This is a genomic window from Type-A symbiont of Plautia stali, from assembly GCF_059731155.1.
The window spans coordinates 1,601,294-1,656,902 of record NZ_AP035891.1 but is presented as its reverse complement, the minus strand read 5'-3'; the positions used below and the strand labels follow the sequence as shown (position 1 = coordinate 1,656,902).

50 protein-coding genes, 2 tRNA genes and 17 pseudogenes (1 of these 69 only partly in view) are annotated in these 55,609 nt (G+C 56.9%); 45 read left to right on the top strand and 24 right to left on the bottom strand.

Going from position 1 to position 55,609, the window contains the following annotated elements; all coding sequences use genetic code 11:
- Nucleotides 1–52: 52 nt before the first annotated feature.
- Nucleotides 53–628, top strand: a pseudogene (locus AC6I8M_RS08980) (TfoX/Sxy family DNA transformation protein); the annotation flags it as partial.
- Between the two features lie 9 nt (nucleotides 629–637).
- Here AC6I8M_RS08980 and yccS read toward each other — a convergent pair.
- Nucleotides 638–2,776, bottom strand: coding sequence for a YccS family putative transporter (yccS, locus tag AC6I8M_RS08975; RefSeq protein ID WP_058948865.1), 2,139 nt, complete (start codon nucleotides 2,774–2,776; stop codon nucleotides 638–640).
- An 8-nt stretch (nucleotides 2,777–2,784) separates the two neighbouring features.
- Complete coding sequence (locus AC6I8M_RS08970) at nucleotides 2,785–3,228, bottom strand: YccF domain-containing protein (protein ID WP_010616559.1); 444 nt, start codon at nucleotides 3,226–3,228, stop codon at nucleotides 2,785–2,787.
- 123 nt (nucleotides 3,229–3,351) lie between these two features.
- Between AC6I8M_RS08970 and helD the strand changes: the two genes are divergently transcribed.
- Complete coding sequence (helD, locus tag AC6I8M_RS08965; RefSeq protein ID WP_082231709.1) at nucleotides 3,352–5,454, top strand: DNA helicase IV; 2,103 nt, start codon at nucleotides 3,352–3,354, stop codon at nucleotides 5,452–5,454.
- Here the strand turns inward: helD and AC6I8M_RS08960 are convergent.
- Together AC6I8M_RS08960 and AC6I8M_RS08955 are read right to left on the bottom strand one after the other, a co-directional pair.
- A pseudogene (locus AC6I8M_RS08960) lies at nucleotides 5,381–5,821 on the bottom strand (methylglyoxal synthase); the annotation flags it as partial. The gene helD and the pseudogene AC6I8M_RS08960 overlap by 74 nt on opposite strands.
- 68 nt (nucleotides 5,822–5,889) lie before the next feature.
- Nucleotides 5,890–6,486 (bottom strand): YccT family protein, encoded by a 597-nt coding sequence (locus AC6I8M_RS08955; protein WP_010616556.1) that lies wholly within the window; start codon nucleotides 6,484–6,486, stop codon nucleotides 5,890–5,892.
- 174 nt (nucleotides 6,487–6,660) lie between these two features.
- Here AC6I8M_RS08955 and AC6I8M_RS08950 point away from each other — a divergent pair, with 174 nt between their 5' ends.
- Nucleotides 6,661–7,074 (top strand): CoA-binding protein, encoded by a 414-nt coding sequence (locus AC6I8M_RS08950; RefSeq protein ID WP_010616555.1) that lies wholly within the window; start codon nucleotides 6,661–6,663, stop codon nucleotides 7,072–7,074.
- A 31-nt stretch (nucleotides 7,075–7,105) separates the two neighbouring features.
- Here the strand turns inward: AC6I8M_RS08950 and hspQ are convergent.
- Together hspQ and rlmI are read right to left on the bottom strand one after the other, a co-directional pair.
- Nucleotides 7,106–7,422 (bottom strand): annotated as a pseudogene (gene hspQ, locus AC6I8M_RS08945) (heat shock protein HspQ).
- Nucleotides 7,409–8,671: a 23S rRNA (cytosine(1962)-C(5))-methyltransferase RlmI gene (gene rlmI / locus AC6I8M_RS08940; protein WP_318285180.1), complete on the bottom strand. Its 1,263-nt coding sequence runs from the start codon at nucleotides 8,669–8,671 to the stop codon at nucleotides 7,409–7,411. The pseudogene hspQ and the gene rlmI overlap by 14 nt, the downstream one beginning before the upstream one ends.
- An 82-nt stretch (nucleotides 8,672–8,753) precedes the next feature.
- Between rlmI and yccX the strand changes: the two genes are divergently transcribed.
- The gene (yccX, locus tag AC6I8M_RS08935) at nucleotides 8,754–9,014 is read left to right on the top strand and encodes an acylphosphatase (RefSeq protein ID WP_010616553.1); all 261 of its coding nucleotides are present in this window, start codon (nucleotides 8,754–8,756) and stop codon (nucleotides 9,012–9,014) included.
- Here yccX and tusE read toward each other — a convergent pair whose 3' ends face one another.
- Both tusE and yccA read right to left on the bottom strand, forming a co-directional pair.
- Complete coding sequence (gene tusE, locus AC6I8M_RS08930; protein WP_010616552.1) at nucleotides 9,015–9,341, bottom strand: sulfurtransferase TusE; 327 nt, start codon at nucleotides 9,339–9,341, stop codon at nucleotides 9,015–9,017.
- Between the two features lie 100 nt (nucleotides 9,342–9,441).
- Nucleotides 9,442–10,098, bottom strand: coding sequence for an FtsH protease modulator YccA (yccA, locus tag AC6I8M_RS08925; protein WP_010616551.1), 657 nt, complete (start codon nucleotides 10,096–10,098; stop codon nucleotides 9,442–9,444).
- Between the two features lie 221 nt (nucleotides 10,099–10,319).
- Between yccA and AC6I8M_RS08920 the strand changes: the two genes are divergently transcribed.
- The 3 genes and pseudogenes from AC6I8M_RS08920 (at nucleotide 10,320) to agp (ending at nucleotide 12,312) form a co-directional block, all read left to right on the top strand.
- Nucleotides 10,320–10,407 (top strand) — tRNA-Ser (locus AC6I8M_RS08920).
- Between the two features lie 39 nt (nucleotides 10,408–10,446).
- A tRNA-Ser gene (locus AC6I8M_RS08915) sits at nucleotides 10,447–10,534 on the top strand.
- 261 nt (nucleotides 10,535–10,795) lie between these two features.
- Nucleotides 10,796–12,312, top strand: a pseudogene (gene agp, locus AC6I8M_RS08910) (bifunctional glucose-1-phosphatase/inositol phosphatase).
- A 125-nt stretch (nucleotides 12,313–12,437) separates the two neighbouring features.
- Here the strand turns inward: agp and AC6I8M_RS08905 are convergent.
- The 3 genes and pseudogenes from AC6I8M_RS08905 to wrbA form a co-directional block, all read right to left on the bottom strand.
- A pseudogene (locus tag AC6I8M_RS08905) lies at nucleotides 12,438–13,810 on the bottom strand (NAD-dependent succinate-semialdehyde dehydrogenase).
- Between the two features lie 100 nt (nucleotides 13,811–13,910).
- Nucleotides 13,911–14,093 carry a YccJ family protein gene (locus AC6I8M_RS08900; protein WP_010616550.1) on the bottom strand — a complete coding sequence of 61 codons (183 nt, stop codon included), beginning with the start codon at nucleotides 14,091–14,093 and terminating at the stop codon, nucleotides 13,911–13,913.
- Between the two features lie 20 nt (nucleotides 14,094–14,113).
- Nucleotides 14,114–14,713, bottom strand: a complete 600-nt coding sequence (gene wrbA, locus AC6I8M_RS08895; RefSeq protein ID WP_010616549.1) for an NAD(P)H:quinone oxidoreductase — start codon at nucleotides 14,711–14,713, stop codon at nucleotides 14,114–14,116.
- A 312-nt stretch (nucleotides 14,714–15,025) separates the two neighbouring features.
- Here wrbA and AC6I8M_RS08890 point away from each other — a divergent pair, with 312 nt between their 5' ends.
- Both AC6I8M_RS08890 and AC6I8M_RS08885 read left to right on the top strand, forming a co-directional pair.
- Complete coding sequence (locus tag AC6I8M_RS08890) at nucleotides 15,026–15,190, top strand: con-10 family general stress protein (protein WP_010616548.1); 165 nt, start codon at nucleotides 15,026–15,028, stop codon at nucleotides 15,188–15,190.
- Between the two features lie 110 nt (nucleotides 15,191–15,300).
- Nucleotides 15,301–16,177, top strand: a pseudogene (locus AC6I8M_RS08885) (DMT family transporter).
- On the opposite strand, the pseudogene AC6I8M_RS08880 reads toward AC6I8M_RS08885, so the two are convergent.
- Nucleotides 16,174–16,911, bottom strand: a pseudogene (locus tag AC6I8M_RS08880) (solute carrier family 23 protein); the annotation flags it as partial. The pseudogenes AC6I8M_RS08885 and AC6I8M_RS08880 sit on opposite strands and share 4 nt — an antisense overlap.
- Here AC6I8M_RS08880 and AC6I8M_RS08875 point away from each other — a divergent pair.
- From AC6I8M_RS08875 to AC6I8M_RS08810, 14 genes are all read left to right on the top strand, one after another.
- The gene (locus AC6I8M_RS08875) at nucleotides 16,850–18,304 is read left to right on the top strand and encodes a DUF935 domain-containing protein (protein ID WP_022547601.1); all 1,455 of its coding nucleotides are present in this window, start codon (nucleotides 16,850–16,852) and stop codon (nucleotides 18,302–18,304) included. The pseudogene AC6I8M_RS08880 and the gene AC6I8M_RS08875 overlap by 62 nt on opposite strands.
- Nucleotides 18,291–19,118, top strand: coding sequence for a phage head morphogenesis protein (locus AC6I8M_RS08870; protein WP_010615546.1), 828 nt, complete (start codon nucleotides 18,291–18,293; stop codon nucleotides 19,116–19,118). The genes AC6I8M_RS08875 and AC6I8M_RS08870 overlap by 14 nt, the downstream gene beginning before the upstream one ends.
- A complete protein-coding gene (locus tag AC6I8M_RS08865; RefSeq protein WP_318285232.1) occupies nucleotides 19,100–19,567 on the top strand; it encodes a phage virion morphogenesis protein in 468 nt (155 codons plus the stop codon). The genes AC6I8M_RS08870 and AC6I8M_RS08865 overlap by 19 nt, the downstream gene beginning before the upstream one ends.
- A gap of 240 nt (nucleotides 19,568–19,807) precedes the next feature.
- The gene (locus tag AC6I8M_RS08860) at nucleotides 19,808–20,926 is read left to right on the top strand and encodes a peptidase (protein ID WP_010615544.1); all 1,119 of its coding nucleotides are present in this window, start codon (nucleotides 19,808–19,810) and stop codon (nucleotides 20,924–20,926) included.
- A 9-nt stretch (nucleotides 20,927–20,935) separates the two neighbouring features.
- A complete protein-coding gene (locus tag AC6I8M_RS08855) occupies nucleotides 20,936–21,874 on the top strand; it encodes a hypothetical protein (RefSeq protein ID WP_010615543.1) in 939 nt (312 codons plus the stop codon).
- A 3-nt stretch (nucleotides 21,875–21,877) separates the two neighbouring features.
- Nucleotides 21,878–22,231 carry a capsid cement protein gene (locus AC6I8M_RS08850; RefSeq protein ID WP_010615542.1) on the top strand — a complete coding sequence of 118 codons (354 nt, stop codon included), beginning with the start codon at nucleotides 21,878–21,880 and terminating at the stop codon, nucleotides 22,229–22,231.
- A complete protein-coding gene (locus AC6I8M_RS08845) occupies nucleotides 22,231–22,692 on the top strand; it encodes a gp436 family protein (RefSeq protein ID WP_010615541.1) in 462 nt (153 codons plus the stop codon). The genes AC6I8M_RS08850 and AC6I8M_RS08845 overlap by 1 nt, the downstream gene beginning before the upstream one ends.
- The gene (locus AC6I8M_RS08840) at nucleotides 22,692–23,144 is read left to right on the top strand and encodes a Gp37 family protein (RefSeq protein ID WP_010615540.1); all 453 of its coding nucleotides are present in this window, start codon (nucleotides 22,692–22,694) and stop codon (nucleotides 23,142–23,144) included. Before AC6I8M_RS08845 ends, AC6I8M_RS08840 begins: the two co-directional genes overlap by 1 nt.
- Nucleotides 23,145–23,156: 12 nt before the next feature.
- A complete protein-coding gene (locus AC6I8M_RS08835; protein WP_010615539.1) occupies nucleotides 23,157–23,447 on the top strand; it encodes a hypothetical protein in 291 nt (96 codons plus the stop codon).
- Complete coding sequence (locus AC6I8M_RS08830) at nucleotides 23,444–24,262, top strand: phage tail sheath subtilisin-like domain-containing protein (RefSeq protein ID WP_022547602.1); 819 nt, start codon at nucleotides 23,444–23,446, stop codon at nucleotides 24,260–24,262. The genes AC6I8M_RS08835 and AC6I8M_RS08830 overlap by 4 nt, the downstream gene beginning before the upstream one ends.
- The gene (locus AC6I8M_RS08825) at nucleotides 24,249–24,875 is read left to right on the top strand and encodes a phage tail sheath C-terminal domain-containing protein (RefSeq protein ID WP_022547603.1); all 627 of its coding nucleotides are present in this window, start codon (nucleotides 24,249–24,251) and stop codon (nucleotides 24,873–24,875) included. Before AC6I8M_RS08830 ends, AC6I8M_RS08825 begins: the two co-directional genes overlap by 14 nt.
- Entirely contained in the window at nucleotides 24,872–25,111 is a 240-nt protein-coding gene (locus AC6I8M_RS08820) for a hypothetical protein (RefSeq protein ID WP_010615538.1), read from the top strand. The genes AC6I8M_RS08825 and AC6I8M_RS08820 overlap by 4 nt, the downstream gene beginning before the upstream one ends.
- Complete coding sequence (locus AC6I8M_RS08815; RefSeq protein ID WP_498013698.1) at nucleotides 25,108–25,632, top strand: phage major tail tube protein; 525 nt, start codon at nucleotides 25,108–25,110, stop codon at nucleotides 25,630–25,632. The genes AC6I8M_RS08820 and AC6I8M_RS08815 overlap by 4 nt, the downstream gene beginning before the upstream one ends.
- 123 nt (nucleotides 25,633–25,755) lie before the next feature.
- Nucleotides 25,756–26,136, top strand: a complete 381-nt coding sequence (locus tag AC6I8M_RS08810; protein WP_498013699.1) for a phage tail assembly protein — start codon at nucleotides 25,756–25,758, stop codon at nucleotides 26,134–26,136.
- On the opposite strand, the gene AC6I8M_RS08805 is transcribed toward AC6I8M_RS08810, so the two are convergent.
- Entirely contained in the window at nucleotides 26,113–26,406 is a 294-nt protein-coding gene (locus AC6I8M_RS08805) for a hypothetical protein (RefSeq protein WP_010615535.1), read from the bottom strand. The genes AC6I8M_RS08810 and AC6I8M_RS08805 overlap by 24 nt on opposite strands.
- Before the next feature lie 38 nt (nucleotides 26,407–26,444).
- On the opposite strand from AC6I8M_RS08805, the gene AC6I8M_RS08800 reads away from it, so the two are divergent.
- The 11 genes from AC6I8M_RS08800 (at nucleotide 26,445) to AC6I8M_RS08750 (ending at nucleotide 34,911) form a co-directional block, all read left to right on the top strand.
- Nucleotides 26,445–28,943: a phage tail tape measure protein gene (locus AC6I8M_RS08800; protein ID WP_041387466.1), complete on the top strand. Its 2,499-nt coding sequence runs from the start codon at nucleotides 26,445–26,447 to the stop codon at nucleotides 28,941–28,943.
- Nucleotides 28,943–29,836, top strand: a complete 894-nt coding sequence (locus tag AC6I8M_RS08795; RefSeq protein WP_058948924.1) for a phage tail protein — start codon at nucleotides 28,943–28,945, stop codon at nucleotides 29,834–29,836. Before AC6I8M_RS08800 ends, AC6I8M_RS08795 begins: the two co-directional genes overlap by 1 nt.
- The gene (locus AC6I8M_RS08790; RefSeq protein ID WP_010615532.1) at nucleotides 29,836–30,063 is read left to right on the top strand and encodes a tail protein X; all 228 of its coding nucleotides are present in this window, start codon (nucleotides 29,836–29,838) and stop codon (nucleotides 30,061–30,063) included. Before AC6I8M_RS08795 ends, AC6I8M_RS08790 begins: the two co-directional genes overlap by 1 nt.
- Before the next feature lie 14 nt (nucleotides 30,064–30,077).
- Nucleotides 30,078–30,203: a hypothetical protein gene (locus AC6I8M_RS08785; protein ID WP_010615531.1), complete on the top strand. Its 126-nt coding sequence runs from the start codon at nucleotides 30,078–30,080 to the stop codon at nucleotides 30,201–30,203.
- A gap of 202 nt (nucleotides 30,204–30,405) precedes the next feature.
- Nucleotides 30,406–31,239, top strand: a complete 834-nt coding sequence (locus tag AC6I8M_RS08780) for a phage late control D family protein (protein WP_010615529.1) — start codon at nucleotides 30,406–30,408, stop codon at nucleotides 31,237–31,239.
- Nucleotides 31,236–31,877, top strand: a complete 642-nt coding sequence (locus AC6I8M_RS08775; protein ID WP_498013700.1) for a phage baseplate assembly protein V — start codon at nucleotides 31,236–31,238, stop codon at nucleotides 31,875–31,877. Before AC6I8M_RS08780 ends, AC6I8M_RS08775 begins: the two co-directional genes overlap by 4 nt.
- Before the next feature lie 62 nt (nucleotides 31,878–31,939).
- Complete coding sequence (locus AC6I8M_RS08770; protein WP_010615527.1) at nucleotides 31,940–32,299, top strand: GPW/gp25 family protein; 360 nt, start codon at nucleotides 31,940–31,942, stop codon at nucleotides 32,297–32,299.
- On the top strand, nucleotides 32,290–33,393 hold the full coding sequence (locus tag AC6I8M_RS08765; RefSeq protein WP_010615526.1) for a baseplate assembly protein: 1,104 nt from the start codon (nucleotides 32,290–32,292) through the stop codon (nucleotides 33,391–33,393). Before AC6I8M_RS08770 ends, AC6I8M_RS08765 begins: the two co-directional genes overlap by 10 nt.
- Nucleotides 33,386–33,973 carry a phage tail protein I gene (locus tag AC6I8M_RS08760; RefSeq protein WP_022547605.1) on the top strand — a complete coding sequence of 196 codons (588 nt, stop codon included), beginning with the start codon at nucleotides 33,386–33,388 and terminating at the stop codon, nucleotides 33,971–33,973. Before AC6I8M_RS08765 ends, AC6I8M_RS08760 begins: the two co-directional genes overlap by 8 nt.
- 1 nt (nucleotide 33,974) lies before the next feature.
- A complete protein-coding gene (locus tag AC6I8M_RS08755; protein WP_498013763.1) occupies nucleotides 33,975–34,319 on the top strand; it encodes a tail fiber protein in 345 nt (114 codons plus the stop codon).
- A 1-nt stretch (nucleotide 34,320) separates the two neighbouring features.
- Entirely contained in the window at nucleotides 34,321–34,911 is a 591-nt protein-coding gene (locus AC6I8M_RS08750; protein WP_022548474.1) for a recombinase family protein, read from the top strand.
- Nucleotides 34,912–35,007: 96 nt separating this feature from the next.
- Here the strand turns inward: AC6I8M_RS08750 and fumA are convergent, their stop codons facing one another.
- Nucleotides 35,008–36,651 carry a class I fumarate hydratase FumA gene (gene fumA, locus AC6I8M_RS08745; RefSeq protein ID WP_498013762.1) on the bottom strand — a complete coding sequence of 548 codons (1,644 nt, stop codon included), beginning with the start codon at nucleotides 36,649–36,651 and terminating at the stop codon, nucleotides 35,008–35,010.
- Nucleotides 36,652–36,815: 164 nt separating this feature from the next.
- Nucleotides 36,816–37,622 (bottom strand): annotated as a pseudogene (locus AC6I8M_RS08740) (DASS family sodium-coupled anion symporter); the annotation flags it as partial.
- A gap of 17 nt (nucleotides 37,623–37,639) precedes the next feature.
- Between AC6I8M_RS08740 and AC6I8M_RS08735 the strand changes: the two are divergent.
- Together AC6I8M_RS08735 and AC6I8M_RS08730 are read left to right on the top strand one after the other, a co-directional pair.
- A pseudogene (locus tag AC6I8M_RS08735) lies at nucleotides 37,640–40,419 on the top strand (flavocytochrome c).
- 50 nt (nucleotides 40,420–40,469) lie between these two features.
- Entirely contained in the window at nucleotides 40,470–41,435 is a 966-nt protein-coding gene (locus tag AC6I8M_RS08730; protein WP_041387096.1) for an FAD:protein FMN transferase, read from the top strand.
- Here the strand turns inward: AC6I8M_RS08730 and dcuR are convergent.
- From dcuR to AC6I8M_RS08710, 4 genes and pseudogenes are all read right to left on the bottom strand, one after another.
- A pseudogene (dcuR, locus tag AC6I8M_RS08725) lies at nucleotides 41,429–42,166 on the bottom strand (two-component system response regulator DcuR). The gene AC6I8M_RS08730 and the pseudogene dcuR sit on opposite strands and share 7 nt — an antisense overlap.
- Nucleotides 42,159–43,796: pseudogene (locus AC6I8M_RS08720) on the bottom strand (sensor histidine kinase). Before AC6I8M_RS08720 ends, dcuR begins: the two co-directional pseudogenes overlap by 8 nt.
- Before the next feature lie 114 nt (nucleotides 43,797–43,910).
- The gene (gene msrA / locus AC6I8M_RS08715) at nucleotides 43,911–44,447 is read right to left on the bottom strand and encodes a peptide-methionine (S)-S-oxide reductase MsrA (protein WP_022547619.1); all 537 of its coding nucleotides are present in this window, start codon (nucleotides 44,445–44,447) and stop codon (nucleotides 43,911–43,913) included.
- Nucleotides 44,448–44,797: 350 nt separating this feature from the next.
- Nucleotides 44,798–45,223 carry a hypothetical protein gene (locus AC6I8M_RS08710; RefSeq protein WP_022547620.1) on the bottom strand — a complete coding sequence of 142 codons (426 nt, stop codon included), beginning with the start codon at nucleotides 45,221–45,223 and terminating at the stop codon, nucleotides 44,798–44,800.
- A gap of 479 nt (nucleotides 45,224–45,702) precedes the next feature.
- Between AC6I8M_RS08710 and AC6I8M_RS08705 the strand changes: the two are divergent.
- Nucleotides 45,703–46,399, top strand: a pseudogene (locus tag AC6I8M_RS08705) (IS5 family transposase).
- Between the two features lie 11 nt (nucleotides 46,400–46,410).
- Here the strand turns inward: AC6I8M_RS08705 and AC6I8M_RS08700 are convergent.
- A pseudogene (locus AC6I8M_RS08700) lies at nucleotides 46,411–46,521 on the bottom strand (short-chain dehydrogenase); the annotation flags it as partial.
- Between the two features lie 205 nt (nucleotides 46,522–46,726).
- Here AC6I8M_RS08700 and AC6I8M_RS08695 point away from each other — a divergent pair.
- Together AC6I8M_RS08695 and AC6I8M_RS08690 are read left to right on the top strand one after the other, a co-directional pair.
- Entirely contained in the window at nucleotides 46,727–47,053 is a 327-nt protein-coding gene (locus AC6I8M_RS08695; RefSeq protein ID WP_041387472.1) for a winged helix-turn-helix transcriptional regulator, read from the top strand.
- 193 nt (nucleotides 47,054–47,246) lie between these two features.
- A pseudogene (locus tag AC6I8M_RS08690) lies at nucleotides 47,247–47,776 on the top strand (GNAT family N-acetyltransferase).
- A gap of 87 nt (nucleotides 47,777–47,863) precedes the next feature.
- Here AC6I8M_RS08690 and AC6I8M_RS08685 read toward each other — a convergent pair.
- Both AC6I8M_RS08685 and gstA read right to left on the bottom strand, forming a co-directional pair.
- Nucleotides 47,864–48,340: a glutathione peroxidase gene (locus AC6I8M_RS08685; protein WP_010618583.1), complete on the bottom strand. Its 477-nt coding sequence runs from the start codon at nucleotides 48,338–48,340 to the stop codon at nucleotides 47,864–47,866.
- Nucleotides 48,341–48,518: 178 nt separating this feature from the next.
- Nucleotides 48,519–49,121 (bottom strand): annotated as a pseudogene (gstA, locus tag AC6I8M_RS08680) (glutathione transferase GstA).
- 124 nt (nucleotides 49,122–49,245) lie between these two features.
- Between gstA and AC6I8M_RS08675 the strand changes: the two are divergent.
- Nucleotides 49,246–49,389: pseudogene (locus tag AC6I8M_RS08675) on the top strand (helix-turn-helix domain-containing protein); the annotation flags it as partial.
- Between the two features lie 77 nt (nucleotides 49,390–49,466).
- Here the strand turns inward: AC6I8M_RS08675 and AC6I8M_RS08670 are convergent.
- A pseudogene (locus tag AC6I8M_RS08670) lies at nucleotides 49,467–49,628 on the bottom strand (DeoR family transcriptional regulator); the annotation flags it as partial.
- Nucleotides 49,629–49,763: 135 nt separating this feature from the next.
- Between AC6I8M_RS08670 and AC6I8M_RS08665 the strand changes: the two are divergent.
- Nucleotides 49,764–50,669: a LysR family transcriptional regulator gene (locus tag AC6I8M_RS08665; protein WP_010618586.1), complete on the top strand. Its 906-nt coding sequence runs from the start codon at nucleotides 49,764–49,766 to the stop codon at nucleotides 50,667–50,669.
- Here AC6I8M_RS08665 and umuD read toward each other — a convergent pair.
- Nucleotides 50,666–50,962: a translesion error-prone DNA polymerase V autoproteolytic subunit gene (umuD, locus tag AC6I8M_RS08660; RefSeq protein ID WP_010618587.1), complete on the bottom strand. Its 297-nt coding sequence runs from the start codon at nucleotides 50,960–50,962 to the stop codon at nucleotides 50,666–50,668. The genes AC6I8M_RS08665 and umuD overlap by 4 nt on opposite strands.
- Before the next feature lie 488 nt (nucleotides 50,963–51,450).
- On the opposite strand from umuD, the gene otsB reads away from it, so the two are divergent.
- From otsB to flhC, 4 genes are all read left to right on the top strand, one after another.
- Nucleotides 51,451–52,239 (top strand): trehalose-phosphatase, encoded by a 789-nt coding sequence (gene otsB / locus AC6I8M_RS08655; RefSeq protein WP_010618588.1) that lies wholly within the window; start codon nucleotides 51,451–51,453, stop codon nucleotides 52,237–52,239.
- Nucleotides 52,236–53,672 (top strand): alpha,alpha-trehalose-phosphate synthase, encoded by a 1,437-nt coding sequence (gene otsA / locus AC6I8M_RS08650; protein WP_010618589.1) that lies wholly within the window; start codon nucleotides 52,236–52,238, stop codon nucleotides 53,670–53,672. The genes otsB and otsA overlap by 4 nt, the downstream gene beginning before the upstream one ends.
- A 1,028-nt stretch (nucleotides 53,673–54,700) precedes the next feature.
- Nucleotides 54,701–55,051, top strand: a complete 351-nt coding sequence (flhD, locus tag AC6I8M_RS08645) for a flagellar transcriptional regulator FlhD (RefSeq protein WP_010618590.1) — start codon at nucleotides 54,701–54,703, stop codon at nucleotides 55,049–55,051.
- On the top strand, nucleotides 55,051–55,609 hold the 5' portion of the coding sequence (flhC, locus tag AC6I8M_RS08640) for a flagellar transcriptional regulator FlhC (RefSeq protein ID WP_010618591.1). It continues 20 nt past the right edge of the window; the window shows 559 of its 579 coding nt (coding positions 1–559); its start codon is at nucleotides 55,051–55,053; the stop codon falls past the right edge of the window. Before flhD ends, flhC begins: the two co-directional genes overlap by 1 nt.

Here is a 55,609-nt window from a genome sequence, read left to right as displayed (position 1 = left end):
TGAGCTTTTTATAGGAAATTGCCCGCGCAAGGAATCAGAAAAAGGGGACGTTATGAAGAAAAATAATCCGGTGGTTGAGCAGTTCAAAGCCCAGTTAGCGGCATTGGGCAAAATTGAATCGCGCACCCAGTTTGGTGGTTACGCGCTGGCGGTCGAAAAGGTGGTGTTTGCTTACATCAATGAGGATGCGCTCTATCTGCGCGCCAGCGAGGCGCTACAGCACTATGCCGCACAGCGCCTGCTGGAACCGTTGATATACCGCAAGCGTGGCATGCCGGTGACGCTCAGCTACTACAAAGTGGATAAACAGCTCTGGCAGGACGCCGATCAGCTGCTGCGCTTATCGGCCAGTTCGCTGTCTGCGGCGCGCGCCGAGGCGGCGAACAGACTTGTCTTGTTCAGGCTGAAAGATCTGCCCAATCTCAGCCTGCGTATGGAGCTGATGCTGCACAAAGTCGGGATCAATTCTGTTCGCTTGCTGTATGAAATGGGCTCGCGTCAGAGCTGGCTGAAGCTGCGCACGGTGAATAAAGATATCGGCCTGAAAACCCTGCTGGCGCTGGAAGGGGCCATTTCCGGCCATCATCAGGCTGCCTTGCCGGCGGCGGTGCGTGAAGAGTTGAGCGCGCCTGTTGCCTTAAGCGGCGGCGAGGGTGCGGCGCAGGCGGGCAATTTCCGGCAGCAGCGCAATCAGCAGCCCCAGTTGCTGCAACACCAGCGGTGCCTGCGCCTCCTCACTGGTTTTCAGAGCGCTCAGGCGCTGCATCAGTGCCTGCTGCATCGTTTCCGCCTGCGCTTCGCTGACGCGATCGATCTGCAGCACATCCTCGACGAAGCATACCGCGTCATCTAAAAGCGTCAGCAGTTCGCCCTGCGTCAGCCGCTCCCGGTGCGCGCCCAGCGCAGAGATGTAGCTGAGAAACGAGTGGTTGAGGCACATCAGACGGAACGCATTCTCGCGTAGCGACGGCTGTTGCTTCAGTTCGCCGCTCATATTGGACACCACGGACGCCAGTTCTGCATCGGCGTTGTGGGCGTCACGACGCGCCACGCGGTAGGCGAGACGGTTATCTTTACCCTGATGATACTGTTCTAGGATGGCATCAAGATAACGACAGTTGGCATCCAGCGTGCGATCGGCGACCGTCGTCAATTGACGGAAGCGCCAGTCAGGCCAGACAAACGCCACCGCCAGCCAGGCCAGGCCACAGCCGAGCAAGGTATCCACCACGCGCGGCAGGGCGACATCAAAGCCTTCACCCAGCAGATTGAAGCACAGCAGCACCAGCAGGGTGATGAACAGCGTCGCCTGCGCGTACTGAATCTGGCGGAAGGCAAAAAACAGCATGCCGCTCAGCACAATCAAAACCAACTGGCCCTCGATAGAGGGCACCAGCCACAGCACCGGCAGGCCAATCGCAATACCGGCCAGGGTTCCGCCAATACGCAGCGCCAGCCGCCGCCGTGTGGCGTTATAGTTGGGCTGGCAGACAAACAGGCTGGTTAGCAGGATCCAGTAGCCGCGATGCAGGTCGGTAAGCTGAATGAAGGCGTACCCTACGCACAGCACCAGCGACATGCGCACCGCGTGCCGGAACAACGCCGAGGTCGGACTCAGATGGCGACTGAGGCGCAGACGGATATCAGCCCAGCCACTCAAGCCCTCGCGCGACAGGTAGTGATCGCTCTGCGTCAGCGGTTCTGCCAGTCGCTGCTCTGATTCGATCGACGCCAGCTGCGCGTCAATGGCGCGTAAGTTGCGCAGCAACCAGAACAGCGGACGAATGTGCGTCGCCTGCGGATCGTTATGTTGCAGGCGCTGCAGGGCGGTCTCCAGCCGTTCAAAGCTGCGCGCAAAGTGGCTATCGTGGTGCCATGGCTGGCGCAGCACGATATTCTCTGCCTGCTGGCGACAGGCCTGCGCCTGCATGTTCAGCAGTCGCTGAAAGCGAAACAGCACCTCGTTGTAGCGCCAGTCATCGCGCAATAGGTGATATTGCAGATGCGACGAGCTGGCGCGCTCGTGAATATCCTGCGCCACAAAATAGTAATGCAGGCTGCGCCGCGTGCTGCGCGAGCCGCGGTCGCCGCGTAAACGGCTCTGAATGGTGGTTTTCGTCAGGTTGAGCTTCGCCACCAGCTGGCTATTGACCATCGCCGTGGCGATCAGCGCCGCGTCATCCTGCTCACCCCCGTCGGGATCAAACAGATTGGCCTTGGCTTCCAGATAGCGCGCCAGCTGAGAAAAGCTGGCGGCCAGCTGCTCCTGCACCGGGCGCACCGGGAACATCAGGTGGCCGATAAAGGTCAGCAGGTTGTACCACAGCGCGCCAATCAGCAGCAGCGCCGGCTGCATCCACCACTGCGGAAACAGGCCAATGCCCAGCATAGTGTAAACCGCGATCAGCAGTGCACCAAACGCAATGGTGGCGTAGCGCTGCCCCAGCGCGCCCAGCAGAATAAATCCCCAGCTGGAGAGCGCAAGGCCGATAGCAAACAGCCACGGGTGCGGAAACAGCAGCTCGACCGAGACCGAGGCGATGCAGAAGCACACCAGCGTGATGAGCAGGTTGCGCACGCGGCCGGTCCAGCGATCGTCAAGATCGGCCAGCGCCGCCGCCACGACACCGAGCGTCAGTGGAATGGTCCACTCAATCTGCTGCAGCCACCAGGGAACGGCGGCACAGCCGGCCAGCGCGAAGAAGATGCGCAGCAGGTAGCGCAGGCTGCTGTTGAACAGATAACGGCGCCAGCCGGGCAAAGCGTCAGGCATCATCTTCAGCCTCAGTAGCGGCGCCGCGCGTTGGCTTCACGCGCCGCCTGCGCTTCTTCCACTGACACCACGCGGCGACCTACCGGCCACAGCGCGATAGCGGCGATTTTGAAGTGGGCAATGCCGGTCGGAATACAGATGATGCTCAGACACTGCAAGATGCCGGTCGAGATGTGCATCAGGTACAGCCACCAGCCAAAGAAAATCAGCCAGAACAGGTTGAGGAAGGTCCCTCCGGCGTTCAGCACGTGGCTTTTGCTCTCCGGGCGCAGCACGTCAACGTGAACCGCTTCGTTGCCAAACGGCAGCAGGGACAGTTTGGTGATCTCCCAGCAGGAGCGGGTCAGCGGCAGGGTAAAGATCAGCACGATGCTGGTCAGCGTGGCCAACAGCCAGCCGAGGGTGGTGATAAAGCCGCCAAGAACAAAATTCAGAATATTAAGTACGGTGCGCATAACGCGATTTTCCTTTTGCAATCCGCAATATGTGTCGCCTAGTTTAGCGTGTTTTAAGGCTGGAGCGCTAAGGGTCTGACAGGTAAACTGCGCGATAATTGAATTCCACATGACGGTGCGGAGATGGAACTAAAAGCAACATCCATGGGCAAACGGCTGGCACAGCATCCCTATAACCGGGTGCGATTGCTGGCTGCCGGTGTGGAAGTCAGCGGCGATCGCCACGAGTACCTGATCCCGTTTAATCAGCTGATCGGTATCACCTGCAAACGCGGCTTGGTGTGGGGCGAGCTGGAGTTCTTATTACCGAAAGAGAAAGTGGTGCGGTTGCACGGCACCGAGTGGCAGGAAACCCAGCGTTTTTATCATTACCTGCAGCAGGCGTGGCAGCAGTGGAGCCTAGAGATGAGCGAGATCAGTGCGCAGGTGCTGAGCGCGCTGCAGCAGGAGATCGTCGCGTTTACCGGCCAGGATCGCTGGCTGAAGCGCAGCGAACTTGCCGCGGTAAAAGAGACCATCACGCGCCAGTTTTCCGCCTTACCGCTGCCGCTGGCACGGCTTGAGGAGTTTGATAACTGCCGCACGCTGTGGCGCTTTTGTCAGCAGTGGCTTGAGCAGGGCGAGAGCGCGATTCGGCAGCGCAACCGCGAATGGAGCGCGCGGGTGATCAGCGACAATCACGCCTTCTTCTCCACCGTCGAAACCACGCCGCTTAATCCATCGCAGTGTGAGGCCGTGGTCAACGGTGAAGACGCGCTGCTGGTGCTGGCCGGCGCGGGCAGCGGTAAAACCTCGGTGCTGGTGGCGCGCGCCGGCTGGCTGTTACACCGCAAACTGGCGCAGCCGGAGCAAATTCTGCTGCTGGCTTTTGGTCGCCAGGCGGCGGAAGAGATGAACGATCGGATCCAGACGCGGCTGGGTGAGAGCGCGATTCAGGCGCGTACGTTCCACGCGCTGGCGCTGCACATCATTCGTGAAGGCAGCAATAAGCAGTCGGTCATCAGCCGGCTGGAAAGTGACAGCAGCGCGCGACGTCAGTTGCTGATCGAAAACTGGCGTGAGCAGTGCAACAGCAAAAAGGCGCAGGCCAGCGGCTGGCGACAGTGGTTGCAGGAAGAGCTGGCATGGGACGTGCCAGAAGGTCCGTTCTGGCAGGATGACAAACTGGCGCAGCGTCTTGCCGTGCGGCTGGAGCGCTGGCTCGGCCTGATGCGCATGCACGGCGGCGCGCAGGCGGCGATGATTGCCGATGTGCCAGAGCCGCTGTGCGACAATTTCACGAAGCGCGTCAGGCTGATGGCGCCGCTGCTCAAAGCATGGAAAAGCGCACTGAAAGTCGAGGGCGCTGTGGATTTCTCCGGGCTGATCCACCAGGCGATCGCTGTGCTGGAAAAGGGCCGCTTTATCAGTCCGTGGAAGCACATTCTGGTGGATGAATTCCAGGATATTTCACCGCAGCGGGCGGCGCTGCTCAGCGCGCTGCGTCAGCAAAATAAGCGCACCAGTTTGTTTGCAGTCGGCGATGACTGTCAGGCGATTTATCGCTTCAGCGGCGCGGAGATGAGCCTGACCACCGCGTTTCATCACTATTTTGGCGAAGGCGACCGCTGCGTGCTGGATACCACCTACCGGTTCAACGATCGTATCGGTGACATCGCCAACCGCTTTGTGCAGCAGAATCCGCATCAGCTGCGCAAGCCGCTCAACAGCCTGAGTAAAGGGAACAATAAATCCATTACGCTGCTGCCGCAGGAGCAACTGGAAGCGCTGCTCGACAAGCTTAGCGGTTACGCAAAGCCGGACGAGCGCGTACTGCTGCTGGCGCGTTACCATCATCTGCGTCCGGCCATGCTGGATAAAGCCAAAACCCGCTGGCCGAAACTGCGTATCGACTTCATGACCATCCACGCCAGTAAAGGTCAGCAGGCGGATTTTGTCATTGTGCTGGGGCTGCACGAAGGGCGTGACGGTTTCCCGGCGCAGGCGCGCGAGTCGATCATGGAAGAGGGACTGCTACCGCAGCCGGAGGATTTTCCGCATGCAGAAGAGCGGCGCCTGGCCTACGTGGCCATCACGCGCGCGCGTCAGCAGGTGTGGCTGATGTTTGATAAAGAGCGGCCTTCCGTGTTTGTCGAACACCTGCGCGAACTGGGCGTTCCGTCAGGTAGCGCTGATAATCGGGGATCTGGATGGTCACTTCGCTGGCAAACATCGGCGAATGGATAATGAAATCAGCGGTGGCGCGGTTGGTCGCTACCGGGATATTCCATACGGTGGCTAGGCGCAGCAGCGCTTTGACGTCCGGATCGTGCGGTACCGCATTGAGCGGATCCCAGAAGAAGAACAGCACATCAATTTTACCTTCAGCAATCAGCGCGCCGACCTGCTGATCGCCGCCCATCGGCCCGCTGAGCATAGCATTCACATCCAGTCCGGTGTGGCGATTGATCAGGTTGCCGGTAGCGTATAGCACGTGAGGTTGCAGCGCATTTTGATTGATTTTCACCCAGTCTAGCAGCGAGGCTTTGCAGTGGTCGTGGGCAACGAGGGCGATGTGTTTCTGAACTTTCAGGGTACGAACGGTCTGCTCCATGGGGCTTCCTGTTTCGGCGCGTGCAAATGTAGTGAATGCACGAGTTTACCCCTAGCGTTCAGCTGCTATCAACTTGCGCGTAGGGTTTTCACCCAACTGATAAAACGCTGCCGCGTGGCGGCATCAAAACGCTGCAGCCAGCGTTGCAGCGCGGGCAAATTACTGGCGTCCTGCCACACCACATCCAGACTGAGACTGGCGTCCGGTACGCTGGCCGCCTGCGCCGTACGGTTGTAGTTGATCATCGCCTGTTCAACATTGCCGCTGCTTTCACCCGGCAATCGATCGCGAATGCTGGCTATTTCATTACCACGCTCATCAATCAGCTGAAAATTTAACGATTTATCAAACAGGCTGCGTTCGCGGCGGTTATTCAGCGCCGGCAGGCGAATCGCTACTGAATGGGCGTCGGCGGTGAAGGTGACGATCATCAGTTCTGAGCGGAAGTGAGTGGCATCGGCGCAGGGTTTATCCACGCGAAACAGAAACTGATGCTGACCGCGCTCCAGCTCAAGGCTGTCCGCGCCTTTCAGCAGCGAACCTGAGATTTTGCGCCCATCCAGCACCAGCAGGTCGATCTGCGGATCGAGCTTCAGGGTGATGGCATGGCAGGTTGCCGATACGAGCAACAACAGCAAACCCGTAACAGCCAGAGACAGCTTCATTTCAACTCCCGGAATAGGGGAAAAAGGGCGATGTGTAGCAAATTATTACATTTTGGCAGTTAATTTACATTTTAACATATTTATTCGTGCCGCCGCGCAAACTTTTCGTGCGCTGCGCTTGCACTTTAGCGCGCAATGGCATCTACACTCAGGCGAGTGAACAAGGAGAAAAACATGAACGATCAAACGATTCGCGATGTCCTGACGCAAACCCAACGCATCGCGCTGGTCGGTGCCAGCGATCGCACTGAGCGTGCCAGCTATGGCGTAATGAAATACCTGCTCGATCAGGGTTATGACGTGGTGCCGGTGAGCCCGAAGCTGGCGGGACAGCAGCTGCTGGGCCAAACCGTGTATGGCACGCTGGCGGAGATCTCGGGCAAGATCGACATGGTGGATGTGTTCCGCAATTCCGAAGCGGCATGGGGCGTGGCGCAGGAAGCGATTGCTATCGGAGCCAAAACCTTATGGCTGCAGCTGGGCGTGATCAATGAGCAGGCGACGGTGCTGGCGCGTGATGCCGGGCTGACGGTGGTGATGGATCGCTGCCCGAAGATAGAAATTTCGCGGCTGGGCGTGATGCGGTAAAGACAAACGGCGACGCGCAGTCGCCGTACCATTAATGCCGCAGGCTGGGAGCCTGCAGCTGCTGGCGGATCGAGGCGGCCAGCTCATCCATGGATGGCTGTTCCGGATGTTCGAACGAGGTTTCGCCGGCCAGCTGAACCTCAGCGATATAGGTATGCGCCTGTTCGCCTTCCTCATCTCCATCACCACGTGATACCAAGGGGCCGCACGCAGCGATTCCGTCGCGCCAACCTCATCCAGCTGTGGATCGTCCAGCGAATACTCCGGGTCGACATCCACAATCACGCCGAGCACCCCGGAGAGACGGTGCCGGACCTGCTGTCCAATTCTAAATTTACTGGCAATCATTGTGACCTCCCAAAACTTTGCCCTGCCACCGATATGGGGGCAGGGACAGCGTTTTCAAGTCACAGCACGCGACAGGAAAGCCTTTCAGATAAAGCCCTTCAGGATAGCTGGCGATCACCGGATGGTCGGCTGCCTGACGGAACTGCTCTATAAATTGTACATCACGACCGGCATCAACAGCGGCATCGGCGATAATTTTCTGGAACAGCTCGGTGACCATCAGCCCGGAACAGGAGAAGGTCAGCAGAATGCCGCCCGGATTCAGCAGCTGCATCGCCAGCATATTGATGTCTTTATAGCCGCGGCAGGCGCCCATCAGCTGGTTTTTATTTTCGACGAATTTCGGCGGATCCATGACGATTATGTCGAACTTCTCGCCGCTGTCGCAGTAGCGACGCAACAGTTTGAACACATCGTCACGCAGGAACTGCGCGCGTGAGACATCCAGCCCGTTAAGCGCCACGTTCTGTTTTGCCACGTCAAGGGCGTCCTGCGAGGTATCTACGCTGATCACTTCCCGGCAGCCGCCGAGCAGAGCAGAGACCGCAAAGCCGCCGGTGTAGGAGAAGCAGTTAAGCACGCGGGCATTTTCCGCGTAGCGACGGGTGGCAAAACGGCTGTCGCGCTGATCGAGGTAATAACCGGTCTTGTGACCGCTCTGAATATCCACCAGCAGCTGCATGCCGTGCTCGGTTATCGGCAGCAGCGCAGGCGGCAGCTCACCGCTTACCGGACCCTGCGCCAGCTCCAGTCCCTCTTTCTTGCGCACCGCCACGTCAGAGCGGTCGTAGATGGCGCAGTCGGGATAGCACTGCTGCAGCGCCGAGACGATAGCCGGGCGCTGATACTCCGCCCCGGTCGACAACAGTTGCAGCACGAGGAAGTTACCGAAGCGATCAATCGTGACGCCTGGCAGTCCATCGGACTCGCCGGCGATCAGGCGATAGCTGTCCAGCCCGTCGCGCTGTGCCAGCCAGTCGCGCCACCTGCTGGGCTTTTTGCAGCGTGCGCACAAAGAAGGCGATGTCGATTGACTCATCCTGCTGCCAGCTCCAGACGCGCGCGCGAATTTGTGACTGAGGGGAGTAGGCGGCGCGGCCAGCCATTTGCCGTTGCTGTCACAGATATCAATGGTTTCACCCGACTGGGCTTTACCTTCCATACGGGCAACGGCCCCGGAGAACACCCATGGATGGCGGCGGAGCAGGGATTTTTCACGTCCCTTAGCGAGAATCAATCGAACGGTCATGTTTGCTATGCTTACCTGAAAAAATGAGGCGCTATTTTCCGGTGGATGGCGGCAAAATGCAACGCACAAAGGGGAGATCGCCATGGCGACGACAGGTTACAAAATCTGGGTTTACGGCAGAGTGCAGGGCGTGGGCTTCCGTTATTACACCCAGGCGCAGGCGAAAGCGCTGGGCGTAACCGGCTATGCGCATAATCTGGCGGATGGCAGCGTGGAGGTGCTGGCCGCGGGAGAAGCGCAGCAGGTGGAGTCACTGATTGCGTGGCTGAAGGCAGGCGGACCGCCCAGTGCCCGGGTCGATAAGGTGCTGGTGGAGCTGCCGACGCGGTTTACTACCGGGTGATCACAGACACTTCGCCGGTTTTGGCAGGCCAGCGATTTTTGTGGCCTGTTTGGCCGGACCTTCCGGGAACAGGCGAAACAGATAGCGGCTGTTGCCTTTCTCTTCGCCATACTTTTGCGCCATGGCTTTGACCAGCATGCGCACCGCCGGCGATGTATTAAACTGCTGATAAAAATCACGCACAAAGTGCACCACTTCCCAGTGCGCTTCACTCATCTCAATCGCTTCCTGCTGGGCGATGGCCTGCGCCAGCGCTTCACTCCAGTCGGCGCTATTTTTCAAATAGCCTTCTGCGTCAGTGGCAATCTCTTTACCGGCAAAAATCACATTGTTTCCTCATATCGTCAGCGCGCCCATTGTAAAGGGGGCGGCGGATAAAAAGCAAAAACCCCGCCGGAGCGGGGTTTAACTGTGCGTGCGTTACCACTTAGTCGCGGTTGGCGAAGCCCAGCAGGCTCAGCAGGCTAACAAAGATGTTGTACAGCGAGACATACAGGCTGACGGTGGCGCGAATGTAGTTGGTTTCACCGCCCTGAATGATGTTGCTGGTTTCCCACAAAATGGCACCGGCAGAGAACAGAATAAACAGTGCGCTGATCGCCAGGTGCAGCGCGGGCAGCTGCAGGAAGATATTGGCAACCACGGCCACCAGCAGTACCACAAAGCCGGCCATCATCATGCCGCCAAGGAAAGACATGTCGCGACGCGTGGTCAGGACATAGGCGGAACAGCAGAAAAACACCAGAGCGGTACCGCCCAGCGCCATGGCTATAACATCACCCATACCGACGGAGAGGAACGAGCTGAGAATCGGACCGAGGCAGTAACCGAGGAAGCCGGTAAAGGCAAACGCGGCCAGAATACCCGCCGGGCTGTTCGCCAGGCGATAGGTCAGGAACATCAGCCCGTAAAAGCCCACCAGCATCAGAATCAGTCCCGGCGAGGGCAGGGCGTAGACGGTGCTGAGCGTGGCGGTGACGGCGGAAAACGCCAGCGTCAGGCCAAGTAAGAAATAAGTATTACGCAGCACTTTATGGGTGCTGAGTAGCGACTGCTGCTGTGACGAGCTAATTATTCTGTCCATCATGCGCTCCTGTTAGAGAGAACACTAAATATGGCCTGAGAATAGGCAACGGTCAAAGGACAGAAAAGGCGTTTTACCCATCTTTACGCGATAAATTGCTGTTTCACTGAGCAGAATGACGATTAAGACGGCAAAAAAATCATTTTTGACTGTTTTTCAGGCGAACGAATCATTGGATGCTTTACATCGTTCGGGGGGATGTTTATAGTGCGCCTCATTGCGGAGGGGTGGCCGAGCGGCTTAAGGCAGCGGTCTTGAAAACCGCCGATGGGAAACCATCCGAGAGTTCGAATCTCTCCTCCTCCGCCACTTCACACTCTCGCAGTGTGAGGTGACAAAAAGATTTCAGGAGGGATGGCCGAGTGGCTTAAGGCAGCGGTCTTGAAAACCGCCGATGGGAAACCATCCGAGAGTTCGAATCTCTGTTCCTCCGCCATATAAGAGAAGCCCGCAGCGATGCGGGCTTTTCGCTTTTCGGCTTTCCATCCTTCTGAAAAACATCCTGAAGCTTTTCAATCTGCTGCCGTAACCCGACGGCCAGCGCGTTTACTGCTATAGTCGATGCACGGTTTTTGCAAACATCTGGCGATTTTCTCAGGCAAGCTGGGTTACACTGTGCTGTGCGGTAATTCACTCTTTGGCGAGCTAATCGCTTGAATGCTAGGGTGTTTCCCTGATGAATTATGGAATAGGCACAATGATCAAGAAACTGAGTCTTTGCGCGCTGTCAGTGATCGCGGCGCTGCCGATGGGTATGAGCGCTTACGCCGCGGATGGCGACATGCAACTGCAGCAGGTCCTGATGCTGAGTCGTCACAACCTGCGTGCCCCGCTGGCCAACAACGGCAGCGTGCTGGAGCAGGCGACGAAAAAAAGCTGGCCGCAGTGGGATGTGCCCGGCGGTGAACTGACCACCAAAGGCGGCGTGCTGGAAGTCTACATGGGTAACTACACCCGTCAGTGGCTGGCCCAGCAGGGGCTGGTACAGAACGGCACCAGTCCGGACAGCAGCAACACCTTTGTCTATGCCAACAGCCTGCAGCGCACCGTCGCGACGGCGCAGTATTTCGTCACCGGTGCTTTCCCGGGCTGCGATATCGCTGTCACCTATCAGGATGCGATGGGCACCATGGACCCGATCTTCAATCCGGTGATCACCTATGGCAGCGAAGCGTTTAACAAGAAAGCGCTGGCGGCGATGACCGCAGCCAATGAGAAGCTGGCGTTGAAGACGGCCTTCCAGCGGCTGGAAAAATCGTGGATTACAAATCAGCCCCGGCCTGTAGTGGCAAGAAACAGTGCGATCTGAGCAGCGGCGACAACACCTTTAGCGCGGAAAACGGCAAAGAGCCCGGCGTCAATGGCACGCTGAAAGTAGGTATCTCGCTGGTCGACGCCTTCACGCTGCAGTATTACGAAGGTTTCCCGGCGGATCAGGTTGCCTGGGGACAAATCAAAACGCCTGAGCAGTGGAAAGAGCTGGCGGCAATCAAGAATGGCTATCAGGATGGGCTGTTTACCTCGCCGGAAGTGGTGCGTGACGTTGCCGCACCGCTGGTGGATTACATCCGCAGCCAGCTGGTCGATCAGGATAAAGCCACCGCGCCGAAAGTCACGCTGATGGTCGGACACGATTCGAATATCGCGTCGTTGCTGAGCGCGCTGCAGTTTAAACCGTACGAGCTGCCGGGTAACGACGAGAAAACCCCGATTGCCGGCCTAGTGGTGTTTAAACGCTGGCACGATGCGAAGAACAATAAAGACCTGCTGAAAGTGGAGTATGTCTATCAGACTGCGGATCAGCTGCGTAATGCCGATGTGCTGAGCCTGAAGAACCCACCGAAGCGCGTTACGCTGCAGCTGGCGGGGTGTGACACTGACGCCAACGGCTACTGCAGCTGGGATCAGTTCACCAGCGCGCTGAACAACGCGCTGCAGGGTACGCCGCTGCAGCCAGCCGCACCGGCACCGGCCGCACAGCCTGCTGCCGCACCGGCAGCCAGCGATGAGGCACAGGCCAAAGCGGATCAGGCCAGCGCGGATAAAGCGGCGGACGACAAAGCCAAAGCTGAGAAGGCCAGCGCTTAGAAGGCCGCAGAGCAGAAGGCGAAAGCCGATGCCGCAGCGGCGCAGAAAGCGCAGGCTGAGGCAGCGCCGGCGAAGCCAGAGGCGGACGCGAAACCAGCGCAACAGCTGGCAGCGGCCAGCAACTAAAACGCCAGCAGGGTCGCCATGCACGGCGACCCTGCTGTGTTGTTACCGGGTGCGCATTGACGCGCACCGCAGTCAATCGAAAAAAAACCACCGTTCAGCTCAACGCCACGGTGGTTTCATGCCGCTTAACCGGCTACCACGACTAGTTTCTGGTTAGCAAACTCTTTCAGCCCGAGATCGGACAGTTCACGGCCATAGCCGGAACGCTTCACGCCGCCGAACGGCAGCTCAGCCGCGGTATCACTCTGCGAATTGATAAACACCATGCCGGTCTCAATCTGCGAAGCCATGTTGCGCCCGCGCGCAATGTCCCGCGTCCACACGGAACCGCCTAAACCGTAGTGTGAGTCGTTGGCCAGCGCCACGGCAGCACGGTCATCCGCCACCACATACACCTGCGCCACCGGGCCGAAAAACTCCTGATAGTAAGCCGGGTTATCCGGCGTCAGGCCGGTCAGGATAGTTGGCTGGTAGTAGCAGCCGACGCCGTCGATTACGCGTCCGCCGCACTCCATGCGTGCGCCATCGCCACCGCCTCGTCCACCTGTTTTACCAGCCGGTCACGTGCATCCTGTGACGACAGCGGTCCCAGCGTGGTTTTTTCATCTAACGGATCGCCGGGGGTAGCGGATTGCAGCGCCGCGCTAAACTTAGCCATGAAGCGATCGGCAATCTTTTCATGCAGAATAAAACGCTTGGCCGCGGTACACACCTGACCGCAGTTGCTGAGCCGCGCCTGTGCCCCCTGGCGCACCGCTTCATCAATATCGGCATCGTCCAGCACCACAAACACATCGTTACCACCCAGCTCCAGCGTGGATTTTTTCAGATGCTTACCGGCCTGCTCAGCCACCGCGCTGCCAGCGCGTTCTGAACCGGTGAGCGCTACACCCTGCACGCGCGGATCGGCAATCAGATCGGCCACCTGCTGGTTAGAGATAAACAGATTGGTCCACGCGTCCTGCGGCGCACCGGCTTCCAGCACCAGCTTTTCAAACACGTCGGCGCAGTGCGGCACAATGTTGGCATGTTTCGCCAGCACCGGATTGCCCAGTGCCAGGTTCGGTGCCAGCACGCGCATCAGCTGATAGTAGGGGAAATTCCACGGCTCGACGGCCACCACCATGCCAATCGGATGGTATTCGAGCCAGGTGTCACCGACATCGCTGGGATAGGGCTGTGCCTGCAACAGCCTTGCCGCGTGTTCAGCATAGTAGCGCGCGATGCTGGCGCAGATTTTCACTTCGCCGCGGCTCTGGCCAATCAGCTTACCCATCTCTTTGCTGGCAATGGTGGCCAGCTCTTCGCTGCGCTGGTCGATCAACTCTGCCAGATGCTGCAGCACCTGCAGACGCGGCTGAATATCGCCTTTGCTCCACGGCGAATGGTAGAGCGCATCGGCGGTGTGCAGCGCCTGCTGCGCGTAGCTGTCATCGTGTGATGGCCAGGTTTTCAGCAGCTGATTATTGGCAGGATTAATGCTCTGATAGGATGACATAAAGGCTCCCTGACGGCTAAAAATGAGAAGGCGGGACATGCCCGCCTGTACTTCAGATGTTTTTACGTTCGACCGGCTTATCGTCCCACGTCAGGACGTCCTAGTCGGTTTTCTCAAACGCGCGGAATAACACCTCATCGCTGCCTTGCTGGCGCCAGATCTCTTCGGCAAGCCGTTCGTCATAATTCGCCACTTCGAACATTGCTTCAGCGATTTCCGGTGAGGTGTGACGTAAGGTCGCCCATTCGCCCACGTGGTGAGCTTTAAACTGTTCTGTTGCCATAACTCTCTCCTGTTTGGAATTTATCCTTTCAGTTTTACCGCCAGACCGGCGACGTATTGGCCCTGATAACGGGCAATTTCCATTTCTTCCGCAGAGGGCTGGCGCGATCCATCACCGCCCGCCAGCGTAGTTGCGCCATACGGCGTACCGCCACGCACCTGCGAAATATCAAACAACTCTTTGGTGCCGTAGCCGATGGGCACAATCACCATGCCGTGATGTGCCAGGGTGGTCCACACCGAGGTGATAGTCTGCTCCTGACCGCCGCCGGTGCCGGTAGACGCAAACGCGCTGGCAATCTTGCCGTACAGCGCGCCAGAGGCCCACAGGCCGCCGGTGCGGTCCCAGAAATTACGCATCTGACCGGACATGTTGCCGAAGCGCGTCGGGGTGCCGACGATGATGGCATCGTACTGCGGCAGGTCGTCCAGTTTGGCTTCAGCCGCCGGCTGGTTAACCTTTCCGCCGACCTGAGCAAACCGTTCGGCATCCATACTTTCCGGCACGCGGAGAATGGTGACTTCTGCACCGCTCACGCTCTTCGCACCGTCCGCCACCGCGTTAGCCATGGTTTCGATATGTCCGTACATTGAGTAATAAAGCACCAGAATTTTTGCCATCGTGTTTTCATCCTGTAGTGTAAGGAACAGAAAGAAGTATAGAAGAGGCTGCGCGCTATGCTGGTCAGCCATTGAACAGTCACTGAGATCGCGCTGCGACTTCTGCCGCTAACCGCTTGTTTTTCCGATGAACATCTCGCCATTAAAACGATGTTAAGCGGTTTATCTGTTACAAAGTATGAATATGTGCCTGATTGTGCGCATCCATTAGCTATGCTTTAAGCGGGTGTGGCGAGATATTACGCACCTGACCTAACGCTGTTAGCGCAGTGAAATGTCTTTACCACCTATGCTCAATACTTGGAGGAAATGATGGCTCAACATCGTGGAGGATCAGGCAACTTCGCGGAAGATCGCGAAAGGGCCGCGGAAGCGGGTCGGAAAGGCGGCAAAAACAGCGGCGGGAATTTCAGAAATGATCCGCAGCGTGCTGCCGAAGCAGGTGAAAAGGGGGGACGCAGTCGCGCTAAAAAATAGTGCGTCTGTGACGGTATCCCCGGCCGCCGGGTACGCCCGGCGGTTACAACGATTGCAATTTGCCCAGCTAATCAGCAAAAATGTGCGCCAGTCCTCTATTCTGGTGTGTTATGTCTGCTTCCACTTCCCGCCTCAGCCTGCGTATCACGCGTCAGGAGCTGGTGCTTATTTTTATCACTATGGTCTGGGGTGGCACCTTTCTGGTGGTGCATCGCGCCATGTCGCACTCGGGTCCGTTCTTTTTTGTCGGGCTGCGTTTCGCTACCGCCTCGCTGCTGCTGGCCTTTTTCTTTCGTCGCTATTTGCGCCACATCAGCTGGCTGGAAATTAAAGCGGGTGCGCTGATTGGCGTGGCGATTGCCGGTGGTTACGGATTGCAAACCTGGGGTATGCAAACCATTTCCAGTAGCCAGTCTGCGTTTCTAACGGCGCTTTACGTGCTGGTGGTGCCACTGTTGCAGTGGCTGTTTCTGCGCCGGCCGCCGGGCCTGATGGCGTGGCTGGGTATTTTGCTGGCGTTCACCGGTCTGGTGCTGGTGGTGGGGCCGCAGGATGGCAGCCTGACGCTGAATGCCGGTGAGATCGCCACACTGCTCAGCACCCTGGCAATTGCCGCAGAGATCATTCTTATCAGCCGCTACGCCGGACAGGTCGATGTGCGCCGCGTGACGCTGGTACAGCTGCTGGTGGCCTCGGCCTGCGCCTTCGTGCTGATGCTGCCCAACGGCGAATCTTTACCCACGCTATCGGCACCGCTGCTGTTCAGCGCGCTGGGCCTCGGTGCGGCCAGCGCGCTGATTCAGGTCACCATGAACTGGGCGCAGCGCAGCGTCTCGCCGACGCGCGCCACAGCGATTTATGCCGGCGAACGGTTACCGGCCGCGGCGCTGTTGGGCGGCGTACTGACTTGTGCGCGGGGTGATTGTCAGTGAACTGCGCCTGCGGCGCAAAAAAGCGGTGCCGGAGCAGGCACCGCAGGAACCTTAAGGCTGCGGGCGCGTCGCCGGCTGGGTCAGCGTAGCCCCGCGTCGTTGCAGAATTGCATTGAGGATAATGGCACCGAAGGTGGCCGTGCCGATGCCGCCGAGGGTAAAGCTGCCAATCTTCAGCGCAAAATCCCCGGCGCCGAGCACCAGCGTGGTGGCCACCATAATCAGATTGCTGTTCTGGCTAAAATCGACATGGTTTTGCACCCAGATACGCGCGCCGGCCACGGCGATTAAGCCAAACACCACAATCGAGGCACCGCCAATCACCGGGCCGGGAATCGTGTGGATGAGCGCGCCAAACTTAGGCGAAAAGCCCAGCACCAGTGCAATCAGCGCCGCGGCGACAAACGCCAGCGTGGAGTAGACTTTGGTCACAGCCATCACGCCAATGTTTTCGGCATAGGTGGTGACGCCGCTGCCGCCGATGGAACCGGACAGCATGGTTGCCAGGCCGTCGCTGACGAACGCGCGTCCCATCCACGGATCGAGATTGCGACCGGTCATGCCCGCCACCGCTTTAATATCGCCGAGGTTCTCCGCCACCAGAATAATCGCCACCGGTGCGATCATCACGATTGCCTGCATATCAAATACCGGCGCGGTGGTGTGCGGCAGACCAAACCACGCGGCGCTGGCCACGCGGCTGAAATCCACCGGCTTGCCAAAGCCCATGACGTTGGTCAGCAGAGCGTACAGCGCCCAGGCGACAATCAGCCCGACCAGAATCAGCAGCCCGGCAGGCATTCTGGGGTTTACCCAGTGGCTGCCTAACCCGGACGTTATTCTTAAATCCCTGGGGCGCGACATCAGCGTCTACCGTGAACTGCGCGCTGAGCCGCTGGTCGGCAGCAGCATTCGCCGCCGTAAATCAGCGGTCAAGGCGCTGGAGCGGGGACTGACGCCCCGCAATGCCGACCAGGCGGTGGTGGATTTTCTGCGTGAGGTGATGGAAGGCTGGGATATCGACCGTATCATGGGCGAGCTGCTGGATGCGGCCTTCTTTGGCTACCAGCCCGCTGAACTGACCTGGGTCAAACGTCACGACCGCCTGCTGGTCAGTGATATTGTCGGCAAGCCGCCGGAGTGGTTTAGCTTTGATGACGGCAACCAGCTGCGCTTTCGTGCCAGACAGGCCGGGCTGGCCGGTGAATTGTTGCCGCCGCGCAAGTTTGTGGTGGCAACACAAGATGCCACCTTTGATAACCCCTACGGCTTTCCCGACCTGTCAATGTGCTTCTGGCCGGTGGCGTTTAAAAAAGGCGGCTGGCGTTTCTGGATGCGCTTTACCGAGAAGTACGGCAGCCCCTGGCTGGTTGGCAAACACCCACGCGGCACCGCCGATGCGGAAATCGACCTGCTGCTCGATTCGCTCGACAAGATGGTAGAAGACGCGGTGGCGGTGATCCCCAATGATTCCACGGTGGAAATTATTGAATCCGCGGGCAAGGGGGCCTCCAGCGACATCTATCGCCATCTGATTGAACTGGCCCGCTCTGAAATCGTCATTGCCCTGCTGGGACAAAACCAGACCACCGAAGCAGAGACCACGCACGCCTCGGCACAGGCCGGACTGGAAGTCGCCGCCGATATCCGCGATGGCGATGCGTCCATGGTGATGAGTGCCATCAATCAGGTACTGCGGTTTATGGTGGAGCTTAATTTCGGTGAGGTGCCAATGCCTTCATGGGAGCTGTGGGCGCAAGAGACCATTGACGAGACCCAGGCCAAACGCGATTTGAGCCTGTCGCAGGCCGCCACGCTGTTTACCCCGCAATACTTTATGCGTGAGTACAACCTGCAGCCGGGCGACCTGCGCGAGTCTGCGGTCATGACGCCCCTGACGAACGCGGCCTTTGCCGAAACGCAGTCCGACGCCGCCGGGCTGGCAGAGGATGAACTGGAGCACGCGCTGGAGAGTCTGATAACCAGCGGGCAACGGGATAAGGCCATGGAGCCGATACTGTCTCCGCTGTTTGCCGCCGTCGAGCAGGGCCAGTCTCCCCAGGCATTAATGGGCATGCTGGCAGAAATGTATCCGCGTATGGCGGCTGACCGTCTGCAGGCGCACCTGGCGCGGATTTTATTTGTGGCGAACATCGCCGGGAGGCTCAGTGCTCAACAGTAACGACATTGCCGTCTGTTTTGGCCTGCCGCCTGCACGCGCCATTGCCTACCTCCGCGCCAAGGGCTACCGCATCACCTGGGACTGGGAGGAGATGTGGCAGGAAGCGCATGCACACGCCTTTACCGTGGCGAAAGTGATGCGCCTCGATATTCTGGAGGATATCCGCCAGGCACTGGAAAACGCCCTGGCGGAAGGCAAGACCCTGCCGTGGTTTAAAAAGGAACTGACCCCCATACTGCAGGCCAGGGGATGGTGGGGGAAAACCGATACCACCGACCCCGTCACGGGCGAGCCGGTCACCGTTCAGCAGGGCAGTGCATGGCGGCTGGAGACGATTTACCGTACCAATCTCTCTATGCTCTACAGCGCAGGACGCTGGGCCGAGCAGCAGGCCAATATCGATGATCGGCCTTACTGGATGTACGTGGCCATCCGCGATAACCGCACGCGCAAAAGCCATCTGGCGCTGCATGGTTTGGTTTTTCCGGCGGAGGATCCGTTCTGGCAGACCTTCTATCCCCCTAACGGCTGGCGCTGTCGCTGCAGCGTCATTGCGCTCTCTGCCGACGACGTGCGTCAGCGCGGGCTGGCGGTGAGGACGGCAGCCGGTCGACTGGAGACGGCGCTCAGACTGGTCTCTGAAAAAACCGGGGAAATGAAGCCGGTGACCACCTTTCATTTACCGTCCGGTAAAACCCTCAGCCCGGATGTCGGCTTTTCCTGTACACCCGGTCGTGCTTACGAGCCTGACTTCGCGCGCTACGGCGGCCCGCTGGCTGCACTGGCGCGTCAACAGTGGCGAGGACCATCATGAAAGACCTGATGCACATTCAGATTGATGCCCGCGAACTGGCAAAGGCGCTACGCGACCTGAGCCTCGCCGGGCAGGACATGACGCCGCTGATGCGCGCCCTGGCAGAAACCCTCAAGACCGAAACCGACCTGAACTTCGAGGATGAGGGGCACCCGGCCTGGCAGCCTTCCGTGGCCGCCCTGGCCAGAGAGGGCATGACCTTGTCGGCCAGCGGCCAGCTACGCGGCAGTGTCACCACCGACTACAGTCGCCATCATGCCACGGTGGGCAGCCACCTCGATTATGCGCGTATTCATCAACTGGGCGGCAAGGCCGGACGCCAACGCCGCGTCACCCTGCCCGCGCGACCGTATCTGCCTGTTGATGAGCAGGGCGCGCTTCAGCCCGGTATCGAACAAAAACTGCTGGCGTCGGTGCTGCGCTATCTGGAAAGGGCCACCCGCCGCTAACGCCCGTGGCGCGTTTTACGGCGTTCAGGCGGGTCAGTTTACCCCTGAACGCCCTGACGGCCTTTATAAACCTTTATAAAGGCTTTCCTGCGCCCTTTTTATCACCTGCGTTGACGGTCGTCGCCTTTTAACGGCATGATGTGGGTGACCCGCCGTTATCCGTACATTCTTAAACCCCTTTAAAAGCCTGCCCCGTTTTCACACGCCACACTGTCCCCCTGTCTATTGACCGGAGGGGACATGAGCACACTCCATATTTTCAAAACCGGTACGCATACCGATATGCACGGCAACCGGATCCAGTTTAGCGAAGCGGCGGTCGCGGCGATGGTGCAGGCTTACGATCCGGCGCTGTACGATGCGCCTATCGTGGTCGGGCATCCTGCGCTCGACGCCCCTGCCTACGGCTGGGTAAAAAGCTTGGTGGCACAGGGTACTGATGTGCTGGCTGAACCCCAGGACGTCGACCCGGCCTTTGCCGAACTGGTGGCGCAAAAACGCTACAAGAACATTTCTGCCTGTTTCTACTCCCCCGATGCGCCCGGCAACCCGAAGCCCGGTAACTGGTATTTGCGCCATATCGGTTTTCTCGGCGCACAGCCGCCCGCGATTAAGGGCCTCAAGCCTGCCGCGTTCAGTGAAGCGGAAGAAGGCGTGGTCGAGTTTGCCGACTGGAGCAGTACAACCAGTGCGTCACTGTTCGCCCGGCTGCGTGACTTTTTGATTGAGAAATTTGGCCGTGAAGCGACCGATGCGGCGCTCCCTGCGTGGCAAATCGACGCGCTGCGCGACGCAGGCCAGGAAAGCGACAGCGTGCGTCCGGCTTTCACTGAAAGCACCACTACCGCCCCGGCATCCCCTACACCATCAATTCCCCCCACCACTGAGGACAACACTGTGGATGAGAAAGAAACGCTGCGCCTGGCGCAGGAGAATGCTGACCTGAAGCGTCAGCTTGAGGCGCGTCGCCAGGCCGACAGTCAGGCCGAACAACGTCAGCGTCATGAAATGAATGCCGCCTTTGCCGACGGTCTGGTCAGCGAAGGGCGTCTGGCCCCTGCCGCCAAAAACGTGGTGGCGGCGCTGCTGGATGCGGTTGAACGCGGCGACCAGCCAGTGGCCTTCAGCGAGGGCAGTCTTACCCAGCCGCTGGGCGAGGCGTTCCGACACGTGCTGAAAACCTCCCCGCCGCTGGTTTGTTTCAGCGAGGTGGCGACCAAGGCACGCGGTACCCCGTCAGGGCAGTCGGTGGAGTTTGCCGATGCTGACCCGGTCGCGCTGGCCCTGCACCAGAAAGCGCAGGCCCTGGCGACGTCTGAAAACATCAGCTATGAAGCGGCGGTCAAGCGCTGCCTGTAAGGAGAGAGTATGTCTGATTATCTCAAGGGGAAGCGCATCGCTGACCCGGTACTGACCACCGTCGCCCGTGGCTATAAAAATGCCGCGTTTATCGGTGAGCAGCTGTTCCCGATGGTGATGATGGAAAAGGAAGGGGCGAAAGTACCCACCTTCGGCAAGGGTCTGTTTGCGGTGTATGAGACGCAACGCGCCGTCGGTGCCGACAGCAATATCATGATCCGCGAAAAGCAGGACGCGATGGACATCGTGCTGGATGAACATGATTTGGCGGCACCGGTGGATTACCGCGAACAGGCCGAGTCGATGTTCAATGAAGAAGCCAAGGCGGCGAAACGTGCCACACAGGGGATTGCCCTGCGCCGTGAGCGGTATGTGGCCGAGCTGGCGCAGGACAGCAAAATTTATCCGAAAGAAGCCGTCAAAAAACTCACCGCCGCCACAGGCTGGGGTGCCAAGGACAGTAATCCCCTCAAGGATATTGAGGCCGGTATGGAGGTGGTGCGCAACAACATTGGTCTGCGACCGAATGTGATAACGCTCGGCGCGTCGGTGATGGCGCTGCTGCGCTTTCATCCCGCGCTGCAGGCCGCTATCGGGGCTAATGAACGTAAACGAATCACAGAAGAGATGCTTAAAGACCTGTTCCAGGTCGACAGCGTGCTGATTGGCCAGCCGCGTGCCCTCTCCCAGGATGGCAAGACGGTCTCTGATTTGTGGGCGGACAACGTGATGCTGCATTACGTGTCCGGGCCGCAGGCCGGTAGCGATAGCGCCGATGAGCACGAGCCGTCATTTGGTTACACCTTCCGCCGTCAGGGCATGCCGATGGCCGATAAGTTTGACAGTGCCGGGGGCAAGGTGGTGAACGTGCGTTACACCGATATCTACAAGGTGGCGGTGGTAGGCAGTGATGCCGGTTATCTTATCACCAACGTCAAAGGAGCCTGAGTCATGGTGACCCAACAGGTGGTACTGACCACCACAATAGTGGCCGTCGAGACGTTAATCCAGCACCGACTGGTCGGCATCTCCGGCAAGGTTTTTAAAGGCAGCGGTACCGAACTCGGTGTGGCTGACATCGCGGGCAAAAAAGGCGATGTCGTGCCGGTCAATGTCCTGGGCATTATGGCGGTCGAGGCCGGTAGTGCCATCAGTGTCGGCGAATTACTGAAATCCGATGATCAGGGTCGGGTTATGCCGGAGTCTGCTCTGGAAAAAGGCGCATTACCGGCCTCCACGGTCGGTGTCGCGCTCGATAGCGCCACTGCCGAAGGCCAGCTTATCCGCATGGTGCGAGGTATCTGATGGATTACTGCACACCTGATGATGTGGCGGCGGTTATTCCCCGTCAGACGCTGATTGAGCTGACGCAGGACGGGATGACCATGGCGATTGACCAGGCGCTGCCGGATGTCGTTAATGAAACTGTGGTGAATGACGCCATCCGGTATGCGGTCGAGCTGATTGATGCCCATCTGCGCGGGCGCTATACCCTGCCGCTGACCCAGGTACCCACTGTCCTCAGGGATTTGGCGCTGAATCTGGTGTGCCATGCCCTCTATCGCCGCCGCCCTGAAGGTGACCTGCCGGACGCGGTGAAGGAAAGCTATCGCGCCACAGAGAAAACCCTGGTGGCGTTGCGCGACGGCAAGCTGACGCTGGGCATTCAGGCAACGCAACGGGATATGCCCGAGCCGGGGGAATACCGTGTCCGCAGCCGGGAACGGCAGTTCGGTGGCCCTGATGGCCTGCTGGAGCGCTACTGATGGATACCTGCACCCTACTGAGCGCGGTGGTTGAACGCTTGCGCCTTCAGCTGCCAGGGCTGCATGTGGATTTCTTCCCTGAACGGCCTGAGCAGTTTCGCCTGAATCATCCGCGCGGGGCGGTGCTGGTCAGCTACGGCAAATCAAATTTTGGCCAGACGCAGGATATCGGGGTGGTTATTCAGCCGCAGACCGTCAGACTGACCGCCACGGTGGTGGTGAGACAGCTTAACGGCAAAGACGGCGCGGTGGCGGTGCTTGACCAGGTGCGCCAGTGTCTGGGCGGCTGGCGGCCACCCGACTGCCAGCGTGATATCTGGCTGGTCGAGGAGGTCTTTTTGGGGCAGCGCGAGGGGCTGTGGCAGTACGCGCTCACCATTGAGACCGTGACGGTTTTTATCCAGAACGACAGCCCCGAAGACCATCCCCCCGTTAACCCAGATAAACCCTGAGGAGCAATAAAGATGGCCCTGTTTCGTTATGACGGCCCACCCAGTGGCGTCACCCTGCGTACCGGCGAGGTGCTGCAGGAAGTCCTGCTCTGGCCGGGGAGGGAAGTGAAAATGCCGGAAGATCATGAGTACACCCAGACACTGGTGTGTCTCGGCTATCTGACGCGCCTGGATGCGCAACCGGTCTACCTTGAACCGGCGGCGCGTCCTGTGAAATCCCGGCCTGCCGCCACCCCCTCGCCGACAGAGAAGGCGGGCAAGCAGAAAACAGACAGCCCGGGCACGGAGGGAGAAAAAACATGAGTGCTAACTATTTACACGGCCCGGAGACCATTGAGGTCGAGCGCGGCCCCCGTCCGGTACGCGCCGTCAAATCATCGGTGATAGGACTGATAGGCACTGCCCCAACCGGCGCGGTGAATCAACCGATACAATGCCTGTCAGAAAAGGACGCCGCCCAGTTTGGCCCGGAAATCGCCGGTTTTACCCTACCGCAGGCGCTGCGGGCGATTTACGATCATGGGGCCGGTACCGTGGTGGTTATCAACGTACTGGATCCAACACGACACACCCAGCATGTGGATGAAAGCGACCTGAAATTTGATGCACAGCATCAACGTGCCCGCCTTCGCTATGGGTACGTGAGCGCACTGGTATTGAAAAGCGCCGACAGCAAAACCACGTATCGGCGAGAGACGGATTATCAGCTTGAGCCGGTGAGCGGGACGTTAACGCGGCAAGCCAAAGGCGCTATCCCGGCAGGCGAAGCCTGTATCGCCAGCTACGATCATCTGGATACCGGTCAGGTCACGGCGGCAGATATTCTGGGCAGTATCGATACCGCCGGACGACGGAGCGGCATCAAGGTGCTCGACGATGTTTATAATCTGCTGGGCTATGACGCCAAAATTTTGATTGCGCCAGTCTATTGTACCCAGACCTCGGTCACTGCCGAGCTGGCGGCCTATGCCGACAAGCTCAAGGCCATCGCCTATGTGGATGCGCCGATTGGCACCACCTTTGCGCAGGCTATCGCCGGTCGTGGATCGTCTGGCACCATCAACTTCAACACTGCCTCCGAACGGGTGCGCCTGTGCTATCCGCATGCCCTGGTATGACAAGGCCAGCAACAAAAATCGCCTGGAGCCGCTCTCGCAACGTGCAGCGGGATTGCGGGCGAAAGTCGACCTGGAAAAAGGGTTCTGGTGGTCGTCCTCCAATCAGGAGATTGCCGGGATTGTCGGCATGGAGCGGGCGCTGTCGGCGAAGCTCGGGGATGCCCAAAGTGAAGTTAACCAGCTTAATGAAAACGGCATCACCACGGTATTTAACGGTTTTGGTACCGGCCTGCGCCTGTGGGGCAACCGCACGGCGGCGTTTCCGGCCGTCACCCATATGAAGAACTTTGAAAACGTGCGGCGTACCGGCGATATGCTCGACGAGGCGCTGCGCTTTTTCAGTCTGCAGTATATGGACAGGCCCATCAATCAGGCATTGATTGATGCCCTGTGCGAGTCGGTCAATGCCTACGGGCGCAAGCTGACAGGCGATGGTGCGCTGCTTGGCTTTCGCTGCTGGTATGACAAGGCGCGTAATGAAGAAGAGGAGCTGTCTGCCGGGCATCTGTTGCTGAACTATGCCTATACTCCGCCCCCGCCGATGGAGCGCCTGACCTATGAAACCGAAATTACCGCCGAGTTTCTGGCTAACCTGAAAGGAAGCGCGTCATGATAAGGGTAGAAGAGAACAAGATGCGTCGTTGTCTGTTGCTGAGCGAACTCTATCGTGAAAGGAAGGCGCGCCCGCGAGGGGAAGGACTGTTTATCGCCGATCTGGCGCAACGGTTTGGGGCAGGTCCGGACTTCGGTGTGCATTATCTTATTGAGAAGGGGTTGATTACCGGGTCAATGGGATACCTGACATTGACGGCAATCGGTGTTGATACCTTGGAAGGAGGTGAAATATGACCGGTAAAATTCAGCTTAACGCCATCAGCAATGCCAATATTTACGTTAATGGCAATAATCTGCTGGGGCGAGCCGAAGAGGTGAAATGCCCGGAGATACAGGCCATCATGCAGGAGCGCAAGGCGCTCGGCCTGGTGGGCAGGATAGAGTTGCCTTACAGTTTTGACAAACTGGAGGGAGAAATCAAGTGGAACAGTTTCTACGCCGATGTCGCCCGGCTGGTCGCCAACCCGTTTAGCACCTATCAGCTGCAGTGCCGCTGCAGTGTTCAGCAGTTTGCCAGCCAGGGTCGGTTCAATGAAGTGCCAATGGTGACCTATATGACGGTGATGTTCAAAAAGAACCCGCTGGGCACCTTCAGGCAGCATGAGGATCCGGATTTAAGCAGCGCCTTTACCTGCACCTATATCAAGCAGGTACTGGATGGCGAAGAATTACTGGAGCTGGACTACATGGCGAATATTTTTCGCGTGGGCGGGGTGGATATGCTGGCAGACTACCGGGCCAATATTGGTGGTTAGCGCGCCATCCGTTTTCAAGGGGGCGTTATCGTCCCTGTCTTCTTAATGGCATTTAAAAGCCCCTGACCCACCCGAATGCCAGACTGCCAGGGTCAAGAAATCCCCTCAACCCAGGAGCTTATTATGCACGACACTTACCCTCTGCGTTTTCCCTATCCGCTGGCCAATGGCGAGATGCTGACGCAGGTCACCGTGCGTCGTTTGACCGTGCGCGACATGAAGCAGGTACGCAAGCAAAGTCAGGATCCGTCTGATTTAGATGAATTGCTGGTTGCCAGCATGACCGGGCTGTTACCGGAAGATTTGGACAAGATGGATTTGGCGGATTACCAGGCATTGCATGGCCGATTTCGCGGCTTTGCGGGGCTGGATACAGTAATCCGGGACAACTGCGTAAGGCGGAGGCGTTACTGGCGAGGTGGTTTCGCTGGCAGCCCAGTGAGATTGACGGACTGCCGGTGGAAGAATTTGAGGGCTACCTTAAGGAAGCGGGCGAGCAGATAAAGCGCGAATACGGCGAATAGTCCAAAAAAGAAAGCGAAAAAAACCTTCAGCGGCGAAAAAAGCCAGTGCGATAAAGGGGCCAAAACAGAACGCAAGAAGGGCTAAACCCAGGCCAATCACCGCTGTAGCGATGCCGGACATCATAAAAATGGTTATCCATGACTCGCTTCTGGCCACCATGGGCTCTATTACCCAGTACAGGCCATAACAGTAACATGCCGCCAGCACCATACCGATCAGCCCGTTATAGAGGTTAAGACGCGTTTCCATGGTTGCTCTCCTTATTCATTATTAGTGAGTTTACCCTTATGGCGAGTGGTTTTTCAATTGGTGTTGTCGTCTCCGCCGCCCTGCACGGCACGTTCCGGGCTGTTATGGGGAATTCCCAACGGGCACTGGAACGGCTGAGTTCTGCGACCAGCCAACTACAGCAGCGTCAGGCATCGCTGACCCGGGCGGTTAGCCGATACGGCGACATTGGCGGAGATGCAGCCCGCCGCCTGAACGGTGAACTGACCCGCGTTGGCCATACCCTGTCCCGACTGGAAAGCCAGCAGGCACGCCTGACTCGCGCCACCGCCACCTCGACCGCCTTGCGTGATAATCGCATGAAGATCTACGGTCAGGGACTGGAGAGCTACGGCATGGCTCGGGCGGCCTATGGTGCCGTTCAGCCGTCAGTAAAAAAGTACATGTCCTTTCAGGACAACATGATCGATATGGCGATCACGGCGGGCTTTAACACGAAAACCCGCGACGCACTGGGCAAGGATATTCGTGCCTGGAGCCTGAAGTACAACCAGACTCAGGATGATTTACAGGCAGCAAGCAGTTCACTGATTGGCAATAATATCGATAATCTGGATGATCTGCGCGCCTACCTGCCAAGTATTGCCCGCGCGGCGACGGCCACAAAAACCCCGGCAGAACTGTGGGCGCAAGCCGCTTTTACCACCAAACAATCATTAGGCATCGCAGCCAAAGATTTTGCTGCCGTACAGAACATCATGACCTATGGGGGTAAAGCAGGATCGTTTGAAATTGCTGATCAGGTGAAGTGGTTACCCGAGCTAGCCCCACAAATGGCGAGTGTAGCGCAGGGTAAGGAAGCCGTTGCGGAGATGGTGGCCGCCTTACAGGTGGCAAAAATTGGGGCGGGCAGTTCAGATAAAGCAGCGAACAATTTTAATAATTTTCTCGAAAAACTGTATGCCCCAGAAACAAGAAAACGCTTTGCCGATGTGCATATCGATATTGAAAAGTCGTTAATGCAGCAAAAAGCGTATGGCATTTCGCCGATTGAAGGGATGATGAATACCCTGCAAACCTATCTGGCGCGAAAAAGTCCGCAAGCCCTGGCACAATTTAAATCGGCGATGGCACTGCAAGACGATAAGGCACGCGATAAGGCGTTATTGGCACTTCAGCAAAATTTTGGGCTGGGTGAGCTGTTCGCCGATATGCAGGTGATGGCTTTTGTCCGTCCGATGCTGGCCAATATGGAGAAGTACCGCACTATCCGTGCTGAATCCTTGAGCACCGCCAACACCGACGTGCAGGCAGAGGACTATTCCAAGCGACTGGCATCGCCGATTGAGAAAATGAAGCAATTGATGATCGCCAGCAGTGATTTGGGGATCAGTATAGGGGAGCAGCTCACACCGCAAGTCGTCGGATTTGTCGATACGGTTGTGCCCTTGATAACGCAGATCAACTGCTGGGTTCAGGCTAACCCTCAACTTGTGCAAAGCATTGCCGGTGTGGTTGGGGGATTGCTGGCCTTTAAAATCGGGCTATTGGGTGTGCGAATGGTGTTAAACCTGGTTGCCACCCCATTTATCTCGCTTTGGAAAGGCTTTCAGACAGTTCGCAGCGGCGGGTTACTGATGTCTGCCGCTTTTAGCCGGGGTGGTAGCCTTCGCCGTCTGGCCGGACTTATGGGCAGACTTTCACGCGGCGCGTTGCGTCTGGGGGCAGTGCTCGGCGGCGGACTGGTGCGTGGCCTGATGATAGCGGGACGTGCCGTGCTGTTTATTGGCCGGGCACTGATGCTTAATCCCATTGGGCTGCTGATCACCGGTATTGCTGTCGGCGCTTTCCTGATTTACCGCTACTGGGGGCCCATTAGCGCCTGGTTCAAAGCCCGCTGTGCGGATATCAAACAGGCGTTTTCCGGCGGCATCGGTGGCGTCGCGGCGCTGATTATCAACTGGTCGCCGGTGGGACTGTTCTATAAGGCGTTCGCGGGGGTCATGCGCTATTTCACTATTGAGTTACCCGCCAATTTTACCGATTTCGGTCGCAACCTGATTGAGGGACTGGTCAGTGGTATTCGCAGCAAGCTGACCGCGGCGAGAGAGAGTATCACTGAGTTTGGCGGCAGTATCAAAAGCTGGTTTAGCGAGACGCTGGGTATTAATAGCCCCTCACGGGTCTTTATGGGCTTTGGGGACAATATCGTTGAGGGGGCGGCAATCGGTATCCGACGCACCACCCCAAAAACTCGCAGCGCGACCAGCGACTGGCTGGCGGCGTTGTTGCAGGCAGGCGCAGGGCTGGCACTGCCGGGTCTGCCTGGATGGCGACCCGCTCCCATCCCCGCGGTACCGAACGGGGCGGGGCCGATGGGGCATGGGACGACAGGCCAGGGCGGTATCGTGGTGCATTTTAGTCCCAATATTGTGCTTGATGGTCGGTCGCAAACCCCCGGTTCAGCGGTGCAGCAGGCGTTGAGTCTGGGTGTGCGCGAACTGGAGCAGATGCTGGCGCGCGTACTGCAACAACAGCAGCGCCGGAGGCTGGAATAATGTTTGCCGTATTGGGGGATATCCCTTTTCAGCTGGGTACCAGCTTTGATGCCCAGGACGGGACTTTTGGCAATGACTTTGCCGAGCAGGCACGCATTGGCCACAAGCCGGGCTTGCAGTTTACCGGGGCAAAACTGGATGAGTACCATCTGACCCTGGTGCTTCATCAGCGTTACTGTGATCCGGGGCGTGAGTGGCAACGGCTGCAGGCGGCGAGCCGTGCCCATCAGGCGCTGGCCTTTGTGCTGGGTAACGGCGATTACAAGGGCTGGTTTGTCATTACCGACCTGTCGCTGAGTACCCAGCTCTGCAGCGCGCAGGGCCGTGCCCAGGCGCTATCGGTTGAGGTGACGCTGCGCGAATATACCGGCGACCTGCAAAAGCCGCTCAGACCCCCTGCCGTCAAAGGTGGGTTGCCAAACCTGCATCAGACCCGGCAGGCGGCCTTGCCCGCGTCGGGGCTGGGGCAGACGCTGCGCCAGGCGGTGGGCTTTGCCCGGCAGGCGCAATCGGCGCTACAGACCGCCTCCAGTGTCATCCGGGTCGCACGACAGATGAAAAGTAATCCGGTGGCGGCGCTGACCCGCGTACCCGGCGTACTGACCAGCCTGGGCGATGTGGCCGCGCCGCTGGCGCAATCGCAACCCTGGCTGCGCCAGTTAACCGGCACCTTACCCGACGCTATCCCGCTCCTGCGGGCGAGCGGTGAAGCGGCAACGATGATAGACCATGCCCGGGACACCCTGCGCGGCCTTGCGCCGGGCGAGAGTCAACAGCTGCCCGGTGCGCTCGATACCGTCGCCGGTCTGGCTGGCAATGCCGTGACGGTTTACCAGCATCAGTCAGCACCGCTGAGTCGCCTGGCCAGCCGTATTATGAGCCGGAGGGGATAATGATGTCTGCTGATACGCCTGCCGTCATGATCCATACCACCCGTGAAGGCGAACGCTGGGACACCCTGGCCCATCACTATTATGGTGACCCGCTGGGCTATGGGCGCATCATTATGGCTAATCCGCAGGTGGCCATTACCGCGTCGCTCCCGGCAGGGGGGCAGCTGCTTATCCCTGTCATTGCAGCGGATGACACCGGGGAGAACACACCACCATGGCTGCGCTAACCCCCCGGTCTGACATGACAACCCCGGTAGATACGCCTGCCTTTACCCTGCATTACGGCCAGAAAGATATCTCGCGGGAAGTGACGCCTTATGTGCTGTCGGTGAGCTTTACCGACCGTCTGGCCGGGGAAATCGGATGAAGTTGAAGTCGAGCTGAAAGACAGTGACGGTCGCTGGCGCGAGGCCTGGTATCCGGGCAAAGGCGACAGCCTGACGCTGGCGATAGGTCTGGCCGGTCAACCGCTGCTGGCGTGCGGGACGTTCTCCCTGGATGAGCTGGAATTTTCCAGCCCGCCGGACAGCGTACGGTTACGGGGGCTGTCGGCCCCGGTAACCCGCGCGTTGCGTACCCGCAGTAACCGGGCCTTTGAGGCCACTACGCTGCGGGCTATCGCCAGCCGGATAGCCAAAAAACATCATCTGCGGCTGGAAGGGTTCCTTGCGCCTTTGACGCTCGACCGGGTGACGCAGTATAACGAAACCGATCTGGCGTTTATCACCCGTCTGGGACGTGAGTATGGCTATATTGTCAAGGTGACCGATAAGGCGCTGGTGTTTTCCCATCGCGCGACATTGCGCGAAGCCTCGCCGCTACTGACGCTGACGCCGTCTGAAGTGAGCGGCTTTACCTTGCGCGATACGCTTAATCGCATTTATCAGCAAGGCAAGGTCAAATACCAGGACACCCGCACCAAAAAACGGGTCACTGTCGGCGTGCTGGCCGATGGCAGCATTGGCACGGTGGCAGAGGAAACCGTCCCTGCCAGGGGAAGCCGAACCACCAGTGCCGATACGCTGCACATGCAAAACCGGGCACGCACCCGCGATGAAGCGGTCGGTAAGCTGTGTGCCGGACTTAACCGCCACAATGAATACCAGCGCACGGCAAATCTCAGCTTGCCGGGTCAGACCCGGCTCAAAGCGGGTATCACGGTGCAACTGGCGGACTTCGGTCGCCTGTCCGGGGTCTGGCTCATCACCTCGGTGCGGCATGACCTTAACCGGCAAAGCGGCTATACCTGCGAACTGGAGTTAGGTCAGGGGCCGATTGCTAATTCGCATAAAAAAGGCAAGGCCAGCAAGCCACAGAGTCTTATGGTCATCGGCAAAAAAGCCGACGGCAGTATTGGCGTGGTGGCAACAGAAACCCCCGTTGCACAGGAGAAAAAACGATGAGCGGTATCAAATTTACCACGGGCACGGTGAGTGCGGTGGATGAGAAAACGGTGCGGGTACGCGTTCGTTTGCCTGAACTGGATAATCTGCGTACTGCCTGGCTTGAGGTATTGCAGCGCAACACGCAGAATAACAAGGATTACTGGCTACCGGATATTGGCGAGCAGGTTAAACTGTTACTTGACCCCTATGGTGATGATGGTGTGGTGCTCGGCGCGGTCTATTCACAGGTCGACCGACCGGCTATTGCGTCACGCGATAAACGCCGGGTCGACTTTGCCGATGGCACCTTTGTCGAGTATGACCGAAAAAACCACGCGATGGCTATCGGGGGCGAGATACAGACCCTGATACTGACCACCCAGGGCAATGTGCATATCCAGACGCAAAATGCGACGGTAAAAGCGAGTAAACAGCTCACACTCGATTCACCTGATACCCTTACGACCGGTAACCTGACGGTGCAGAAGCAACTCACTTACCTGGGCGGTATGAGCGGCTCGGGTGGCAAGGGTGCGGCAGCCACCATTAACGGCGATATCAAGGCCAGCGGGGATATCCAGGCCGGGAACGTGTCGCTGGAGAACCATCAGCACAGTAACGGTCATGATAGCAAGCCAACCGGCAAGCCGGTATAAACGCTGGCAGGCTTTAACGCGCTTTAATACCCCCTGTCGCCCGCCTGTGTCATGCTGCCAGTATGAAAAATGATTATGCAACGTCCGTTTACTGGCAGCCCGCGCTGAACCGTCCTGGCGAGCGCGTTTCCGGGCTGGCCGATATTGCGCAGTCCATGCGTATTATTCTGGGTACGCCCTGTGGTGCAGACCTGCATCGACCCGATTTTGGCAGCAACCTGTACCGCTATCTGGATATGCCCACCGAGCAGGCCATCCCCCATGTCGTCAGAGAGACGGTAGATGCACTAAGGCGCTGGGAGCCACGGATGCAACTCCTTGAGGTGAAACCGCGTGCTGAAGCAGAACATCTCTGGTTGCGGATACGCTGGCAACCGATAACGGACGGCGCGCCGCAGATGACGGAGGTTGCATGGCGTTAACCAACAAGAAACCGGTATTTATCAACACCGATGCGGCGGCACTGACCGCTGAAATGATAGCCTGGTATGAAAAGGTCAGCGGCAAGACGCTCTATCCGGCGCAGGATGAACGGCTGCTGATTAACCTGATGGCTTACCGTGAGGCACTGGTACGCCTGGCGATTCAGGATACCGCCGAGCAGAATCTGGTGGCCTTTGCTCGCGCCCCGATGCTGGACTATCTGGGTGAACTGGTCGGCGTATACCGCCTGGCGGCTGCGGCAGCCCGTACCCGCCTACGGTTTCAGCTCGAAGCGCCTCCCGCCACGCCGCTGGTCATTCCGGCGGGCACGCGCGTCAGTGCTCGCGACAGTATTGTTTTTGCCACCGATGAGGCGGTCACCCTGAGCGACACCACTGCCAACGTGACGGCTACCTGTACCGAGCGCGGCACACTCGGCAACGGCTGGCAACCGGCGCAAATCAGCACCTTGCTCGACGGCATCAACGATGCTGACCTGAGCGTGACCAATACCGAACCCAGTACCGGTGGTGCTGATCCGGAAGAGGATGCGCATCTGCGTGAGCGTATCCGGCTGGCCCCCGCGTCATTTAGCAACGCCGGTTCGCGCGAGGCGTACCGTTTTCATGCCATGAGTGCCCATCAGGATATCCGCGATGTGGCGGTGATGCGCCCGGTACCGGGTACGGTGGCGCTTTATCCACTGGTCAAAACCGGTCTGCCGTCCGACACCTTGCTGGCCCTGGTCAGCGGCACATGCGCGGATGAAAAGGTGCGCCCATTAACGGATACCGTCAAGGTGGCCTCGCCGGTTAAGGTGACTTACCGGATTGAAGCGGCTATCCGCGTTTATGCTGGCTACGATAGCGCCGAGGTCATGGCAGAAGTGAAGCAGGCCGCCCGGCATTATATGGACAAGCAGGCCGCACAGCTGGGTCGTGATATCGTTCCCAGCCAGATACAGGCCACCCTCTCGGTCAACGGGGTTTACAGCGTCGAGCTTAAACAACCGACCCTGCAGGTGGTGAAAGAAAACGAATGGCCCTGGTGTGAAAACATCGACCTGACGTTAGTGGGGGTGGTCAATGACTGATATCACACCCGATACCCCTGCCCACGAGAGCTTACTGCCCCCGCCATTAGCCGACGATAGCCGCTTTCAGTGGCTGGCAATGTTGGCGGGCCGATTGCAGCAGCTTGACCTGACGCCGCTGCTGGTCTACCTGATGGATATGACCGAAACCAGTGCCTTACCCTGGCTGGCCGAACAACTGTCGCTGACCGGCGATAATGGCTGGGATCTGGCCGAATCCGACGATGCCTGCCGGGCGATGCTGAAAAACGCCATTGAACTGCACCGCTATAAAGGCACCCCCTGGTCGGTACGTGAAGTCATTCGCCGTCTGGGCTTCGGAGACGTCGAATTAAGCGAAGGGGAAGCGGCATTGGGGGAACCCCTGACCCGTACCTGGCCAGCAGAATGCCGCTGGGCGCTTTACCGGGTGGTATTGAAACAGATTATTACCAATGACCAGGCGGCACTGTTACGCCAGACGCTGGCGGCGTTTGCCCCGGCACGTTGTGAACTGGCGGCGCTCGATTACACCGCCGTCCCGTTACGCTATAACCACACCGCCCAGTATGACGGAGTTTATAATCATGGGAGCAGCTAAGATGAGTTCTTTGAAAGAATCCCCTGCATGGGAAGACGGCATTTACCAGATAGAAACCTCAGACCCGGTATTGGGTGGCCCGGAAGGCATCACCAACCGACCGCCCAGGGAATTGGCCAATCGCATCGCCTGGCTAAAGCAGCAGCTGGAAGGCACACAGGCGGCCCTTGAGGCCCATGCCAATTCGCGCAACCATCCGGATGCCACATTGGCGGCGAAAGGGTTTGTGCAGCTGAGTAATGCCACCTACAGCCAGGACGAGAGCACCGCAGCGACGCCCAGGCTGGTCAATGATCGGGTCAATGCCATTGTCGACAATGCGCCATCCAATTTAATTAGGGGCTAAAATAGCAAAAATTGGCTATATGAGGGTGTCAAAAAATGACCAAAACACCGATTTACAGCAAAAATCCTTGATTTGTGCAAATTGCGAACAGATTTTTGAGGATAAAATCAGTGGAAAAACAGACCAGAGACCCGGATTAAAACGCGCGTTAAACTGCCTGAAATCGGGGGATACTCTGGTGGTCTGGAAGCTCGACAGGCTGGGTCGCAGCATTAAACATTTGATTACTTTAATATCCAATCTGGAAGATGAAGGTATTCATTTTCATAGTTTGACGGATGCCATTGATACCTCTACGTCCGCAGGCCGTTTTTTCTTTCATGTGATGAGCGCGTTAGCACAAATGGAGCGCGAACTGATTGTTGAACGTACTCAGGCTGGTTTAGCTGCAGCGAGAAGCAGAGGACGTATTGGCGGCAGACCTCAGTCGCTATCTTTTGCACAGCAACAGGAAGCTCAAAAATTATTGGCGAATGGTCATAGCAGAAAACAGCTTGCATTACTGTATGATGTTTCATTGGCCAGCATCTACAAATATTGTCCAGTTAACCGGAATGCTCGAACAGGCCAAAATGGCTTTGATGAAAAATGACAGTGTAATTTCGTTGCACTGATGGAAACAAAAGTAGCCTGTCATTTATCGCCCGTTTTGGCTTCAAATATCGCACGCCGCATCATGCTGGCCGGCTTATTTCACGCAGGCAGCACACTGGTTGTGGATCTGCTGGAAGAAGTCGTTGCCTTTGTCATCCACCAGGATGAATGCCGGGAAGTTCTCCACTTCAATTTTCCAGATCGCTTCCATGCCCAGTTCGGCATACTCCACGCACTCCAGACTCTTAATGCTTTGCTGCGCCAGCACCGCCGCCGGGCCGCCAATACTGCCCAGATAGAAGCCGCCGTGTTTATGGCAGGCATCAGTGACCTGCTGGCTGCGGTTACCTTTGGCCAGCATCACCATGCTGCCGCCGTTAGCCTGCAGCAGATCGACGTAGGAGTCCATGCGGCCGGCGGTGGTCGGACCGAGTGAACCGGACGCGTAACCTTCCGGCGTTTTCGCCGGGCCTGCATAGTACACCGGGTGATCTTTGATGTACTGCGGCAGACCTTCGCCGTTGTCGATGCGCTCTTTCAGTTTGGTGTGCGCAATATCACGCGCCACGATGATGGTGCCGTTCAGCGACAGACGCGTCGCCACCGGGTAAGCGGAGAGCTGGGCGAGGATCTCGCTCATCGGGCGATTGAGATCGACGCTGACCACTTCGCCTTCGCCCTGCTGACGCAGCGCTTCCGGGATATAGCGGCCTGGGTTGTCTTCCAGCTTCTCGATCCAGATGCCTTCGCGGTTAATTTTGGCTTTGATGTTACGGTCAGCCGAGCAGGAAACGCCCATGCCTACCGGGCAGGACGCGCCGTGACGCGGCAGACGCACCACGCGGATGTCGTGAGCAAAATATTTACCGCCAAACTGCGCGCCGAGGCCGAGTTTCTGCGAGGCTTCCAGCAGTTCCTGTTCCAGCTGCACGTCACGGAACGCCTGACCGTGTTCGTTGCCTTCGGTCGGCAGCGAATCGTAATAGTGGGTTGACGCCAGCTTCACGGTTTTCAGCGTGCTCTCAGCGGAAGTGCCGCCGATCACAAACGCAATGTGGTACGGCGGACAGGCAGCCGTGCCGAGCGACATCATTTTATCGATCAGGTAGTTTTTCAGCTTCGCTGGCGTGATCAGCGCTTTGGTTTCCTGATACAGATAGGTTTTGTTAGCAGAACCGCCACCTTTGGCGATGCACAGGAATTTGTATTCGTCGCCGTCAACGCTGTAGAGATCGATCTGCGCAGGCAGGTTGGTGCCGGTGTTGACCTCTTTGTACATATCGAGCGGCGCATTCTGCGAGTAGCGCAGGTTATCTTCGATAAAGGTGTTGTAAACGCCCTGAGACAGCACGGCTTCATCGCCGCCGCCGGTCCAGACGCGCTGGCCTTTTTTACCCATGATGATGGCGGTACCGGTGTCCTGGCAGGTCGGCAGCACGCCTTTGGCGGCAATTTCTGAGTTGCGCAGGAACTGCAGCGCCACGTATTTGTCGTTCTGGCTGGCTTCATCGTCCGCCAGAATCGACGCCACCTGCTGCTGATGTGACGCGCGCAGCATAAAAGAGGCATCGTGGAACGCCTGCTGCGCCAGCAGCGTCAGCGCTTTCGGGTCGACTTTCAGGACTTCTTCGCCGTCAAAGTTGGCCACCGAAACATGGTCGCGGCTCAGCAGATAGTATTCGGTATCATCTTTGGCGAGAGGAAAGGGATTCTGGTAGTAGAAGGGTTTGTTCGACATGTTGGCTCACTTAGCTTCGTGTTGCCCGCCAGCATGACGGGCGACAAATTAGGCGATCTGTTATTCGATTTTCTCTCGCCAGTCCGCGGCAAGAGCTGACTGGCGAGTATCATACCACTTTAACGTTGTTACGCGGCTGCGTTTTTAACATCAAAGCAACATCATCAGAACATCATCACCATCCACGGATAGGCAATGACCATCAGCGAGACCAGGAACAGGGCACCAAAGATAGTGCCGAGACGCCAGTAGTCTTTGGTTGGCAGGTAGCCGCTACCGTAGTAAATCGGGCTTGGGCCCGTGCCGTACGGGGTGATAATGCCCATCACACCCAGTGAGGTACACATCATCAGGCAGAACACCGGCATATTGATGCCCGGAATCGAGGCGGCAATGGTCAGCATGGCAGGCAGCAGGGCGGTGGTGTGCGCTGTGGTGCTGGCGAACAGATAGTGCAGCAGGTAGAAGGCTACCAGCAGTACCACCGCTGAAACCTGCGGGTCGTAGCCGTGCAGCAGCAGCGCACCCTCTTTACCCAGCTAGGCGATGAAGCCCACGCGCGCCAGACCATCAGCCAGCGCGACCAGCGTGGCAAACTAGGCAAAGGTGTTCCAGGCGGCTTTGTTGCTGGTGATGTCGTTCCAGTTCAGCACGCCGGTCCACAGCATCAGCACGATAACCAGCAGGGCGGCCATCGCCGGTTCAATCCACGCAGTTGCGAAGATCCACATCATGAGCGCGGCTACCACGGACACCAGCAGCAGAATTTCATTGCGCGACAGCGGACCCAGTTTCTCCAGCTCGGCTTTGGCCCAGCGTGGCATTTCGTCATTCACTTTCACTTCTGGTGGATAGAGCCAGTAAGCCAGCAGCGGCATGGTGAGAATCAGCAGGATACCCAGCGGCAGGAAGGCGAGGAACCACATGCCCCACGAGATATCAAAGCCAACCACGCTTTTTACCAGCGCCAGCAGTGGAGTTGCTCATCATGAATACGCTCACCCCGATTCTTAATCCGCTGACATTGCCGAAAGGGGCGGTGCTGAAAAACCGCCTGGTGATGGCCCCGATGACCACCTGTACCGGCTATTACGACGGCGGCGTGACCAGCGATCTCGTTGAGTATTACCGCGTGCGTGCCGGCAGCATCGGCACCGTGATCGTCGAGTGCGCCTTTATCGATAACCGCGGTCCCGCGTTCCCGGGCGCTATCGGCATCGACAGCGACAACAAAATCCCTGACTTGGCCAGAATCGCGCACGCCATCAAGTCCCAAGGTTCTAAAGCCATTCTGCAGATTTACCACGGCGGCCGCATGGTTGAGCCCGCGCTGATCGGCGGGAAAACCCCGGTCGCGCCCAGCGCTATCGCCGCGCCGCGTGAAGGTGCCAGCACCCCGCAGGCGCTGACGGCGGAAGAAGTGGAGGTGATGATCACTAAGTTTGGTGATGCGGTGAACCGTGCCATCAAAGCCGGCTTCGACGGCGTGGAGATCCACGGCGCTAACACCTACCTGATTCAGCAGTTCTACTCGCCTAACTCTAACCAGCGCGACGACAAATGGGGCGGCAGCCGCGACAACCGCGCGCGCTTCCCGCTGGAAGTGCTGGAAATCACCACAAAATGGCGGAACGCTTCGCCGCAGCGGATTTCATCATCGGCTATCGCTTCTCGCCGGAAGAGCTGGAAGTGCCCGGTATCCGCTGGGACGACACGCTGTTCCTGCTGGAAAAACTGGCGGCGCGCGGGCTGGATTATGTGCACTTCTCCGTCGGCCAGCTGCTGCGTCCGTCGATTGTGGACACCCAGGATGCGACGCCGTTAATCAGCAAATACATTAAACAGCGCTCTGCAACGCTGGCGAAAGTGCCGGTGATTGGCGTTGGCGGCATGGTGAACAAAGAGGATGCCGAACTGGCGCTGGCCTTGGGCTTCGATCTGGTGGCGATTGGTAAAGCCTGTATTGCCTATCCGGACTGGGCCGATCGCATCATCAAAAACGAGCACATGGATTTGTACATCGACAGCACCAAACGCGAAGCGCTGACCATTCCGGAACCGCTGTGGCGCTTCTCGCTGGTGGATGCGATGATCCGCGACGTCAGCGATGGCCATCATAAGTACAAAGCCGGCGTTTACCAAGCGAAAGTGGAAGCCGAAGTGCTGAAGCTGAAAATCAACGTGACGCTCGACACCGACCGTATCACCGACATCTCGCTGGTGCCGGATCCTAACCTCGACGTCGATTTCACCAGCACCTTTGAAAGCCTGCGTGAACGTATTCTGGTGGCGAACAGCCCGCACGTCGATGCCATCACCGGTGCTACCACGCAGAGTGAGGCGCTGAAGAAAGCGGTATCGCGCGCGCTGACCACCTCCAGCAAAGAGTATGTGATTGAAGAGGGCGGTAACCCGAATGCGCCGGTCAATTACGATGTCGTGGTGGTCGGTACCGGTGGGGCCGGTCTGGCGGCGGCGATTCAGGCGCACGATGACGGCGCGCGCGTGGTGATCATTGAGAAGATGCCCACCATTGGCGGTAACACCATCAAAGCGTCGGTGGGGATGAACGCCGCGGAAACCCGTTATCAGAAACTGAAAGGCATCGAAGACAGCAAAGAGCTGTTCTACGAGGAAACGCTGAAAGGCGGCAAATTCAAAAACAACCCGGTGCTGCTGCGTGAATTCGTTGAGCGTGCGCCAGAAGCCATCGAGTGGCTGGCGGCGAAAGACATTGAGCTGAGCGATATCACCATCACTGGCGGCATGAGCATTGACCGTACGCACCGTCCGGAAGATCGCTCGGCGGTGGGCGGCTTCCTGATTAGCGGCCTGGTGAAAAACGTTAACCAGCGCAACATCGAAGTGCTGCTGGAAACCTCGGTGGCCGAGATCCTGTTTGAAAACGGTGCGGTAACCGGCGTGAAAGTGGTTGATGAGTACAACGATAGCCGCATCCTGAATGCGAAAAGCGTGATTGTGGCCACCGGTGGCTTCAGCGCCAACCGTGAGATGGTGGTGAAATACCGTCCGGAGCTGGATGGTTTCGTCACCACCAACCATAAAGGCGCCACCGGCAGCGGTATCGCCATGCTGCAGAAAATTGGCGCAGAGACCGTCGACATGGGCGAAATCCAGCTTCACCCAACCGTTGAGCAGACCACCTCGTACCTGATTTCCGAAGCGATGCGCGGCGGCGGGGCGATTCTGGTCAGCCAGGCCGGTAAGCGTTTCTATAATGAAATGGAAACCCGTGACAAAGTTTCTGCCGAGATTATCGCGCTGCCGGAAAAAAGCGCGTGGATCGTGTTCGATGAGCAGGTCCGTGCCAACAACAAAGCAGCGGACGAATACATCGCCAAAGGCTTTGTGATTAGCGCGCCAACGCCACACGAGCTGGCGGTGAAACTCAACATGGATCAGGAAACGCTGCAAAGCACGCTGGGCCGTTACAATGAGTTTGTGATTAACCAGAAAGACGAAGACTTTGGCCGTGCCACCGCGCTGCGTCATCCACTCAATCAGGGTCCGTTCTTCGCGATTCGTATCGCACCGGGCGTGCACCACACTATGGGCGGCGTGACCATCAACACCGAGACCGCGGTGCTTGACGCGCAGAAACAAGTGATTCCTGGTGCCTGGGCGGCGGGTGAAGTGGTCGGCGGCATCCACGGTGCGAACCGCATCGGCGGTAACGCCGTCGCCGATATCATTATCTTTGGTATCAAAGCGGGTCGTAATGCCGCTAAACTGGCGTTAGGTAACTAAGCTATCACGATGCCCGCGCCCTGCAGGCATCGTTCTCTTGCGGGGCCACAATGACAAGCGACGCTGGCGTCCATTCCTATTCTGCCGTCCTCATGGGTTCGCCCATTCTGCTCAAACTGTTCGAAGACAATCCCACGCTGGCCAGCCAGGTCTTTCGCCTGATCAAACAGCAGGAAAACCTGTTTACCGTCAACCGCGCCGAATCCGAAGTGATGGCCATTAATCACGCCGCCGGATGCCATTCGGTGGTCGTCAGCGCGCCGGTATTTGCGCTGATTAGCGTGGCGCACGCGGTGAGCATCCTGCCGGACAGCGCTTTTAACTTCACCATCGGTCCGGTGGTGAAACGCGGGAAGATTGGTTTTCAGGGGCGTGAAGTGCCGCCCGCAGCGGAGATTGAGGCGCTGCTGCGCCTGACCGATCCGCATCAGGTGGTGCTGGATGCAGAACAGCACTCGGTGTTTCTGCCGCTGCCGGGCATGGAGATCGATCTGGGCGCCATCGCGAAAGGCTACATCGCCGATGTGGTGCAGGCATTTCTGCGTCAGCAGGGTATTGCGCAGGCGCTGATTAATCTCGGTGGCAATGTGCAGACGCTCGGCAGCCCGCCGCATCAGCCGCAGGGCTGGGGCATCGGGCTCAAAAAACCGTTTGGCCGGGACGATGAGCTGCTGGGTACGCTGCAGGTGCCGGGCAAATCGGTGGTGACGTCCGGGATTTATGAGCGCTACTTTGAACGCGACGGCCGCTGCTGGCATCACATCTTTGATCCGCACACCGGCTATCCGCTGGACAATAAGTTATTGAGCGTGACGGTGATTGCCGATCGCTCGCTGGATGGCGATATCTATACCACGCTGCTGTACGGCATGGGCGTAGAGCAGGGGCTGGCGTATCTCGACGGCCAGCCTGATATCGGCGCGGTGTTTGTCACCCGCGATCGGCAGATTATCTGCTCGCCGGCGCGCCATTTCCGCTTCAGCCAGCTGGATTTCAGCTGGCAGCTGCGTCACTGACAGTACTGCTGCAGCAGCGAATGGTACTCCGGCTGCAGGTGATAGGGATACACCGGGCGGCCGGTGGCACCGTAGTGAATGCTGGTGAACAGAATATTAATCTGCGCCAGCCAGATCAGGTATTTGCGACACGAAACGCGCGAAATGTTCACCTCTGCCGCCAGCTCGTCGGTGGAAAACTCATGGCCGGGATGGGCGTCAATCCACTGACACAGCGTGCGCAGCGTCTGCGGCGTTAAGCCTTTCGGCAGCCGTTTGTTGTCGTGCTGGGTGGCCGGGCTGCCGTGCATCAGCAGATCGAGGTCCGACTACTGATCGAGGTCCGACTACTGATAGTAGTGCTGGTTGTCCATCAGCGATTTTTTCTGCCGCCAGCCGGTCAGCGCCTCTTCAAAACGCGGGAACTGGAACGGTTTGATCAGGTAGTCGACTACGCCGTAGTGCAGCGAGGTTTTGATGTTCTCCGCGTCGGCCGCTGACGAAATGATGATCACTTCCACTGAACTCTGCGCCTGTCGCAGCTCTGGCAGCAGATCGAGCCCGTTCTCCTGCTGCATATAGATATCCAGCAGCACTAGGTAGATCGGCGTTTCGCTATTAAACAGGAACTCGCGCGCCTGCTGCGGCGTCGCGGCGGTACCCACGCAGTGAAAGCCCGGCACTTGGCCGATAAAGCTGCGGTTCAGCTCGGCCACCATGGCGTCATCGTCGACCACTAACACGTTAATCATGCGGTTTGGTTCCTCCATCCCACGGAAGTTGGACTAAAAATTGGGTGAACACGCCGGGCTCGGACTCCACGCTGACGCTGCCGCCGAGGTGCTCCGTCTGCTGTTTCAGCAGGAACAGGCCGACCCCGCGATCCTCGCCTTTGGTGGAGAAGCCCTTGTCGAACACCGTCGCCAGATGCTGCGGCTCAATGCCCGGTCCGTCATCGCTCACTTCACAGGTCAGCCAGCCGTTCTGGTAGTGCAGCATGACGTGGATTTCGCCCTCGGTCTGCTCGCTCATCGCATCCAGCGCATTCTCCACCAGGTTGCCGACCACGGTGATCACAGCGCCGCCATTTGCTGCTCGTTGCCGCTGTCCGGCAGGTAACTGGCATCGCTGATGGTCAGGCTATGGCCGCAATCAGAGGCGCGGTTAATTTTGCTGAGCAGAAAACCGGCGATCACCGGTGATTTGATCTTCTCCAGCAGGAAGCCGATTTCCGTCTGATAGTTATTGGCGGTCTTCAGAATATAGGCTTCTACCTGCGCATAATTTTTCATGTGCAGCAGACCGAGAATCACGTGCAGCTTATTCATGAACTCGTGCGAGCGCTCACGCAGGGCATCAACATAGTTTACCATGCCGGTCAGACGCTGCATCAGCTGGCTGATTTCGGTCTTATTCCCTGAAGGTGCAGACCGCGCCGATAATGCGTCCCTGACTGCGCACCGGCACGGTATTGCTCAGCAGCAGACGGCCATTGACGTTGAGCTCCTCATCGGGCCGTGCACGACCGCTGTGCAGCACTTCCCGCAGATGCTGGTCGATCACCGAGGCATCATAAATGCGCGCGGTACTCACTACGCTGCTGCCCATTTTATCGCTCAGCAGCTGGCGCGCCGCCTGATTGACCAGCGTCACCTCGCCCTGATCGTCCATCGCGACCACGCCTTCTTTGACTGAGTTAAGGATCGCCTAGCGCTGCTCAAACAGGGTTGAAATCTCGTAAGGCTCGAGGCCGAACAGGATGCGCTTCAGCACGTGCACCAGAATAAAGGTGCCGACGGCGCCGGCAAAAGTGCCGATCAGAATGGTCCACAGAATGCTCCAGCGACTCTGGTTGATCTGGTCGGTGACCGCTTCCAGCGAGATGCCAATGGCCACCACGCCAATCTGCCGCTGCTGGGCGTCATACACCGGGGTAAACACGCGCAGCGCTTTGGCCAGCGAGCCCTGATTCACTGAGACATTCTCGTTGCCGCGCAGCGCCGGTTCGATGTCCGGGCCGATAAAGTGTTTGCCCACCAGCTCCGGATTACGGTGTGAGTAGCGGATGCCATCCATGTTGGTGATGCTGATAAACAGCAGATTGTTGCTCTCTTCCACCGCTTTGGCGATTGGCTGGATAGCGGCCCGATCGGGCGGCAGGCGCAGCGCCTGCTGAATTTCGGGTGATTTCGCCAGCGTGCGCGCCACCGCCATGGCTTTATCCTCCAGCTGGCTGCGCGTTGCGGCCCCAATCTGGAAGAAATAAAACATATGTACGCTCAGCCGTACCAGCACAATCACCGCGCTGAGCATCAGCGTAACCACGGTGTTGAGCTTCATCGGTCTCCTGCGCACCGGCGTGGCTTGCTGTGGTGAGATCATGGTCGTGCTCTGCGGAAAACGGGGGGCTATTATGACGGATAATCCGCAGCGGGTCGCGCTAAATGCAAGAAGGTCGTCAGCGATGACGACCTTCAGCGGGGAAGTCGTGGCGGGTTAAGCCTGTTTCACCCGGTTAGCGAAGCTTTTACGCAGTTTCTGCAGCTTCGGCGGGATCACCGCCAGGCAGTAACCGTTGCGCTGACCGGCGCCATCCCAGTAATCCTGATGATAATCTTCTGCCGGGTACCAGGCTTTCAGCGGCTCGATGGTGGTCACCACCGGCACGCTGTGATCTTCCTGCGCGCGGGCAATCGCCGCAATCGCTTCGGCTTTCTGCTCCGCGTTAGCCGGGAAAATCGCCGAACGGTACTGGGTGCCGACATCATTACCCTGACGGTTCAGCTGGGTTGGATCGTGGGTGGCAAAGCTGATGTCCAGCAGATCGCCGTAGCTCACTTTTTCCGGATCGAAGCCTACGCGAATCGCTTCGGCGTGGCCGGTCGCGCCGCTGCACACCTGCTCGTAGGTGGGATTAGGACGTTCACCGCCGGTATAACCACTTTCGACTGACTCCACGCCAATCACATCTTTGAATACTGCTTCGGTGCACCAGAAACAGCCACCCGTGATAATCGCATATTCGGTTGCCATTGTTTTACTCCTGTCAGGGCGAAAGCGTTAGGGGGGGGGAGGTCATCACGCTGAATTCAAGCCGCTTTCTATTAACATTTCTGGCGCAACCTTGCGCTGCTTAGCCCGCTGCGCCTTGCTCATCGCGCGCAGACGATCTGCGCCGCACGGGTGCAGCATTGATGCAAACGCTAGCCGATCTGCCAGCGGCGCTTTTACGTACACGATAAAACGTTATTCAGCGGTGAGATGTCGTGGTTTATTTTGAGCGTAATAGCCCGGCTGATCCGAAGCAGACAATATTCTTGTTTAAATAGAATAACGCGGCTCAGCTGAGCCGCGTCAGGTAAATGACTTTCTGTCGGCACGGATTAATGGATACTCCAGTAGTCTACAATATCGCTATTATTAAAAGTGATATAGAGTCTATTACCGTGTATTTCAGTATTCCCACTACGTTTATCTGCCATTTTGCCTGCCGTAGAGGATACTTCACTTGCTGAGTTTGCCATACCTAACGCGCCGGATACGGCTCCCGCTCCCGGGATGTAACCCAGCAGCGAAGAGGCGCTGCTGTAATCCGCATTTTTCTCATAAATCCAGGTGGTACCCTGAGAGGATTTTTGATTATCATCCGGGACACCATAAAGCTGCTGCTCTTCCGCCTTGGTCGTTTTCCCTTCTTTAATGTGTGACTGAACGTAGGTCGCGCTGTATTTATCCTCACCCCCCGTCGACGAACATCCGCTTAACAGGATAACGAGCATCACCATCAAACCCTTAAGGTTAATTTTCATTTTTCCCTCTTTGTAAGTTTTTTGTAAAATCCAGATTTTAATATCACGGCCTTAATGGCTACGCAATATTATAATGATGCGCTTTATCTCATTTTGCTGATGTGGCAATTTTAATTATGGCTAACCTTTTGATATGGGTTTGTTTTTGTTGTTATGCGCCGGCAATAAATTTTCAGTGTTTTAAAAATAGCGCCGGCCATTCAGGGCAGTGAAGTTTAAGTATTAAGTGCTGTATTCGTTAGCGCCCGATATTGATCAATTATCTACAAATTAATTTCATCATTAATCGCGTATCGATTGGTGTGAATTATCAATTTTCTCTCCCGCCGCCTTGCGATTATTCCGCGCAGCGTGACAGGTTCAGGGTTGCCGCGGGAGAGAGGTTAAGTCACTTTGCCTTCACGCGCGGCACGTCACTAGGCTGTGTCCCTTAATCACCTGAGATATAGTAACTACCTGTTTCCACAACACACTGAACTATGGCTCGCTACGACCTTCCCGATGAAGCATGGACTATCATCCAGCCCTTATTACCTGCTGAACCAGCAACACCACGGGCCGGACGTCCATGGGCTGAACATCGTATGATCATCAACGGCATGTTCTGGGTGCTGTGTTCAGGCGCACCATGGCGCTATTTGCCTGAGCGATATGGCCCATGGAAGACCGTTTATAACCGTTTTAATCGATGGTCTAAATCGGGAGTGATTAACATTATTTTCAACAGGTTACTTTCTTCTCTTGATGCTCATGGTCTCGCTGACTGGTCCGCAACTGCGCTGGATGGCAGCAATATCCGGGCACTCAGGTGCGCCGCCGGGGCGCAAAAAAACATTCCGATACCGCCGGAGATAATGGGCTGGGTCGCTCTCGCGGTGGTTTTGGCACCAAAATCCATCTGGCGACAGACGGAAGCGGTCTGCCGTTAAATATCGTACTGAGTCCCGGTCAGGCTCACGAAAGCCAGTTTGCACAACGTCTTCTGGACGGTATTGGTGTTCAGCGCCGGAACGGCAGCATGAAGCGTCGTGGCCATGCAGTGCTGGCTGACAAAGCCCACTCCGGACAAAAGAATACCGCCGCATTGCCACACGTTACGACAAAACGGCGAGGAATTATCTGGCGATGGTGAAACTGGGATGCATCCGGCTGTTTTACAAAAGGTTATGTAATTAAGGGACACAGCCTAATACTGTTGCACCCAGCTGTTTGAATAGCCCAACTACCGCTTTACCCACACCTTTGGTACCCGCAGTGACCAATATGCGTTTACCGTGGAAATCGAGATCACATGGCATTGAAGAATCTCCGGTCTGTTGAAGTGGCAGTACAATAATCAGTAATGCTGGCAATATTGCCACCCTTGCTGATCGCGAAGTCGTCATAAATAGCGAGCGGTAATGTGAATGGCATAAACCTGTACTCCCTTTGTTTACAGTACGGTCATATTCCACATAGACTGTTAAATTGACAAGTACGCACAAAAAAGTGAGTTACTGAATGATGAGTAAGTTATACCGTCCGGAATCAGCCGCAAGCGGAGTGGAGCATGTTATTCAACTGCTGGAAGGGCGCTGGAAATTAATCATCCTTTTTCATCTGTTCGACGGCAAAGTACAGCGCTATTCAGATTTTGAAAAATTAATTCCCGGTATTTCGCAGAAGATGCTGGCGCAACAACTGAGACAGCTGGAAGCCGACGGCATAGTGTCGCGGATGGTGTATCCTCAGGTGCCACCGAAAGTGGAATATCGACTCACTGAATGGGGACAGGCACTTTGTCCTGCTCTTGATGCCATGCTGAAATGGGCGGAAAAACGCCCGACTTAACCAGCCTGGACGCTGAGCCTGATCAAATTTAACCTGTTCAGGCTGGTGTTTAGGGTATAAAGCGTGCTTTTATTCGTGGTGACTGAGAATTTCCATAAAATTAAATTTAACGTCCCTGTTATAAACCCGGGATTGCCCCGCGATAAAATAGTAAGAAAACGTGGTTTATAAACGGTAAGTTCAGGAGGTTCCTTTGCAGCCAGACACGACACGACTTCATCTACGGACGGTAATTGAATCTGACGCTGATGATCTTTTCAGAATTTATGGCGACCCTGCTACAAATACCTTCAACCCCGCAGGTCCGTATCCCGATATTGATTATGCACGTCAGGTGTTGGCTCGCTGGCTTCAGCACTGGGAAACGTACGGTTTCGGTAATTGGGGTATCGCGCTGATGGCAATCCGGGGAGAGTCATTGGTTTTGGCGGACTCAGCATCAGGAGCTATGCCGATTTATTTATCAATAACCTTGGATATCGCTTCTCTACAGAGGCATGGGGAAAAGGGCTGGCGACAGAGTTTGCTAAGTATACGGTCGACTATGGTTTGGGTGAAATAAAGTTGGCTGAAATATCTGCTGTAGTACGCGCAAATCATCTGGCCTCGCAAAAAGTTCTAACCAAGGCAGGACTGCAGTACTTACGAGAAATTCATGATGTGAAAAGTGCGCCCCCAAGCTTGCTTTTCACCTTGACTCAGGACAAGTGGAATAAAAAATAAATATGCGGGGCACACTGTTTCCCGCCGGATACCATCAATTCCCGCTGTTCTTTAAAATTAATGCTGCGAATCCGGCAACGCTCCACGTTAAAGTGCAGCCAGTATTGCGGCTTCCATTTTCTCCGGAGGCGTGATCGGTGCAAAGCGTTTGAGCGGTTGGCCGTCGCGTCCGATGAGAAACTTCGTGAAATTCCACTTAATCCGTCCGCCCAGCACGCCGGGTAGTTCCGCTTTCAGATCGCGAAATATCGGATGCGCTGCGCTTCCGTTAACCTCTACTTTGCCGAACATCGGGAAGCTCACCCCGTAATTAATGTGACAGGTTTGCGAGATGTCATCAGCGTTTCCCGGTTCCTGCTTACCGAATTGATTGCAGGGATAGCCAAGCACCACCAGACCCTGTGAGGCATATTTCTGATAGAGCGCTTCAAGGCCGGCGTACTGGGGCGTGAAGCCGCAATGACTGGCGGTATTCACCACCAGAACCACCTTGCCAGCGTAATCGGCCATAGAGATAGGTTGGCCGGTCAGGCTGGTGGCCGAAAACTGATAAAAAGGGGTCATGTCGGTGTCCTCAAAACAGCACAGGTTCGATGTTGATGTTGCCACGCGGGCCCAATACAGGGCCTCATAGCCTGGCGCGCACAGCATAACTTTCTGCGCGCCGTTGTCACAATAACACTGACATGTAACCTTGCAGCAGAGCCTTATCGCCGGCACAAAACTCTGTCTGCCAGTCTCACTAAGACGTCTCTGCCAGCAGTGCCGCCTCCACAGCAGGGCGCGCATTGATACGCGCCATATATGCCAGTAGCGCAGGCCAGCGATTCAGCGTAATGGAAAAAACCTTACACCAGCGCAGCACAGTGAAAAGGTAGGCATCGGCGACGCTAAAAGACGCGCCTGTCAGATAGGCTTGTTGATCCATCGTCGCCTGCAGGAAATCGAACCGGCAGAATAACTTTTCACGCAGCAGCGCGCTGACGTCTTCAGGCAGGCCGCGATTGAACAGCAGTGCGGAACCGGCATGTATTTCACTGCTGATGAAATTCAGCCACTCCTGCAAGCGCACCCGCGCCCAGCTCCCCGCTTCGGGGGCCAGCCCGCTTGCCGGTTTTAAATCGGCGAGATACTGCACAATCGCCGGGCCTTCCGTGAGTATCTGCCCATTTTCCAGCTCGAGTGCAGCGACATAACCTCTAGGATTGATCGCGAGGAAATCTCATCCATCCGCCGTGAGCTTGCTGCGGTTGTCCACTTTAACCCGTTCAAATTTTAGTCCGAGTTCGCGCAGCACGATATGGGGTGAAAGCGAGCACGTATCAGGCGCGTAATAAAGTTTCATCTTCTCTCCGGTAAAATGACGTCGTGTTTCGCCAGGTGCGGCGATAAACACAGTGTGCTTAACCGACATCACGCTGTAAAATTAATGGTTCATAAACGCACTATTAGCTGAGCTACTGATCATCATGATGAATCTCTTGCACTGGCGCTTATTGCTCGCGGTGGCTGATGCCAGCAACATCTCGCGCGCCGCTGAACAGGTCGGCATGACGCAGTCCGGCGCCAGCCAGGCTATTGCCCAACTGGAAGCTTCACTGGGATTCCCGGTGTGTTTGGCGTGTGCGTGCAGCTGCGCCTTCTCCACATATGGCAATGCCTGATGGACCACGGCAGGCAGCATGGCACCGCCGTGTATGCCGACCACCAAGCCGGCTTCCTGCAGGAATTTAATATCGCGGCGAATAGTCATTGCCGACACTGCCATTAGCGTGGCCAGTTCGTGAATGGTGGCCGATCGTTTCGCAAACAGGTAGCGATAAATCGCGTCTTTTCGGTCTTCGGGCAGCATGATGAGCTCGGGGTTAAAAGTGACGTTTTGCCTGCCATGCCACGCACGCATAGCGTCCGGTACGGCAGCTTCGCTATGATAGCTCATCTGAAGTTGAATCAGATTCAACGTGGCAATGAGTCAGGAGACACGAAAATGCCCGCCCTGCAACGTAATGAACTGGCCGATCTGAATGTTTTTCTGCTGATTTGCCGGCGCAAGAGTTTCCGCCTCGCCGCGCTGGAACTGGGGGTCACCACGTCGGCCATCAGCCACACGTTGCGCAGTCTTGAAGCGCGTCTTGGCATGCGCCTGCTCAACCGCACCAGCCGGGCGGTGGTGCCGACGGACGCCGGTGCCGCTTTTTTGCGCCATCTGGAAACCGGCTTTGCGCAGATTGAGCTGGCGCTGAACGATCTGCACCTGTATCGCGAATCACCCAGCGGCCGCCTGCGGCTGAACATCCCGCCTGATGCCGGGCAGCTGCTGTTTCGGCCGCTCCTGGCGCGCTTTATGGCGACCTATCCGGAGCTCAGTCTGGAAATTACGGTGGATAACAATCTGGTGGATATCATCGGCAGCGGCTATGACGCCGGGATTCGCTACGGCGTCAGCGTACCGAAAGATATGATCGCCATGCCGCTGACGCCCAAACTGCGCTGGATCGTGGTGGCGTCACCCGATTACCTGCGTGACGCGCCGCCGCTGCAGCATCCGGACGATCTGCGCAACCATCGCTGTATTCGCATGCGCCTTGGCAATGGCACGCTGTATAAGTGGCCGCTGGCGCAGGGCAAGGTGGCCTATGAGGTCGATGTGCCGGGCACGCTGACGCTCAATGAGAGCGACATGATTATTGATGCGGTTGCCGGCGGTTATGGTCTCGGCTACTGCCCGGAGCGCTACGTACAGGCGCAGCTGGCGAGCGGGCAGCTGGTGCGCGTGCTGACGGACTGGTGCAGCGAAGACGAACCGTTGGTGATGTATTACCCCGACCGTCGCCAGCTGCACCCGGGTTTACGCCGGCTGATTGAGATGATCCGCGCCGAAACGATGCGCTAACGCTGGACGCGTGCGGCGTAAATAATAAACGTCACCACGCCAAAAATTTCCAGCTCCTCCTCTTCACGCAGCCGGATGGGCTGATAGCGCGGATTCATCGGCATCAGCTGTACGCAGGGATGAGTCTGCAGCCGCTTGACGGTAAACTCGCCGTTGATGGCGGCGATCACGATGTCGTCGTGCCTTGCATTGAGTGAGCTGTCGACCACCAGCAGGTCGCCTTCGCGGATATTGGCATCGCGCATCGAGTCGCCTTCGACGCGCACAAAATAGGTGGCGCTCGGTCGGGTCACCAGCAGCTCATTGAGATCAATCTGGCGCTCAATGTAGTCCTGAGCGGGTGAGGGAAACCGCCGTGCACCGCGTCAAGGAATAGCGGGCGGGAGCGCGAAGGCGGTGAAAGCTGTGGCAAAAAGAAACGCGCCATAGCGAATATTCCATGGGTACTGTTTTTATATACAGTGTTAGGGGATTTTTGCTATGATCAAGTCTGCCAGCGGTAAAAAAAGCGAAGCGTATGAAAAACAGCAGAATTCAGTTTTTTGCCGCGCAAACCGCTGAAAAGTGCACTCTTCGCTAAGCACTCTGTGCGCCCGTCTGGCGAAACTTCAATTGTTGTCTACACTTAATGTTGCCGATGTTCGTAATGCGGTTGCAGTGTTGATGAACATTTCGTTTAGTTCTGGAGCGTTACCCTTTCGATTCCCGTGTTTACGGAAAAACCTCCTCACTTCCTGCCTGCGAACAGACTGCCCGTTTACGTTCAGATACAGGAGGAGACGTGACCCCTGCTGTTAATGAGAACAGCACCCTGCCGTCGCTAAGTGGCGGAATTTACGCCTTCTTTTTTGATGTTGACGGCACGCTGGCCGCGCTTCAGTCGCAGCCCGAGTCGGTTTCCATCCCCGCATCGGTGCGCCAGCATCTGCAACAAATTTCTAATTTAAGTCACGGCGCGCTGGCGCTGGTTTCCGGCCGTCCGATTAGCCAGCTGGATGAGCTGGTCGCGCCGCTGGAAGCCCCGGCAGCGGGCGTGCACGGCGCTGAGCGCCGTGATGCCAGCGGACATCTGCATCGTCAGTCGCTGCCCGATGAAGTGGCGCAAACGCTGCAGGTTAAACTGCAGCAGACCCTTGACCAGTGGCCCGGTACGCTGCTGGAAGTGAAAGGCATGGCCTTTGCGCTGCACTACCGCAACGCGCCAGAGTATGAAAACGCCATCATGCCGCTGGCCGAAGAGGCGGTAACCCGCTTTCCGGCGCTGGCGCTGCAGCCAGGTAAATGTGTGGTGGAACTGAAACCGCAGGGCATCGATAAAGGTGCTGCGGTACGCGAATTTATGCAGGAAGCGCCATTTACCGGTCGCATTCCGGTATTTGTGGGCGACGATCTGACCGATGAGAAAGGCTTTCTTGCAGTCAATGCCATGCACGGCATCTCGGTCAAGGTCGGTGAAGGTCCAAGCCAGGCGCGCTATCGTCTGCCCGATGTGGCAGCGGTCTGGCACTGGCTGGAACAACTATTATTACAACTAGAACATGACAACGTCGGTAAGGAGTTTAGGTTATGAGTCGTTTAGTCGTCGTATCTAACCGTATCGCTATTCCTGATGGAAGCAAAACCAACGCAGGCGGTCTCGCCGTCGGCATTCTGGATGCGCTGCAGACCACCGGAGGATTGTGGTTTGGCTGGAACGGAGAGATCAGTAAGTTTTCCGGTGAAGAAGATGAGGAACTTACCCAGATCGAACAAGACGGCATTACCTATGCCTCATTCCCCCTTAATCAAAACGATTATGATCAGTACTACTGCCAGTTTTCTAACACGGTGATCTGGCCCGCGTTCCACTATCGCCTCGATCTGGTGCAGTACCAGCGTGAAGCTTGGGAAGGCTACTGCCGCGTGAATACCCTGCTGGCGCAGCGGCTGAAACCGTTGCTCAAGCCGGACGATATCCTGTGGATCCACGATTACCACCTGCTGCCGTTTGCCGCTGAACTGCGTAAACAGGGCATCAATAACCGAATCGGATTCTTTCTGCATATCCCGTTCCCGACGCCGGAAATTTTCAATGCGCTGCCGCCGCATCAGGAACTGCTGGAAATGCTGTGTGAATACGATCTGCTGGGTTTCCAGACAGAATCCGATCGCGTGGCGTTTCTCGACAGCCTGAGCCAGCTGACGCAGCTGCAGAATAAAGGCGAGAAGAAGCATCGCGCCTTTGGCAACACCTTTATGACCGAGGTTTACCCCATCGGTATCGAGCCGGACAGCATTAAAGAGATGGCGGAAGGGCCGCTGCCACCGAAGATGGCCGCGATGAAGCGTGAGCTGGGCGATTTGCAGAATATTATCGCCTGTGAGCGTCTCGACTATTCCAAAGGCTTGCCGGAGCGTTTCCTTGCCTATGAAGCGCTGCAGGAAAACTTCCCGCAGCATCGCGGCAAAATCCGTTACTCACAGATTGCGCCGACCTCGCGCGGCGACGTGCAGGCCTATCAGGATATTCGTCACCAGCTGGAGACGGAAGCGGGGCGCATTAACGGTAAATACGGCACGCTGGGCTGGACGCCGCTCTATTATCTCAACCAGCATTTTGATCGCCGCCTGCTGATGAAGATTTTCCGCCTGACCGACGTGGGGCTGGTTACGCCGCTGCGTGACGGCATGAATCTGGTAGCGAAAGAGTATGTCGCTGCGCAGGATCCGGACGATCCGGGCGTGCTGGTGCTGTCGCGCTTTGCCGGAGCGGCCAACGAGCTGACTTCTGCGCTGATCGTCAACCCGTACGATCGTGATGATGTGGCGGCGGCGCTGGACCGCGCGCTGACCATGCCGCGCACCGAGCGTATCTCGCGCTATAACGACATGATGGCCGTACTGCGTAAGCAGGACATTTCGCACTGGCGCGAAAGCTTCCTGAAAGATCTGAACACGCTGCCGGCGCGCAGCGCCAGCCACGGTAGCGATAACAAGGTCGCGACGTTTCAGAAGCTGGCGTAATTAGCCCCGGAAGGCGCGATTTTCCCCTCACGCAATGCCTCTCCCGTACGCGGGAGAGGCAACCGTCAGACGACGCAGGCAGGACCGTGCTGCGTAGCGTTTTCACGCGACACCCTCACCGGATGAAATCGATTTCATTTTGTTAAGCGCTAACCCGCTGACCCGGCACCAAAAACACACGAATTGGTTAAAATTAAGCCAGTTAATCGCTGAAACGCTGAATTTTTTCTTCCAACCCTAAAGATTTACGTGGTCAGGCCGATAGTTCTAATACATCAGTGTGTTAGTTAGTCAATTCATTCATATCGCTAATGTAACGTGCTGTTACATCCCTTGTGACTCACTAAACCCTCCCTACAAACTCTTTACACACCACAAGCGCGCTGCATCCACTCTTCACGCTTCGCTAGCGCAGCGCCATTAGTCCTGCGTGGCAATATTCCCTGTAAGTTGATTAATTTAAAAGCAAATAATTACGGCTATTTTGGTGTTTTATGCTGCTTTTGTGGTTTATTTTGGGGTCTTGTCTTTGCCTAAAGCCAACGTTGCAGATAAAAGATCGTCCCATGTCGGCGATCTGCGACACACTTCAAAATTCAGACTTTTCCTGTGAAGTATTAACGAAACGTTTCAAAATAGCTCAAAAAAAGAACAACAGAAAAGCATTACTGAATGCTTCACTTGAACAATTTTGCCTTAAAGTGTGATACAGATCACACTTTATCTAAAATTTCACACCAATCACTTTGTATGTCGAAATCAGACGATATAGATTTGCCTTGTTTTCCGATTAGTCTTAAAAAACTGTAAGCAGACGTCACGCAAGATGGTTACAACTCAAGAAAAGATTGGCTTGGAGTTTTGACTACTACTGATCAATATCCCGGTGGGAAGTGAAAAAGTTCAGTACGCGTTGGCTTATGCCTGATTATTTTTTGCCATCTTTAGATTTACCAACCAGCAACCCGAACCATAGAACACTTAATTCTGTGGCCGTATATATGTCGCGTCTATCAGGATGGAAAAAAATGGGTACATCAGAATTACTAAAACACATGTATGACATCAATCTGTCATATTTATTGCTTGCACAGCGTTTGATAAACCAGGAAAAAGCTTCAGCAATGTTTCGTTTAGGTATCGATGAGCCAATGGCGGATGCATTGCAGCAATTGACTTTACCTGAGATGGTAAAACTAGCGGAAACCAATCAATTGGTTTGCCAGTTCCGCTTTACCGATCACAATCTTATTAACCGTTTAACGCAGGAATCACGTGTGGATGATTTGCAGCAAATCCACACCGGTATTTTATTATCCAGCCGTTTATTGCGCAGCGCATCGAAAGATGATGCCTCTGCTAAAAAGAGGGCGGTATAATGACCGAAAAAAGTATCGTTCAGGAAGCGCGTGATATTCAGCTGGCAATGGAGCTGATTACATTGGGCGCAGGACTGCAGATGCTGGAAAGTGAAACCCAGCTGAGCCACGGTCGCCTGATTAAACTGTACAAAGAGCTGCGTGGTGCACCACCACCGAAAGGCATGCTGCCATTCTCTACCGACTGGTTCATGACCTGGGAACAAAATATTCATGCGTCGATGTTCTGCAACGCTTGGCAGTTTCTGCTGAAAACCCGGCTGAGCAGTGGCGTAGAGGCGGTTATCAAAGCGTATCGCCTGTATCTTGAGCAGTGTCCGCAATCGGACGAGGGCCTGCTGTTGGCGCTGACCCGCGCCTGGACTTTGGTGCGATTTGTTGAAAGTGGCATGCTGGAATTGTCTGACTGTAAATGCTGTGGCGAAAGCTTCATCAACCACGCGCATCAGCCGCCGGGCAGCTTTGTTTGCAGCCTGTGCCAGCCGCCATCACGTGCCGTAAAAAGACGTAAACTTTCTGTAGATTCTGCCGATACCTTTCCACAACTGCTGGATGAAC

Coding starts and splice junctions, on each gene's coding strand:
- yccX (WP_010616553.1), top strand. CDS start 8,754: ATGGCGACGACAGGTTACAAAATCTGGGTTTACGGCAGAGTGCAGGGC.
- AC6I8M_RS08890 (WP_010616548.1), top strand. CDS start 15,026: ATGGCTCAACATCGTGGAGGATCAGGCAACTTCGCGGAAGATCGCGAA.
- AC6I8M_RS08695 (WP_041387472.1), top strand. CDS start 46,727: ATGAGTAAGTTATACCGTCCGGAATCAGCCGCAAGCGGAGTGGAGCAT.
- AC6I8M_RS08840 (WP_010615540.1), top strand. CDS start 22,692: ATGGATACCTGCACCCTACTGAGCGCGGTGGTTGAACGCTTGCGCCTT.
- AC6I8M_RS08770 (WP_010615527.1), top strand. CDS start 31,940: ATGAAAAATGATTATGCAACGTCCGTTTACTGGCAGCCCGCGCTGAAC.
- AC6I8M_RS08850 (WP_010615542.1), top strand. CDS start 21,878: ATGGTGACCCAACAGGTGGTACTGACCACCACAATAGTGGCCGTCGAG.
- AC6I8M_RS08760 (WP_022547605.1), top strand. CDS start 33,386: ATGACTGATATCACACCCGATACCCCTGCCCACGAGAGCTTACTGCCC.
- flhD (WP_010618590.1), top strand. CDS start 54,701: ATGGGTACATCAGAATTACTAAAACACATGTATGACATCAATCTGTCA.
- AC6I8M_RS08665 (WP_010618586.1), top strand. CDS start 49,764: ATGCCCGCCCTGCAACGTAATGAACTGGCCGATCTGAATGTTTTTCTG.
- AC6I8M_RS08950 (WP_010616555.1), top strand. CDS start 6,661: ATGAACGATCAAACGATTCGCGATGTCCTGACGCAAACCCAACGCATC.
- AC6I8M_RS08855 (WP_010615543.1), top strand. CDS start 20,936: ATGTCTGATTATCTCAAGGGGAAGCGCATCGCTGACCCGGTACTGACC.
- AC6I8M_RS08845 (WP_010615541.1), top strand. CDS start 22,231: ATGGATTACTGCACACCTGATGATGTGGCGGCGGTTATTCCCCGTCAG.
- rlmI (WP_318285180.1), bottom strand. CDS start 8,671: ATGACCGTTCGATTGATTCTCGCTAAGGGACGTGAAAAATCCCTGCTC.
- AC6I8M_RS08900 (WP_010616550.1), bottom strand. CDS start 14,093: ATGGCAACAGAACAGTTTAAAGCTCACCACGTGGGCGAATGGGCGACC.
- AC6I8M_RS08820 (WP_010615538.1), top strand. CDS start 24,872: ATGATAAGGGTAGAAGAGAACAAGATGCGTCGTTGTCTGTTGCTGAGC.
- helD (WP_082231709.1), top strand. CDS start 3,352: ATGGAACTAAAAGCAACATCCATGGGCAAACGGCTGGCACAGCATCCC.
- AC6I8M_RS08790 (WP_010615532.1), top strand. CDS start 29,836: ATGATGTCTGCTGATACGCCTGCCGTCATGATCCATACCACCCGTGAA.
- fumA (WP_498013762.1), bottom strand. CDS start 36,651: ATGTCGAACAAACCCTTCTACTACCAGAATCCCTTTCCTCTCGCCAAA.
- AC6I8M_RS08830 (WP_022547602.1), top strand. CDS start 23,444: ATGAGTGCTAACTATTTACACGGCCCGGAGACCATTGAGGTCGAGCGC.
- yccS (WP_058948865.1), bottom strand. CDS start 2,776: ATGATGCCTGACGCTTTGCCCGGCTGGCGCCGTTATCTGTTCAACAGC.
- otsA (WP_010618589.1), top strand. CDS start 52,236: ATGAGTCGTTTAGTCGTCGTATCTAACCGTATCGCTATTCCTGATGGA.
- AC6I8M_RS08835 (WP_010615539.1), top strand. CDS start 23,157: ATGGCCCTGTTTCGTTATGACGGCCCACCCAGTGGCGTCACCCTGCGT.
- AC6I8M_RS08795 (WP_058948924.1), top strand. CDS start 28,943: ATGTTTGCCGTATTGGGGGATATCCCTTTTCAGCTGGGTACCAGCTTT.
- AC6I8M_RS08685 (WP_010618583.1), bottom strand. CDS start 48,340: ATGACCCCTTTTTATCAGTTTTCGGCCACCAGCCTGACCGGCCAACCT.
- AC6I8M_RS08875 (WP_022547601.1), top strand. CDS start 16,850: ATGACGTTGGTCAGCAGAGCGTACAGCGCCCAGGCGACAATCAGCCCG.
- AC6I8M_RS08765 (WP_010615526.1), top strand. CDS start 32,290: ATGGCGTTAACCAACAAGAAACCGGTATTTATCAACACCGATGCGGCG.
- AC6I8M_RS08970 (WP_010616559.1), bottom strand. CDS start 3,228: ATGCGCACCGTACTTAATATTCTGAATTTTGTTCTTGGCGGCTTTATC.
- wrbA (WP_010616549.1), bottom strand. CDS start 14,713: ATGGCAAAAATTCTGGTGCTTTATTACTCAATGTACGGACATATCGAA.
- AC6I8M_RS08810 (WP_498013699.1), top strand. CDS start 25,756: ATGCACGACACTTACCCTCTGCGTTTTCCCTATCCGCTGGCCAATGGC.
- msrA (WP_022547619.1), bottom strand. CDS start 44,447: ATGGCAACCGAATATGCGATTATCACGGGTGGCTGTTTCTGGTGCACC.
- AC6I8M_RS08805 (WP_010615535.1), bottom strand. CDS start 26,406: ATGGAAACGCGTCTTAACCTCTATAACGGGCTGATCGGTATGGTGCTG.
- AC6I8M_RS08755 (WP_498013763.1), top strand. CDS start 33,975: ATGAGTTCTTTGAAAGAATCCCCTGCATGGGAAGACGGCATTTACCAG.
- AC6I8M_RS08730 (WP_041387096.1), top strand. CDS start 40,470: ATGACAAGCGACGCTGGCGTCCATTCCTATTCTGCCGTCCTCATGGGT.
- AC6I8M_RS08825 (WP_022547603.1), top strand. CDS start 24,249: ATGCCCTGGTATGACAAGGCCAGCAACAAAAATCGCCTGGAGCCGCTC.
- yccA (WP_010616551.1), bottom strand. CDS start 10,098: ATGGACAGAATAATTAGCTCGTCACAGCAGCAGTCGCTACTCAGCACC.
- AC6I8M_RS08955 (WP_010616556.1), bottom strand. CDS start 6,486: ATGAAGCTGTCTCTGGCTGTTACGGGTTTGCTGTTGTTGCTCGTATCG.
- AC6I8M_RS08710 (WP_022547620.1), bottom strand. CDS start 45,223: ATGAAAATTAACCTTAAGGGTTTGATGGTGATGCTCGTTATCCTGTTA.
- AC6I8M_RS08800 (WP_041387466.1), top strand. CDS start 26,445: ATGGCGAGTGGTTTTTCAATTGGTGTTGTCGTCTCCGCCGCCCTGCAC.
- AC6I8M_RS08815 (WP_498013698.1), top strand. CDS start 25,108: ATGACCGGTAAAATTCAGCTTAACGCCATCAGCAATGCCAATATTTAC.
- AC6I8M_RS08785 (WP_010615531.1), top strand. CDS start 30,078: ATGACAACCCCGGTAGATACGCCTGCCTTTACCCTGCATTACGGCCAG.
- AC6I8M_RS08775 (WP_498013700.1), top strand. CDS start 31,236: ATGAGCGGTATCAAATTTACCACGGGCACGGTGAGTGCGGTGGATGAG.
- AC6I8M_RS08860 (WP_010615544.1), top strand. CDS start 19,808: ATGAGCACACTCCATATTTTCAAAACCGGTACGCATACCGATATGCAC.